We start from the raw sequence: 57671 nt of genomic DNA, 5'->3' as shown, positions 1-57671 counted from the left end.
AACTTGTTTGAGGGTCTTTATAGCAAGGCGGTTTTACTGAAAAGATGCTGAAATAGTTCAGCACGACGAAACGGCTAGCAATTTGTCATAATAAAGCTCATTAATTTTTAAATATTAATCGGACCTAGGTTAATAAGCCCATTTTTATGCTATTCTAATTTATAAGATTTCTCGACTTCACTGCGTTTCGCTCGAAATGACGTCCTTTACATCTTTGAAAAGAATAATTTCACTACTACATCTACAAATTTCTAAATCTCCGGTGGGGTGTGCCAGTCAATAAATGTCTTTCTGCTTATCATTTTTAGATAGGGGTAATTTCCATTTAATTGTTTACGCTGTTTTAGTTCGTACAAAAAATGGCCTCCCAAATCAACAACAATTTTAGCAGCGGCTGAATACCATACACTGTGAGGCTGTTTCCAGCAGAAAGAATAGAGGTTTGAAGTGAATTTAATTCCTTTAAGTTCAGGGTGGTAAAAATTAAGTATCTTCGGATTGGATATTCCTTGTATCAACTCTGCTTTCCTAACCATCGAAAGATGATCGGAATGACAAAATTCATACCCGGCTAACTTCGGATCATCCACATCGGGCAAATGTTTCAATATTTTAAAGCCCTTAAACTTTTTACCATTCAATACCCATGTTAAATTTGGATAAAAAGCCTCCCGGCTGTTTAGTTCGGCAAGCGTTATCGGCGAATTTTGAAACTCAATGGTATAGCCGGATGGCGTAAATATATCCGCCCGGTGAAGATCGGAATTGGCAGCATCATAAAAGGCAATCTCTCTAAACGATGGCGGAAAAGCCAACTTCCAATCGCGATGCCAGGACGTTTCTTTTCGATAATGTTCTTTTTTAGGTAAAGAAATCACCGGAGCCACCTCATCACATGGAATATCTTTTCTGATTTCACCATTATCCATTCTCTGTCCACAATAAAAACAATCAATTAGGGAGACACAAATTTAAACTAAAATTTTTAGTACAACAAGGATTTAATCTACGCATGTAAATTTAGAACTATTGTTGACCACGAAGAACACAAAGTACTCGCTGAGCACGCAGAGCTGGGCGACTATAATTGAAACCTTGTCTTCGTACCTCCGACATCTGACTTTAAAATTTATTTACCACATAGGGACACATTGTAAAAGCAACCGAGTACGCAGAGCTGGGCTGCTATTATTTGAAACCTTGTCTTCCTACCTCCGACATCTGACTTCAAAATTTATTTACCACATAGGGACACATTGTAAAAGCACCGAGTACGCAGAGCCACGCGGATGTAATTTGAAACCCTGTCTTCTGACTTCCGACACCCGACTCCGGACTTAACTCCAAACTATTCACTAACTTTGCAGCATGACCATCCAAGAAATACAACAGTTAGAAGATTTTTTTGCCCAGGCCGGTAAACAGCAGGTTCCAATTTATCTTAATGAGGCTACCGCAATTACAGATTATGATCATTTTCTTGAAAGCCATCTTATGCCACTAAAGCTCAATCCTGATGCAAAAGTAAATCAACCGCTTATTCACAGACTGAAAATGCTAAAGTTGCTGATCGAATCCAATAGTTAGGATATTAAAGGTAAGGTAAATCATCAAATAGAATCGTTATCCTGAGCCTGTTAAGGATCTGCTACGATATGCCCCAATAAGCTAAGGCATACCAGGCGGTGATCACATCACCTACTTTAGTTTTTAAAATAAATATTTCCAACTATATTGGCCACAATTCGTTATTGATATGCATTTGATCCTCCATTATGACTAAAAATATATTCATTGCTTCAGCCGAACCTTATACCGGGAAATCAGTAATTGCTTTCGGTATGATTAACATGTTGTTGGCAAAAACCCAGAAGGTAGGGTATTTTAAACCCATTATAGCACAAGACGATCCGAATAAAAAAGATGAGCACGTTGAAGCCATGTTAGATTATTTTTCGCTTCCTGTTAAGTATGAGGATGCTTTTGCTTTTACCCGCCAGGAAATGCTCCACCAATCAGAAGACAGCGGAGGAATTATCAATACCATTATCAGTAAATATAAAAAACTGGAAGATAATTACGATTTCACTGTAATTGAAGGAAGCGATTTTTTAGGTGAAGGTATGGCTTTTGAGTTCGAGTCGAACGCTTTAATGGCCAAAAACCTGGGCGCTCCTGTTTTAATAGTAGTATCAGGAAAAAACAAAACGGCAAGTCAGCTTTTTAAATCTGCCATCAATATCTACCGTAACTTTTTGTTGCGCGATGTACAGGTATTAGGGGTAGTAGCAAACATGGTAAATCCCGAAGAGGCAGAGCGTATTAAGCAAGCTTTAGGCAATCAATTACCCGCTGAATTACTGATCGCCGTTATTCCAACCGAAACAGGCCTGCAAAGTCCGACCATGAACGAAATTACGGCGGCCCTGGGCGGCGAGGTACTTTTCGGAACAGAATTGCTGGACAATCAGGTTGATAATTTTGTAACAGGTGCCATGATGTTACCTAATTTTTTAAGGCATATTAAAGATAATTTACTTATTGTTACCCCAGGCGATCGTGGTGATATCATTATTGGCGCCCTCCAAGCCAATTTATCTGCCAATTACCCCAAAATTGCAGGCATTGTTTTAACCGCGGGCAGCTTGCCTGATGAACCAATTATTAAACTAATTGAAGGTTTACAGACCATTATCCCCATTATAGCCGTAAAAAAAGGGACTTTCGAAACCACCACCACTATTGGCGGTATCCACTCAAAAATTACCATCGAAAACAAGAAAAAGATTGCACTGGCCATAGAGCTTTTCGAAAAGTATGTTGATATAAAAGCATTGGATGATAAAATCATCACTTTTAGCTATCAGGGCATCACCCCACATATGTTTCAATATCAACTGGTTAAATGGGCCAAACGCGATAAAAAACATATCGTTTTACCGGAAGGTAATGATGAGCGAATTTTAAAAGCAGTAGAAAAACTGATTGCACAGGATATTGTAGACATTACCCTTTTAGGCGATCCTGCCGAAATTACGAACACGATCAAAAGACTTGGATTAAACCTTGATATCAATAGCTTTAAAATACATAACCCTGCCCATTCCATTCATTATGGTGATTACGTGAATACGTTACATGAGTTGCGTAAGAACAAAAATGTAAACCTCGAAATGGCCACAGACATGATGACCGATGTTTCTTATTTCGGCACCATGATGGTATATAAAGGTGATGCCGATGGAATGGTTTCCGGTGCCGTTCATACCACTCAGCATACCATCAGGCCTGCGTTACAATTTGTTAAAACCAAGCCCGGTGTATCAGTTGTTTCTTCCATTTTCTTTATGTGCCTGCCAGAGCGGGTAGCCATATTCGGCGATTGTGCAGTTAACCCCAACCCTACTGCCCAGCAATTAGCTGAGATAGCGATTTCCTCTGCTGAAAGCAGTGCCAAATTTGGCATTGAGCCACGTATAGCCATGTTATCTTATTCTTCTGGCACATCAGGCGAAGGTGAAGATGTAGAACGTGTAAGAGAGGCCACTGCCATCGTTAAAACGAGGCATCCGGAATTAAAAATTGAAGGCCCAATACAATATGATGCTGCTGTAGACCCGCTGGTGGGTAAACAAAAACTTCCAGGGTCTGAAGTGGCAGGCAGAGCCAGCGTATTGATCTTCCCTGATTTAAATACCGGCAACAATACCTACAAAGCCGTACAACGCGAAACCGGTGCATTGGCTATCGGTCCGATGTTACAAGGCTTAAATAAACCCATAAACGATCTGAGTCGCGGTTGTACCGTAGACGATATTTTTAATACTGTTGTGATTACAGCAATCCAATGTCAAGACATTTAACATGAACATTTTAGTCATCAATTCCGGAAGTAGTTCCTTAAAATACCAGCTTTTTAGCATGCCAGAAAAAACGCCTGTTTGTAGTGGGCTTGCAGAACGTATTGGCATTGAAGCTTCTTTTATCAAACACACAGTTTATAGCAACGGTGAAAAATACGTTATGGAGGAGACTGGTTTCATAGCCGACCATGGTAAAGCACTAAAGCAGGTATTGGCCTTATTAACTCAGGGCGATTATGCAGTTGTTGCAAGTCCTGATGATATTGCAGCTGTTGGCCACCGTGTGGTACATGGCGGTGAACATTTCTCTGGCCCGACGATCATCACAGATGAGGTAAAACATCAGATCAAAAAGCTGTTTTCACTTGCCCCTCTGCATAATCCTGTTAATTACAGATGCATTGAAGTTGCTGAACAGACTTTTGTTAATGCCAAACAAATTGCGGTGTTCGATACCGCTTTTCATCAAACGATACCCGAAAAGGCTTATCGTTACGCCATTCCGGAATCGTATTATAAGGAAAATGGCATCAGGGTGTATGGTTTTCATGGTACCAGCCATAAATATGTAAGTAAACAGGCTAATGATTGGTTAGGCCAACAAGAAAGTAAGATCATCAGCATTCACCTGGGTAATGGCTGCAGCATCACGGCTATCAAAAATGGCCAGTCAATAGATACGAGCATGGGTTTTGGCCCGTTAAGTGGATTAATGATGGGTACACGTTCCGGAGATATCGATCCATCCGTTATTTTTCACTTAATGGAACATTCCGGATATACTTTAACACAGCTTAGTACACTGCTTAACAAGCAATCAGGGCTTTTGGGGGTGGGTGGCTCCAGCGATATGCGCGACATCAGAAGAATGATAAATGAGGGCAATCCAGAAGCAACTTTGGCAGTTAAACTATATGCTTACCGGATCAGGAAATTTATTGGAGCTTATGCAGCTGTTTTAAATGGCATAGATGCTATTATATTTACTGCAGGTGTTGGTGAAAACGACAGCCAAATGCGCGAAGCAGCATGCGCAGAACTGGAATACCTGGGTATCGAGTTAGATCCGCTAAGTAATTTAGCGTATAAGGGTGAATTAAAAGAAATTAATACTTCAACCGCTAAGGTTAAAATATTGGTTATTCCGACTAATGAAGAATATGAAATTGCCCATCAGTGCTTTGAGCTTCTTGGTTAAGACCTCCGAAGTTTGCGCTATGCCCTTGCGCTTTGCCAACTTCTGGAGTCTGACTGAGCTTAGGACGTCTCCAGAACAGACAAAATATTACCGGCCGGATCCCTGAACCAGGCAATAGCTGGTCCGCCGTTTCCACGCGAAATACCTTTTTGATCGGTTTTGATTGATTCCTGATTATAAATTTCAAACTTCACACCTTTAGCGATCAGTGCATCAACTGTTTGTTCTATATTTTCGACCGGAAAATTAAGCACTGTAAAGGTTGCGGGAACATGATTAGGTTTTGGGTAAAGGAGTATATTCGATGATCCGGATACCGACACCTCAATCACTCCCATTGGGTGATCTTTCACTTCGAGGCCCAATACACCCTGATAGAATTCTTTTGCCTGCTGTACATCATCTACAGAAAATGAGCTGAATGCTTTTGAGTTTTGTAACATAACTTATTATTTATTTGTAAAAAAGAAATGTGAATTTAGCCAGTAGCCTATTGATGATAAATTTTGCTGGAGGCAGATAAAGGCCTCAACGGGATTAATTATTACTCATTTTTCCAGGCACCCAACAAACGCCTTACGACAACAATTTCGGCAATATGATAAGCATTGTGATCTGCAATCTGTAAAGCTTCAGTTAATATACGCTGCCCATCGCCATGCGGTATCTTATCGTATAGGTTGGATGATTCCAAAAATGCTATAAATGCCTGGAGATCATCGTCGATTTGCCTTAATGTGTTACTCCAGGTTGCTTCATCTTTGGGCGCCGGTTCTTTCGGCCAATATCCATCAGGCCATTTTGGCGATTGATGGGTTCCATCCTTACTAAATTCCAGCATATCCCATTGAGCGATTCTGATATGTTCTGCCAGTTGCCAGATACTGTATGGCAAATGATAAGGCCTTTCGCCCAGGAGATTAAAAGGCAGACCGGTTACAGCATCCTTAAACCCTATATGTGCTCCACCTCCGTTTAAAAGCTTTTTTAATTCAGTAACCAATATTGCAGTTTCATTTTCCATAATGCATACCTGTTTATAAAACAACAATACTCATTCTAATCGGTTTGTATAAAAGTTATTTTTGGATGCGGAAGTGTTTATTTTTAACACGCAATTTATTTAATTTGGGGGCATGAAGCTATCTTTCCCCATCCTTAAAGAATATACCTACCTCAATACTGCCAATTCAGGTGTTTTATCCACTAGCTTAGCTGAATGGCGGATGCAACATGATGAAGCGTTTATGGCCTCCGGAAGCGTTTTCAAAATGGAAAGTATGTCTCTTATTACCGATCTTCGAAATAATATCGCAAAACACTTTGGCTCAAAGCCTGAAAATACTTATCTCGTTCAGAATTTTTCGCTGGGCTTCAACATTTTATTAAATGGATTAGACAGGCATCAGCGTTTTTTGATTTTAGAGGAAGAATACCCTTCAGTAAGTTACCCCATCATGAGCATGGGCTTTGATTATCATAGTGTTACGATTGATGAAAAGCTTGAAGAAAATATCCTTAAAGCTGTTGAAAAATTTAAACCAACCATTTTGGCCTTTAGCATGGTACAATATATCAGCGGCCTGAGAATGGATGAAGATTTTATCAAAAAAATAAAAGCTACTTATCCTGATCTTTTATTGGTTGGAGATGGTACTCAGTTTTTAGGTACTACTACCTTTGATTTTGAGAAATCGGGCTTAGATGCGTTAATTGGCAGTGGATATAAATGGCTTTTGGCCGGATACGGAAACGGTTATGTGATGCTATCTGATCAGATGAAAGATGCGATATATGCAAAAAATAAATTGGCAGACCTACCGTCGGCACCATTTTTAAAAGGAAAAGATCATTTATCCATGTGTTTCGAACCCGGGCATTTAGATACCCTAAACTTTGGTACCTTAAACGAAAGTTTAAATGATCTTGGCGCAATGGGTTTCGATTACATTGAAAAAACTACGCAAACGATCAGCAACCAGGCAAGATTAGCATTAAATGCGAGAGGATTAGTCCCCGATTGGATGCTCCGTAGAAAGTATCAGTCTACCATTATGAGTATGATGCTGGATCAAAACATGGTAGATCGACTAGCTGCTGCAAAAATTCTCTGCTCACCAAGGGGAGCAGGTACCCGGATTTCCTTTCATTTTTACAATACGGAAGCAGATTTAAACCAGCTGCTTGCAATTTTGGATGGCAGGAATTAATCAACCTGCCAAATGGCGTCTACAAACAATTGTTTTTGATCAAAAAAGCGTTGAAGGGGTTTAAAACCTGTTTTTGTTGAGAGCTGATCAATATCTGCTAAAGAATACTTTTGTGAGATTTCCATGAAAATATATTCATTTTCGGCAAAATGAATCACATGGTGGCCAATATTTACTACCTGATTTTTTAAACTGATGAGGTAACTTTTACAGGCACCAGATGCCGGATCGTAACTGGCGTAATGTTCAAATTGATCTATGTTGAAATCACCGTCTAGTTCTTTATTGATGCGCTGAAGCAGATTTAGGTTGAAAGATCTGGTAATTCCACCTTTATCATTATAGGCGGCTAAAATCTGTTGCGGATTCTTTTTGAGGTCGAAGCCGATGATGAGCAGATCATCTGGAGAAAGCAATTGCTTAAGCGAAAAACAGAAGCTTTCTGCCTCGGCAACACTCATATTACCGATATTTGCCCCCATAAACAGCACAACTTTTCTGCGGTCAGACAATTCTGTAGCCTTCTGCAGCATATCAAAATAATCGCCGTTTAATCCTGTCATATCCAATGCAGGAAGTTTTTTAGGCAGATTTTCTTCCAGATCAGAAATAACGTGTTCCGAAATATCAATAGGAAAATAGCTGAACTCCATTTGTGCATCCAACAAAGCTTTTAACAAATGGATGGACTTGGTAGCGTCTCCTGCGCCCAATTCAATCAAATCGAAAGCTGTCCCATCCGCAGATATAGCTTGCAAAAGTTGTGCTGACTGGTTTTGGAGGATATCCATCTCCGCATTGGTTAGATAATACTCTTCCATTTCCATAATCTGCTGAAATATGCGGTCGCCGGCAGCATCGTAAAAATACTTGGAAAGCATAAATTTAGGTTCAGATTGTAGTCCTGCTAAGGTTTCCTGAAGAAACTGCGTTTTGTTATCAATTGGTATTTCGATAGTAGTTGTGCTCATATTGATTTTATTTTACCAGGCGTATGCCCGTATATTGCCATCTTAAATGTGGATGAAAGAAGTTTCGATAAGTAATGCGTGAATGATTTTGCGGGGTAGCGACGGAAGCCCCCCGAAGTACTTTTTGATTGACCATAAATTTGCCATTGTATTCTCCTATTGCGCCCGGTGCCTTACTAAAACCAGGATAAGGAAGGTAGGCACTCTCCGTCCACTCCCATCTTTCGCCCCAATTATATTTTTTTGCAGCCACCTCCCATTCAAATTCGGTAGGCAAACGCATGCCTTTCCATCCCGCATAGGCATAAGCTTCATAATAGCTGATATGACTTACCGGTGCACTTAAATCAATTGGTACAAGTCCGCCCAGGGTATAATTAAACCATTCTTCATTGATTAAATGCCAGTACATGGGTGATTTAACGTGATTGTTTTTTACCCAATCCCGACCCTCGGAATGCCAGTAACTAAAATTTTCATACCCACCTGCACGGATAAATTCCAAAAATTCGGCATTGCTTACCAATGTATTACTGATGGCAAAATCTTGCAGATAAACCTGATGTCTGTTGAGTTCGTTATCGAAGCAAAAACCAGTTCCTTCGTGTCCAATTTGATAAACTCCTGCCGGAATATTAATCCAACCTGGTTCATCTTTAATCGTTAAGATTTCTTCTTTGCCTTTAACATAAACCGGAAATAATGGATTATTCCCTAGAATATATTTAATATCGGTTAACAACAATTCCTGGTGCTGCTGCTCGTGATTAAAGCCCAGAACCAACAGTTCCCTAACCTCATCTTTTAAGTTTGTACTTAAAAAATTTACCATAGCGGTATCTACATAAGCCCGGTATTGATAAATTTCACTCACACTTGGACGACTTAAATTGCCTCGATCAGTGCGGATTACCCGATTGCCTACGGTTTCGTAATAACTATTAAATACGAAATTATAATCATCGTTATATATCTGATAATTATCCGAAAATGGCTTTAATATAAAAGTTTCAAAAAACCAGGTGGTGTGTCCTAAATGCCATTTGGGCGGACTCACATCTACAACCGGTTGTACCACGTAGTCTTCAGTTTGTAAAGGTTCACAAACCTGTTCGGAATATTTCCTAATCTGTAAGTATTCTTCTACTAATGTCATTAATTTTTATCGAGGTAGTTTTTAAGGTCTGTAATGCTATTAACATTCAGTTCTTTTGATTGTTTTTGCCGCATCATTAAGGCATATGAATTATTGAAACCGATAGGCTTGAGCCATTTGATTTTAAACTTTTTCTCAAACGCTGCGCTTACATAACGGTATGTTTTTTCTTTATCCTGAGCCATTTCTTTTGCAACTTTTGGATTTGGCTGTAATAAAACCAAAAGGCCTGTGCCGGTGTATTCGGGATAAAAGTCGATCTGATTGTTCAGCAGTGCATCAAAACAGATTTTTGTTCCACCCAATCCGGTTTTAGTGGCGACATCATAAGCGGTATAACCTTTAATCAACATGCTGTAGATTTCGGCTAAAATATATTGCTCTCCGAAAATCTTTGAACCGATCCTTACCGTGCCCTGATGTCCACTTTTGGGCGCTTTATACAAGCCCTTGCTGATCAGGAAGTCCTTAGCCACCCGTTCCGGCTGTTGATGAAGATAATCTGTCCTGTAATTCAGATCAGTCATGATCGAATCCGTAATTTTACCGGCGAGCAGATTTAAAGTTTTTTCCAGATCGGGAAATTGTTTTAAAGCTTCATCGCGAACAATGGGTGCAGCATAATAAGGTGGAAAAATATTCTTATCGTCTTTTAAAATTTTCAGGTCGAAAGCTTTTAAACGTCCGTCGGTAGAGTAACCGCTGATGACATCCAGTTCTTTAGCGTAAGCAGCCTTATACATCACCGCATCGCTGATTACGATGGTATGGATTTTTAAACCGTAAACTGATTTCAGTCCTAAGTCTCCATCCTGCCTGCCCATAAATTCCGGTGTAAATCCAGCGGTTAAAGAAGCTCCATACGCAGAAGGTAAGATATAAAATCCACCTAAAAGCAAAATCACTATAGGAAGGATGTACAAAACCTTCCTCAGCTTCCTAATGTCCATATTTTGAATAAGGGACAGTACTGCATCAAGTATAATTGCCAGTAAAGCGGCAGGAATGGCTCCTGCCAGAATCATATTGGTATTATTGAGCGAAATGCCGCCAAAAATAAATTCGCCCAGGCCACCTGCAGCAATAAACGAGGCCAGCGTGGCTACGCCTACATTAATCACGGTGGCAGTGCGGATACCTGCTAAAATAACCGGCATGGCAAGGGGCAACTCCACTTTTAATAAAACCTGCCTTTTACTCATTCCCATGGCCCTGGCGGCCTCTTTAACGGGCAAATCAATGCCGATAATGCCAGTATAAGTATTCCGGATAATCGGCAGCAAAGCATAAATCAGCAGTGCCACGATAGCTGGTTTGGCACCAATGCCCAAAACAGGAATCATAAAGCCCAATAAGGCAATACTTGGAATGGTTTGCAATACACCAGCAATACCTAGAATCATTCCGGAAAGTTTCCGCTTTCTCGCAATCAGTAAGCCTAATGGTAAACCGATGATGATAGCGAGAATTAACGAAATAAAGGTCAGACCTACATGTTGCAGGGTTTGGCTGAACAATTTATCAGACTGCCCCGACATAAATTGCCACAAGGTTTGATGTTGCTCATTCATGCTGCTGCGCGTTTTGGTACTGGTTAAATCCTTTAGTTAACTGCTCGAAATTGATGGATTTGACTATTTTACCTGCTCCACATACAAAAAGCTCAGACCTATCCTTATTTCGCAATAATTCCATAGCCTCCCAAATACTTAAATCAGCATTGACCGTTTCTTCATGATAAACTATTCCTTCAGGTAAATAATACCAAATATCCTGGATATTAGTGACCTTAAATTCCAGCACCAGCCTTTGTCCGGCAAGGAAATTCTTTACTACATCATTTATGGGATGGTACAATAATTCTTTTGGTGTACCGATCTGAACCACCTCCCCCTTATCCATCAAACAGATCCGGTCTGCGAGTTCAAAAGCTTCCTGAACATCATGTGTTACCATCACAATGGTTTTCCTTTTCAACTCCTCTAACGCTTTAAACTCTTTCTGGATACTGGTCCGCGTAACGTTATCGAGGGCTCCAAATGGCTCATCCATCAATAGTACCGGTGGATCTGTAATTAAGGCACGCGCCAGGCCAACACGTTGTTGCTGTCCGCCACTTAATTCGTGGGGATACATGGCCAGGATGCTTTCAGGAAGATGTAGTTTTTTAATCAGTTCCTGTGTCCGGCTTTTGATTTTTGCCTTATCCCACCTTAATAGTTTTGGCACCAGTGCAATATTACCGGCTATGGTATAATGCGGAAAAAGCCCGATATTCTGCATGACATAGCCTATTCCCCTGCGCAGCACATCAGGATTCTGAGCGATAATATCTTGCTTATTAATCAAAATCTGCCCTGAATCAGGTTCAATCAAACGGTTGACCATTTTTAAAGTAGTGGTTTTACCACAGCCACTCGCGCCCAGTAACACCAATGTTTCTGCTTTGGCCACACTAAAAGAGACTTGCTTTACCGCCTGGGTATCTCCAAATTTCTTGCTTATCTCTTTTAATTCGATCATATTATTTATCGAGTTTCATAAATAAATTATTCAGCGATTCGGTATAGGTAGGATGAGCAAAAACACAATACCTGATCCTATCATAAGTAATACCGCCTTCCATCGCCATTTGTAATACAGACATAATCTCCCCACCTTCTGACGCCAGAATAGCCGCTCCCAAAATCTTTTTCGTATCCGGATCTACAACCGCCTTCATTAAGCCCAAAGTTTCGTTGGTTTCAATGCCGCGTGCCACCTGCGACATCGGAATCATGGCAACTTTGTAATTCAATTTCTTTTCTCTCGCTTCCTTTTCCGAGATACCGATCCTGCCGAGTTGTGGATCAGTAAACATGCAATACGGCACTGGACGGTCCTCAATAGAATATGTTGTCCTTTCTATCAAGTTACGGTAAACAATAGTATAATCGTTATAGGCAATATGCGTAAAAGCAGGACCACCTTTTACATCTCCTAAGGCATAAATTCCCTTAATATTGGTTTCCAGTTTTTCATTCACCACCACATGGCCCTTATCATCCAATTTGACGCCACATTTTTCAAGTCCTAATGCAGCGGTTTGCGGTATCCGCCCTGCTGCAATAAGGATATGGCTTGCCGCAATGTTCTTTTTGGCTTTACCTGAATGAAGTGAAATATGGAGCTGTTTTTTATCCTGACTGATTTTATCAAACTCCACATCTGTAACGATAGCTATCTTTTCGTCAGTTAAGATTTCAGTTAGCGCTGAGGAAACATCTTCATCTTCCTTAGCCAATATACCCTTCGACTTTTCCAAAATGGTAACTTTACTGCCGAAGCGGTTAAACATTTGCCCAAACTCCAACCCGATATAGTTGCCACCTATGACCACTAAATGCTCCGGAATGTTTTCTATGTCTAAAATTGTTGTTGAGGTAAGATAATCTATTTGATCCAATCCTGTTATATCAGGAATGGCCGTTTTCGCACCGGTATTAATAAAAATCCAATCGCCGGTGATTTTTTCTTCACCACCGTTGTTAAGGGCAATGGTCAATTCTTTTTCAGCGCTGAACTTTGCCGTTCCAAAAATAAGCCTGAGTCCTTTGGTTTCGTTAATCCCTTTTTCTGATGACGACCTAAACTGATCTACAATATCATCTTTACGCCGAATGATCTTCTTGAAATCAATTTTAACATCACCAATTTCGACACCTAATTCGGAAGCCTTTTTGGCCTGGTACACGGCCTTCGCAGAAGCAATCATCGCCTTGGTTGGTGTACAGCCATCGTTGATACAGGTACCGCCAACAAATCTCTTTTCAATAAGCACTGTTTTTTTACCAGCCTCAGCAAGTTTTTTAGCTAACGGTACACCGGCTTGTCCCGCTCCAATAATTATCGCGTCATAATGTTTCATCAATGGGTTTTGTTTTGTTGTATTAGTAACCTGAATTAGTAGGTCAATGTTTGAGCAGGAGCGATTTATTTTTGGTTGGACTATCTCAGTTTATTTAAAAAAGTTACAAACTATATTCGAAAATCCGCGTTAGATCATTATAAACAATTGAATTGAGAACGTAAATCCCTAACTCATGCAAACGCAAACAACAGAAAATACGAACCTTACCGTTTTTATCCAGGATGATACTTCTATTGAAGATAAAAGGGAAATTTTATTAAACGGTTTATTGGATGATCTGAATAGCCAAACGGAATCTTTTAATTAAACTGGAAAATAGTAATCTTTAACTTATTCTTATGTTAAGGTAGGCGCATATACTTATAAGTGTTTCAGGCATTTCTCAAAACCAGTTAAGAATATTAAATCAAGAGATCTTATCAAGATAGATCACGCTATTCAACAGCGTTTCATTAGAGATGATGGGAACTTATAGTTTAGTCTATAAAAGCATATTTTAAGACGAGAAGAAAATGACATATACCTTTTTATGTATGTAGTAAGCGATTCAATCCATTTTCAATTTTGCTTGCGTGATTTCATATCATTACGTAAAACAAAGAAACTGTAACAGAAACCATATTTCCAATTAAATTATAGCTATTAACTTTTCTACTTCGTCTACTCTATCATCATGCTTTAACTTTGTTGCTAACTTTAACGCACTAAAAAAATTAATGCATGAGGTATACCATTGAACGTAAAAATTGTCAAAAATAGGCGTTCGATGAATCCTTTGCTGATTGATTATATGTCTATTTCTGACTTTTTATAATATTGCTGCGCTATTCTTTGCTTCATTAATACTGAAATAAACATACTTGTTTCAGTATTAATGAAACAGTTCTATTTTTCAAAAGAGGATTTGGAAATATTAATTTCGGCGGATTAATTAAATAATGAAAAATTAAGGGAATGTAAGGATCTCTAAAGATGAAATTGAGATTAAAATAACTCTTCAAAAAGAAAAGGGCAAACAAATGAATGCTTACCCTTTTCAAATCTAAATTAACGCTCTCGCGACAAAAGTATAAATTCTTTTGAAATCCTTATGTACAAAATTAGTTACAAAAGGCTTAAAATTAGTGCAAAATCTGCTGTGCCCGCCTAAGGTTATCTGTTGCTTGCAAAATCTTATCTTTCAATTTTGGATTATAATCAGGATGGTTTTTTAAGAAATCTTGTACAATTGAATTTGCCTCTTTGTTGTTATAAGTAGAAAAGGTGGCTGCTAACCACGATTGCGGGAAAAATATATCTCCTGTTTTCTGTATTTCCGACAGTAAAGTCAAACTTTCTTTCAGATACCGAACAGATGTTTTTTGTCTGATCGGATGATGCAAATAAGATAATGCCGTTATTACCCAGGCTTCTTTCTGGCGATTTTTTCGTTCTTTTAAACCCTTAAAAAAAAGATCCCTCTCTTTAACATCCAAAGATAGTGCAGGCATTAGATACATCAGCCTGGTTTTACGGTCTTCGTTTTTGGTACGTGCTAACTGCTCTTTTAAGATAGTGTTTGCCGTATCTGTTTTAAGGGCCAGCGTCAAAGCAAGTGCGCTATAATCATCTTCTAACAATTTAACACCCTCCGGTGCGGTTTGCCTGAGCCAGACATCATACATTCTTTCTCCAGCTTCGGCACTCTGAAAAACATTCTGATAAGCATTGAACAAAATTTTCTTGTTGTTTGGCATTTGCTGCTGCTCCATCGCGCTCCATATGGTTTTCTCCGTGCTTTCGTGCATGGCGTTCCGTACGTCGCCGTTAAGAAAAGTCCAGTAAATATTGGCAAGGTAGCCGGTAATCAGCCGAAGATTCATTTCATTTTTCTCTACTGTAAGTCCCTGCAAAAATATCCCTAAAAGTTCTTCTGGTTTATCGCCTTTGCCCGAAAGCATATTTTCATAGGCATTGATATAGGCCGATGCCCGTTCCAAAGGATCGGTAAGATGATAAAGATTGGCCATCATTTCTTTTTCAATCGGGAAAAGACCATATCCTGCACCATTTGCATTAAATAAAATATACTGTGGTTTAGGCAGGCCTTTCGCCTCCATTAGATCTGTTTGAGCAGTTTTGGCATTTACCACCAAAATTTTACTATAGGCCGGATAAACCAGCTTCACCGTAAAAGATTGCGGCCATACCCTGGACTGTCCTAATTCACTTTTTTGGCTCATGCGAAAATGACTTATTTTATCTTTATCGTATTCGATATGATAGCCAAAAATTGGTCTTCCAGGTTCATTTACCCAAACTTTATTCCAGCTCAAAAGATCATTTTGACTGTATTTGCTTAAAATCGCAATCAAATCATTCCAGGTAGCATTACCATAACTGTATTTTTTCAAATATTCCCTTATGCCTTTTTGAAAATTATCTTTGCCCATTAGTAACTCCAGCTGGCGCATCATGATCGGGGCTTTGTGGTAAATAATATTTCCATACATGGATCCGGCTTCCTGTAAATTATCCAGTTGCTGGCGAATGGGATTAGCGCCCAAAGTCCTGTCTACGCCATAAGCTGCCGGATAGTGATCTTGTAAAAATTTAAGATCGAAAGTGTTTTTACCCATCAACTTTTCGGTAACCTTGTCGGCCATGAAATTGGCAAAAACCTCTTTCATCCAAACATCATTAAACCATTTCATCGTAACCAGATCGCCAAACCACATATGCGCCGTTTCATGCGAAATGAGATTAGATCGCGAAATAAACTGATCTTTAGTTGCCCCCTGGTCTAAAAATAATGAAGATGCTTTATACTGCACCTCACCAGGATGTTCCATACCCCCAAACTGAAAATCAGGAATGCTCACAAAGCCAATTTTCTGAAAGGGATATTTGATCGCTGTCCAGTCTTCCAAAAAAGCAATGGCATCGCGATGCGCTATAAAAACGGAGTCGACGCTGAACCGAATCTTCGCCGAATCGGTTTCGCGGTGCAAAAATTCCATACTGTTATTGTTCATTTTCCGATTAACCAGGGTGTATTTACCTGCCGTAAACGAGAATAGATAAGTAGGCAATTTATCCGAACGATTAAAGTGATAAGTGGTTGCGGCATCTTTTACCAACGAATCTTTTTTTGATGCATTAGCCATTACTTTCCAATCAGTTGGAACGGTTAATGAAAGTAAAAAGTTAGCCTTTAAATCAGGTTGATCAAAACAGGGAAATACCGTTCTGGCATGATCAGGAACAAAAAGGGCATACAAAAAATCTTTATTTCTGTTCAGTGATTCGCTGTCAGCAATGAATCCGATTTCGATATGGTTATTGCCAATCTTTAGATACTCCTGCTTAATTAAGATATGTTCTGCTCTGAAATTGACCGGTATGTTTTTTCCATTGACCGATATCTGTTTGATATGATCTTCATTTTGCTTAAAGTCCACCTGCAGGTTAATCAATTTATTAAGCTTAAAATCAATATTTTCAGTTGATTGAATCGGAGCGGTTTGTTCGGCTGGAATACTGAAGTGAAGCTTATATTCAATGTTACTTAATGCAGCGCTTCTGGCATTTGCCAGCGTGAGGGAGACACCAGGCTCTACAGCTACTGTTTCCGGATGCTGCTGTGCAAAGCAGGTTGCAGTCCATATTTGTAAAATGCAGAAATATTTGATTATTGTATTCATTTTATAAAATTTATTCTCCGTTTATCATTTGTATAATCGTACCATAACTCATCCAAACCATGGTTATTACTACTGCCAAACCTGTTAAGGTTAACCATAACGGTTGTTTATACTGGGCAATAATTTTTGATTTATATGCTGCAATAAGCATAACGCCCAATGCAATAGGTAAAATAAAACCATTTATGGCCCCAACGGTAAGCAATGTTTTGACCGGTTTACCGATCAGGATAAAAATTACACAGGAGATTGATATAAAAGCGATGATAATCTCTCTGTTAAACTTTAATATCAGGGGATGAAAACTTTTGATAAAAGAGATGGAAGTATAAGCCGAACCCACGACAGAAGAAATTCCCGCAGCCCAAATCACCACCCCGAAAATTTTATAGCCTATTTCGCCACTGGCCAATTTAAAAACTGAAGCAGCTGGATTGGCCGGATCTAAAGTAAAACCTTTACTTACCACGCCCAATGCAGCAATAAACAACAATAAGCGCATAATGGATGCCAGTCCGATGGCACTTAACGCACCTTTGTTTACCGCACCTAAATTTTGTATACCGGTTTGTCTGGCATCCAATAAACGATGAGCGCCCGAAAAAGTGATATAACCACCGACGGTTCCACCAACTATAGTTAATACCGCGGTAAAACTAAACTGTGTAGGGTTTACCGCCCTCAATGCTGCTTCTGCCAATGGTGGCGAACTGGTGTAAGCAATAATTAAAGCAAGTACAATTTTGATCAGTCCCATGGCTTTGGCAAAAACATCCATTGCTTTACCAGCTTCCTTATAAATAAAGATTCCTATGGCCATAATCGCGCTTATTACAGCACCCTGTTCTACACTGATGCCAAATAACACATTTAGTCCTAAGCCAGCGCCGGCAATGTTGCCAATGTTAAAGGCCAAACCACCTAAAAAAACCAAAAAAGAAATAAAATAACCCAAACCAGGAAACACCTTATTGGCAATATCCTGTGCAGGTTTATCGGCCACGGCAATAATCCGCCAGATATTTAATTGTGCAATGGCATCTAATATTATGGATAGTAAGATGACGAAGGCAAAACTTGCCCCGAGCTGCTGGGTAAAAACAGCTGTCTGCGTTAAAAACCCCGGACCAATGGCTGACGAAGCCATCAGAAAAGCGGCACCTAAAAGTACACTCCAATTGTATTTTGGTTTCATATTGCTGGTGCTTTAATGATAATACCTTCTTTTTTTAGCCTTCCGGCTATTAATTTAGCAAACGCTACAGCATGTTCACCGTCGCCATGCAAACAGATTGTTTCAGCCCTTAATGGAATACGGTTCCCATTTACACTTTTTACCTCCTGTTTTAAAGCAAATCCCAGTACCTGATTAACAGCATCATCGTCATTGTTGATTAAAGCATGTTTTGCAGAGCGTGGAGTAAGTAAACCATCGTCCTGATAGCTACGGTCGGCAAAAACTTCTGAAGCGGTCACAATTCCTAATTTTTCAGCCTCTTCTATCATCTTACTCCCTGCCAAAGCATATAAAATTAAACCAGGATCGAAGTCTGATACAGCCTGTATAATTGCTTTTGCCAAAGGAGCATCCTTAGCGGCCATGTTATATAATGCTCCATGTGCTTTAACATGATGTAATTTACTGCCGGCAGCTTTTACAAAAGCACTTAAGGCACCAATTTGGTATAAGGTAAGCTGATAGGCTTCATTCGGACTTATCTTCATCTCTCTACGGCCAAATCCCTGTAAATCCGGCAAACCAGGATGCGCACCTATGGCTACTCCCTTTTTTATAGCCAAATTTACGGTTTGCTGCATTACAGCCGGATCGCCTGCATGGAAACCGCAGGCGATATTTGCTGATGAAATATAATCCATCAATTTTTCATCATTTGGCATGAGATAACTTCCAAAAGCTTCACCCATATCACAATTAAGATCGATCATTTTCATATGTCAGTATATTTAAGGTTTATTGCCTTGCTAATCAATAACAAATCATGTTCACGTTCAAGATAAAGTTCTTCCGCCTCATCTCTTGAGATTTCAGAAAACTGAATACTATCGCCAGGCTTGAGTTGTGCACACAAAGGTAAATCTACTGCTGCAACGTGACCAATACGCGGGTAACCACCCGTTGTCTGGCAATCGGCCATGAGTATAACCAAATCGCCACTTCCTGTTACCTGGATAGTTCCCGGGCTTACTGCCGTGCTGAGTAACTCTTGTTTAACTTTTCTGACCAAAGGCTTTCCGGTTAACTGGTAACCCATACGATTACTCCTCAAACCGATAGTATAGCTATGGGTTAAAAAGGATAGAATGGATGCTGCGTCGAACCAACCAATTTCATTGGCCGGCACAACTCTTATCTTTTTCCTTTTCTCCGGCAGTAAACTATCGCGCAAAATGCTCCAATTTGGGTAGGTTAATGATCTTCCGATCAGTTGATTCAAAATTTTATTTGATAGCTGGTTAATGTCAGCTCCGCTAACCAGGACATCACCTTTTTGCAATGTCCTCCCATTAAAGCCTCCGAAACCAGCGGTTAGGTAAGTGCTTTTGCTTTCCATTACGTCAGGCACCTGCCATCCGCCGGCAATAGCCAGATAGGTACGTACCCCATTTGGATTATTGACCAGTTTGATCACGGAACCTGCCGAAAAAAACAATGGCTTTTCTGCAGGTATCAATTCATCATTATAAACTAGAAAGGCACCATCACCAGAATAAGAAATCAGAACCGGTGTTTCAGCTTTGAACGCCGCATCAGCATAGGTAAATTCGATCGTAGCACAATGATCATCATTGCCAACGGCTTTATTGGCTAAACGGTGAGCCAATTCATCCATCGCACCAGAAACAGGCACAGCTTGAGAAAGAAACCGGTATCTCCCCATATCCTGAACAGTACTTAACAAACCGGGCTTGATGATGCTGATTTTCATATCCCTATTTCAAGTAAAGTATTAAACTCGGCCTGATCAATGGCTTTAAAGGTAACCCGATCGCCACCCTTCAAAAGAGACGGCTGTGCGCGGTTTACATCAAACATCTTTAATGGTGTTCTGCCGATAATCTGCCACCCACCAGGTGTTTCCATGGGGTAAATACCAGTTTGGTTGCCTGCAATACCAACAGATCCGGCAGGAATTTTAGCTGTAGGAACGTTTTTTCTAGGGGTAGATAATCTGTCGTCCATGCCTCCCATGTAGGCGAAACCGGGCACAAACCCGATCATAAAAATGGTGTAATGCCCACCCGTATGTATATCAATTACCTCAGTTTCGGTAAGATGATTGGCCAATGCTACAGTTGTAAGATCCGGACCAAAATGACCTCCGTAACAAACCGGGATAACCAGTTCATTTGCAACTTGAGCCGCTTTTTTTGTTTGTGTGGGTACAATGTTATTTAAATATGCTGATACCTTTTCGAAACCAACCTCCCCGGGAAGATCGGATGACATCACCATTAATGGATCATAAAAAACAGTTAAGGTAGTATAAGCCGGAACTGTGGAAATCAGTCCGGAAAAAGGATTTTCTAAAAGCAACTGATTAAAATCGGTAATCAGATCCAACAAATCAATGTCGATTGTCGTTCCAAATGTTATCGTAACCGATTTTTCGCTCAACCCATAAATTTTTAATGGAATGTTTGTTCCAGAACAGCTTTCCTCCTTAATCATACAAAACGGAAAGACTTATTCATAAATAATCTTCATCATATGAGCCTGACAACTAAAATGCCGCCATAAAAATGGCTATATATTATCAAAATCACAAAGATTTTGTCAATTGGATATTTAAAATTGGTTTATTGCCAACAAAATAATCATTAGAGTTTAATTATTAAAGTATTTTTTGGTCGGTTAAAGACTTTTTATCAATTGCAGCAATTCATTTTGCTCATCAGCTTCTAATTCAATCACGCCATTAAACACCTCAAAAATTTCATCATGCTGGTTGGCACGCATTAAAAGATCAATCAGTCGTACAATGGTTTTCTTCTGATCGGTATTTAAACTACCAAACAATTTAGGTTCTATTTCATACAAAGCTTTAATTAAATCAACCAGTGCGGGCTTTCTCATTTCTTTTTCTCTTTCGCTGGCGTAAACCGGGAATATTCCATCCTGCTCATAACTTTGAATCAAATTATTGGCATATTCTTTCAAAAATGGTTTACGCTTACCTTTAAGATATTCGGTTAGTGCCTTAATCAAAAACCTATATTCTGCCGACGATTTGGCCGCACCAAATATGGCTACCTGCCCTTCATTTTCGAAACTTTTAAAATCGAAATCACGAAAAAAATCACTGTCGATATATACACTGTGGAAATAATCGTCGCTTTTTTTGTTTAAAGTAGTGTAATCTTTATAAATTTCTTCTCCACCGGCCAGAAAATAGTATTTTGAAAGTTCTTTGTGCAGATTTTCTTTCCAGTGAACATATTTGATCTTAAAAGTAACCGCTGTATCCGGATAAAAAAGCTTAAACTCTTCCATGCTTTTGATATTACTGCTAAAATCTAATGCTTCGCCATTTACAATAACCGAGTAATTTTTGTGTTGATTTAATTCTATAAACCAACAGAATTCGTTGATCAGAAAAGGGAGCACAATGGTTTCTATATCCTGCTGGCTGATCTTCAGATTGGTAAAAGACACAGTTGTTCCTGTTTCACCTGTAGGGCTCGGAGTGGTGGAAAAATCAGAGGTATAACTATTTAACCCGCCTGTATTAATGCGGATTTCTCCATTGCGAAAGCCTTGTTCTGACTGGTAGGTAGTATGCCAAACGGCATCGTGTGCAAAGGTAAAAAAGGTCAGCCTACCTACTCCATTACGTCCGTGCATTTTGGAAGTATGCTTTGGCGCCACAATCTGAATGGCTTTTTCAGATTCAAAGAATGGATCGAATTTTTGCTGCAGGCGGTCGAAATTAATTCCATAACCGTTGTCGGCAATCGTTAAATGGGTTAGAAGTCCTAATGGATTGGCCTCATAATCTAAACAGATAGTATTTGCATTGGCATCAAAACCATTCCAAATGTATTCGGCAATAGCCTGCCTTTCATTATAGTTTTTAAGTACTTTTTGTATTCCCTTTGAAGTGATATTAACCTTTACCGACATATTTACTAATATAATTAGCAAATATATTATAAAATTCGATCATTAGTCTTATCATTTTGAAAAGCACCAGGAAATTACATTAAAGCATGTGTAAAATAATTGGCCACGGAAACACATAAATCACGGAGGAGATTAAAATTTTTCCGTGTTTTTCGTGCCTCCGTGGCAAACATAATGCTCAGTCATACGTAGAAAGATGAAGGTGATTTTAAAAAAAACCTTATAATTTTTGAAAGCGCCTGGGAAATTTCTTTTAACGCATGTGTAGATAATTGGCCACGGAAACACAGAAATCACGGAGGAGGTTAAAGTTTTTCCGTGTTTTTCGTGCCTCCGTGGCAAACATAATGCTTAGGAGTGAGTAGAAAGATGAAAAATAATCTGAGGAGCAATTATCTTCAACCGAACAGATCGCTGCTGAGGTAGCGGTCTCCCCGATCGCAGGCGATAAAAACAATGGTACCTTTATCTAATTCGCTGGCGAGCTTTAAAGCAGCTGCACAAGCACCACCCGAACTCATACCAGCAAATAAGCCTTCTTCTTTAGCCATTCTCCTGGCCATTAAGGTAGCTTCTTCCTGTGCGATATCCATCACCCGATCTACCCTTTTTGGATCAAATATTTTAGGCAGATATTCTTCCGGCCAACGCCTGATCCCCGGAATGGATGAACCCTCGGTAGGTTGACAGCCTACAATCTGAATATCAGCATTTTTCTCTTTAAAAAACCTCGAACAGCCCATAATCGTTCCGGTTGTTCCCATCGAACTTACAAAATGTGTAATCTGCCCTTCAGTATCTCGCCATATCTCTGGCCCGGTTGTTTTATAGTGGGCCAGATAATTATCCTGATTGGAAAATTGATTTAACAGATAATATCCTTTTGAAACACCTTTTTCTTCCGCATAATCCCTACACGCTTCTATACTTTCCAACAAGGTTACCTTTGCACCAAAGGCTTCCATGGTTACTTTCCGTTCGCGTGTAGAGTTGGCCGGCATAACCAATTCAATATCCAACTGATACAAACTTGCAATCATGGCTAATGCGATTCCGGTATTGCCACTTGTAGCCTCCACCAATTTAGTACCCGGCGTAACCTCGCCCCGTTCAATTGCACTTCTGATCATATTGAGCGAAGCCCTGTCTTTAACACTACCCCCCGGATTATTACCTTCTAATTTAGCAAACACACGTACGCCGCGGTTTACATTCAACTTTTGAAGTTCGGCCATCGGCGTGTTTCCGATCAAATCGATTATTCCTGCCATATTTTACTGTATTAATGGGTTTCTTTATAATTTCTTATGGTAATAACGGGCGAATGATAAGCGGTGGAAAATGCAGGGATACTTTCGGTAAGCCATACGTTTCCTCCGATGATACTATCGTGCCCGATAACGGTTTCGCCACCCAATATGGTTGCGCCAGAATAGATCACCACCCTGTCTTCTACCGTAGGATGGCGTTTACTGCCTGCCAGTGTTTTTTTAACACTCAATGCACCAAGCGTTACCCCCTGATAAAGTTTAACGTAACGGCCTATGGTGCTGGTTTCGCCGATAACAATTCCTGTTCCGTGGTCGATATAAAAATACTCGCCTATACTGGCAGCCGGGTGAATATCAATACCTGTTTTAGAATGTGCATATTCGGTCAATATCCTCGGAACAAGTGGTATTCCGAAATCGTAAAGCGTATGAGCAATTCTATAAAAACAGATGGCATAAAAACCCGGATAGGTCCGAATCACCTCAAACCTGCTCTGCGCCGCCGGGTCCCCTTCGTAAATAGCCACAATATCGGTATTTAAGATACGATAAAGTTCCGGTAAGCTTTCGAAAAACTGACCGGCTGCATTTTTGCACATACTATTTTTAAGCTGGCAACTTGCCGATATGATATCATAAAGCTCGAGTTCCAAAACCGCTACATACTCCTTTATTTCGGCAACGGTTGAAAACATCCTGACAGAATTTTCCGGAAAAAGTACCTGAATAAGCTTCTCTGCCCAATGGGATATGACTGCATTGGGTGGAATGTTTTGTTGTTCAAGAGGGTTCTTGAAAATTTGTTCAAAAAAATGGTCTTCCATAACTGCTGGCCGATCTGCTCATCGACTAAATATATAGATTTAATCGCTAAATGTAGGTTTTGTTTTTTTAAACTGAAACTACCAGAAAGATTTTCTAAATAAAAATGGCGGGAAAATAACAAAATAGTCCGAAGTGCTTAGTCTGGAGTCCCGAGTATTTTATCCGTTCATGCTTTGGGAGAGTGCGTTCGATCTTGTTGTCATTTATGCTAACGATTTAACTGAGATTAATCCAGATCAAAGACCCTGAAACACCCGTCCGACCGGCCGGGCGGAAGTTCAGGGTGACGGCTTCCCTGGAATATGAAAAACGTACTGTTGAAATAAGAAATCTTTACTGTTGGACTGAATTTCCCTAAAGACACATAGCGGAGATTTCTATAAAATAGTAACCTCCGCTATGGCAGAAAAAATTATTTAGAAATTGCTATTGCTTCTGTTCGGATAAGAAAGAAACTAAGGAAGCCAGCTCTTCATAAGACAATGAATTGGCCAAACCTTCGGGCATCATCGAAGTTTCCATTTCTTTTCTCGACAGGATATCTCCGGTTTTGATGGTAAAAACTTCCCCTGCAATGTTACGAAGCACCACTTTAGCGGCAGTTTCTTCCGTAATAAAGCCCATAAAGGTACGGTCGCCTTTTGCGGTAATCATTACCGAAGCAAATCCCTGCGAAATGGAAGCATTAGGTTTTAAAATTGATTCTGCAATCTGCTCACGGTTCATTATGGAACCAATCTGCCCCATGAACGGACCTTTCATTTTTTCGCTCTTACTTAAACTATGGCAGGCTATACAACCCTGGCTATTAAAAATATTTTTTCCTTTTAGCGGATCGCCCTGTAATTTATTGATTGCCAACAAAACATCTTCAATAGATGATTTACCTACCTGGCCTTTTTTGTTCTTGATTTTATTCAGATCAATTTTTGGCTCTTCAACCGCTGCAACTTTTTCTTCTACATTAAATTCAGCAATATCCATCCTTTGGCGCTCATTTAAATCGACATAAAATTGTTTACCCTTCGCTCCTGCTTTGGCAGCCTCTTCTTTTATAAACTTCTCGATAACAGGAGAACCTTCCCAGGCCACGGCTTTAAAATATGGACCATGAGAATCGGGACGTGTACCCCACCACCAGCTGGCATCATAAGCAATTTCCTTTTTATACAAACGGCCTAAGGTAACCATAATCTGCTCTTTCAATTTCTCATCTGACGCCTGCTTGTAAGTTGCAATCAATCCGTTAACTACTTTTTCACTGTGCAGATAGCGTAAAGCCCAAAGGGCAAGCGTAGCATTTTCGCCTTTAACCGCAGCAAGCAAAGCATCTTCCGCCCGAAGATCAACCAATGCCCTAACCGCTAAATGCGGCAAGATAATGGCCGAATTTGGTGTTGCATGAGGGCCCTCAGTTCCTTTTGCAGGCGACTTAAATGAAGCAGGAACTTTTGTTTGTAAAAGTACATTGGCTACTTCGACCCTGCCCAAACGGTTTAAGCCAATGATAGAAGCCGCCTGAACGCGAAGATCAGCATCTTTTAATCCCTCTAAGAATGGCTCAACCGGTACTTTATCTAAATAAGTTTTACGGTCGGCCAATGCTTTCAACGCAAATTCTTTCATTGCTTTATCTTTCGTCAATTCGATCAAAGTAGCTATGCCATTTTCTTTGGTTAACTGTGCATAGGTAAACATACCTGCTATACGTACATCAAGTGCTAAACCCTGATCAGAAGCCACTTTTAAAGCTGATGAAACCGCTTGTTTATTGTTACGCGAAATCAATTCTTGCGAAGCTGCCAACCGGCCAACTGCACTATTTGATTTCAGTAGCTCGGTTAGTTTTTTAACAGAGGCTTTTTTAACGTCCGGAAAAGCTTTGTAAGTCCAGTTGTTTGGTACTGCGCGCACAACGTAGCCTTTATTCGGGCTGCCTGAATAACCTGCGCCATCCCAGGCCGAAAGGTATAACCTTCCCGATCCGTCTACATCAAGGTCTGTAATTTGCGGCAGCTTAATAAATTCTTCGTCTTTTTGTGTAAAGGTTGGGCCATCGGCAGTAACTCTGTGGATATATAGCATGCTTCTGCCCCAATCAGCCATCATGGGCACATGGTTATATTGCTCAGGCCAGTTGGGTTCATCCATAAACAATGCCCCCGTTCCTGATCCACCGCCTAAATCGGCTAATGCCGGAATAATTTCTTCGGTAAAATTCTGGAATAAAACCGGATAACCGTATTCGCCAGATTGTATGTGGTGCGAGAAACGGACATTCCAGCCTCCGCCATCATTGGTATTTTCTCTGGTAAAAACATTCATATAAGGATCTATCGCTACATCGTAAACATTACGGGTGCCGTGGGTATATACTTCCATTTCCGTTCCATCCGGACGAACGCGCAAAATTCCTCCGCCCAGCATGGTAAGCTTCTTACCCGAACGGTCTACCGCATCGTGAAATCCAAAATCTCCTACAGAGATATAAATCCAACCGTCGATCCCCATCCTGATACCATTGGTGGCATGATCGGTACCACGCTCACGGATGTATTTGGCATTACTGATATGCTCAATAAGTGGCTTTTCGGGTCCATCGGCCTTTCCATCGCCATCTTTATCTTCAAAAACAACCAGACTCATACCTGTAGCCTGTTTTGTTTCTTTCGAAAAAGTGGTGTGTAATACATAAACCTGACTACCCTGTACGATGATTCCACGTGGATTATCTACTTCGGCAAAATCTACATGTTCGTCCATTTTACCATCATTATCCTTATCAATCAATTTAAGGATATGCCCTTTACCAGGATCTTTACCTAAAGATCCAATCATATCCACACCCACGAACACTTCGCCCGTTGGCGCTACAGCTAAACAGGCCGGACTTGGTGTAACATCGGGTCCGGCGAAATTTGTGATTGTTAATCCAGGGGGAGATACCTGCTGTAATTGTGGTTCGCTAAAAAAGTTTCTTAATCCAAAAAAAATCAGGGTGAAAGAAATTAAGCTTAAAGAAAATTTAATCATTGGTGTGTTGTTAATTCTGGTTAATTTGTGCTGGGTAAACTTACATAAAATATAAATTCGCTATTGCCACAATTTTGTGCGGTTTAACGCGATTTATCTATCAAAATGGTTAAAATCTAGGCAGTTTATCGTCATAATAATTGAAATGCTTCTTTTTTCATTTGAAAACTCTTAAAAACACTAAAATGGTAGGTTATGTCCATCAAAAAACACTTAACTAAATAGGTTGGCACCCATCCGAAATAAAACTTGTTTATCAAAATCATGTTTAGGTAAATTATTTAAAAAAGGTACTCGTTTTTAGCAACATATTTATTATATTTACTTCAATCAATATTCATAAAATCAGTACGTTATGAAAAATATTTTCTATTTTTTCCTGACTGCGCTGATCTCCTCCATTGCGCTGTTAACAACAAGAGATTCTTTCGAACCCGAGTTAGTATATAGCACAGTGGTTTTAATATGGATTCTGTACATCTGGTACCATATTTATGCTGCTGATAAGAGGAATTACAGTGAGTAAAATCAATTGGTCAAAATTTAAAAGCGCTGTCTGAGATCTTCGGGCAAAGAAACTTCGTGTGTCTGAATTTTACAACTGATCAGCTAGCCACCAAACTTAAATGAGCATTCCATTTGGCCGGTTAGCCAGTCTTATCAAACCAGGATCGACAGGGAACGATAATGAACGTGTTCTTTTTTTATTTTAATAAATCGAGGATGATTTTTTTGAATCTGTTACTATTCAAAAATGACTAACGGACCCATAACCGATACCGTTAACATAAACTTAACACGCTGTACATTTCTTCGGGAAGCAGATCTTTATATCTTTAGCAATATGTACTGGTACGAAGAAGAAGTAAAACAGCTGGAAAGAGCGCATCGCTTAGACCGGGAACATCCTGGTGTTATCTTTTATGGCAGCTCATCTATCCGCTTATGGAACAGCCTCGAAGATGACTTCGATTATATGAAAGTGACTAATTTAGGTTTTGGAGGCTCTACCTTAGCAGCCTGCGTATGGTTTTTTGAGCGGATTATGATAAATTATAAGCCAAAAGCACTTGTGGTGTATGCAGGCGATAACGACCTTGGCGACGGCAGAAACCCGGAGGAAATATTTATTTTTTTTCAACAATTGATGGTTAAGGTAAACCAACGGTTCGGTCTGTTGCCCTGTTATTTTATATCTTTAAAACCCAGTATTACACGCTGGCAAATGGCCGATCAGTTCAGATACACCAACAACCTGATTGAAAGCGAAATTATTAAACTCGATGGGCATTGGAAATTTATAGATGTTTTTAAGAAAATGCTTGACAAAGACGGACAGCCAAACCCTCTATTTTATGACCATGACGGTCTTCATCTCAGCGAAGAAGGCTATCGATTATGGGCCAATACCGTTAAAGAGAAGTTGGATTAATTATCATACTTGATTAACATTCCGGTAACATAGATGCGCTAATTTTCGACAAAACAATTAACGCCATGAATAGGGAGTATCACAAATGGTTTAGCCAGCATCTTCAGCGAGACATGGAGCTTCTTGTTTTCGGCTATGCTGGCAGGGCGGTGATCTTCTTCCCTACCCGTATGGCCCGATTCTATGATTACGAAAACTGGGGAATTATCGCTTCACTAGCTGAACAGATCGAAAACGGTGAACTTCAAATTTTCTGTGTGGACAGTATAGATGGAGAGAGTTTTTATAACCACGACGTGTTTCCGTCAGTACGCATCAAGAGGCACTTACAATACGAAAAATACCTTATTGAAGAGGTATTATCACTCATTTACAATAAAAACCATGGAAATTATATCGAGACTGCCGGCTGTAGCATGGGCGCTTATCATGCCATAAACCTGGCAATGAAATATCCTTGGTTATTTAAAAAAGCTGTAGGCATTAGCGGCCGATACGACCTGACCAATAATATAGGCGATTTCAGGGACCTTCTAAACGGATTTCATAGCGAAGAGGTTTATTTTAATATGCCTGCTCAATATATGGCGAACCTAAGCGATGACCAGTTATTAGCAGATGTCAGAAATATGGAAATTATCCTTGCTGTAGGCGAAACGGATCCTTTTTTAAGCGAAAATCAACACCTCAGCAATTTGCTGTGGAAAAAAGGTATTCCCAATCAGTTTCATACCTGGGAGAGTAACGCCCACAGACCGCACTATTGGCGAAAAATGGCGCCCTTGTATCTGTAATAATTTTTCGGTGGATCTCTTGCTAGTTCACTGCCAGGCTGAAATATTGTTTAAAATGGATGGTATCCACAGGTATCCTGGATTTTTCGGCAGCTAAAACAATATGGGCGTCCAAAAGCCATTTTTCTGCTGAGTTATTGATATTCGATACCTTAACACCTTTAACCGAACCTGCAATAGGCGTTAGATTAAAATAGTCGCACGATGCACAAGAAAACAGATATTTCACCTTGCCTGACTGAATATCAGCATCCGTTAGCAGAAACCTGCTATCATCCTGCATTGCTGCCTGCATATAGATGCGTGTTGTGCTGAAGCTGCTGCGCTTCGTAACTGAAAAAATCCTGTATTGTCCGGTTTTAATTACGCCCTGTTTATCCGGCATAGCCGAATAATTCAGATACTCAAACCGGCATTCCCCTTCTGTACAAGGGCTTAGGTTTTGCGTATCAATCGAAAAATCCATCGGGTTATCAGTTTCCTTTTTGCAGGCGCTTATAGCAGCCAAGCTGATCAAAAATATCGCGGTTAATTTAAAAGCATTTCTCATTATCTGTTTTTTCTACCAATACGATGAAACAAGGGCATACGCTACAATTAGACGATTATTTTGTAAACAGACCAGGAAAAACACTGCTTAAACATCATAAACAACGCAGTTAAATTTAGCAGTGTTGGGCCGGGAAATAACTTATTGCATAAATTAATATAACTGGAAGCTTTCTGTAAAAACGTTACACCATAAGCAACCTATGATTCCCACCTCGATGCGACGGCGATGGGATAAGAATCTTAATGCAAGCGCGCTGAGTTCCTGATTGCAGAAGAAAGATATTCGATTACAACAATATGAATTCTGATGAAAACTACCCCGTTAAAATCCTGCCTTAACATTAATTGAACAAGAAAATATTAAGTTTGCAGATGAACAGGTTAAACTTTCAGCATATGAAACAAGGACTTTTAATTGATATGGATGGGGTGATTTACAGTGGAGAGGCACTCATCACCGGGGCAGACAAATTTATTAAAAAACTGATCGACGAAGACATCCCTTTTGCGTTTATGACGAACAATAGCCAAAGAACCCCATTGGAAGTAGTCCGAAAATTAAAAGGACTGGGAATAAAGGTTGAGGAAAGCCATGTTTACACCAGTGCAATGGCTACGGGAAAATTTCTTTCCGATCAAAACCCGAACGGTACCGCTTATGTATTGGGAGAGGGTGGTTTATTAAGTAGCTTACACGATCACGGCATTACTTTGGTTAATACCGATCCGGAGTTTGTGGTACTTGGCGAAGGCAGGAATTTTACACTGGAAATGGTTCAACGTGCGGTTGACATGATTTTGGCAGGCGCTAAATTTATCACCACCAACAGAGATCCGTCGCCCAAAAAACCAGGATGGAATAACCTTGGAATTGCAGCTACCACCGCCATGATTGAAGAAGCCACGGGCAGAAAAGCCTTTGTTACCGGTAAACCAAGTCCGGTGATGATGCGTTCGGCACGTAAATTCCTAGGCCTGGAAACCAGTGAAACTACCGTTATTGGCGATACCATGGAAACTGACATTCAGGGAGGTGTACAAATGGGCTATAAAACCATTTTGGTGCTATCCGGCATATCAAGTAAGGACACATTGGGACATTACGCCTTTAAGCCTGATATGATTGCCAGCTCTGTTGATGAAATAACATTTCCACTAACCTGGTGGGAGAATAAATAGTTGGGAGTTGGGAGTCCTTAGTCAAGAGTCCTCAGTCGAGAGTCTAGAGTCTTTAGTATTAAACTATTTGTTAGTGGTAAAAAAAGGAGTGGAACTGGGATGTACAGGCTTAAAAAAACTTAACCGATAGTCTGTTGAAGATACAACAGGCATCCGGTCAAACTTAGCAACTGCATCAGCACGATCAAACCAATTAAATGCAGCTGAATCATTTTCGGTTTCCTTATGCACCGGTATGGCTGGCGTTTGTTTATCCGTAAATTTATTCGAATTGGTTAAAAGTCCAATTGCTGGTATAACCATCAATAGCGCCACGCAAGAAATCAGTCTCATATTATCGTGCTTAAATCCTAATAGTATTTGGTTTGCCTTTATAACAAATATGGACCAATGGTATTAGCAAGATGCTTAGCCAGCATTATGAAATTGTTAAAGTTATGATGCAGTCTTAATTCAATATTAAGTGTACCAAACTGAAGATCAGATTGTCCGGGATGTTTCGTATCACCGCGACAAAATTATTAATTACATTTGAGGAGTTGTATCCAAACTACACGCCAGCTCGGTTAGCACTGTAATTCTTCTCAATGAACCCGGTGGTTTAGTGATACTCATTATTGTAAGTGGTTCGTGGTGACACGAACCACAGCGACAAAAACCACAGCGAAATATTCAGCTACTTTACTTCTTCCAGCTTCAGCACTACACTTGTTCTTTCAGTAGTTAACATTGGGTTAAACCCGATATTCATTAAAAAATCTCCGGTATAGATTTTATTGCCGTCAATTGCTGATCTGGTACCAGGAAACAGATTAACCTCTCTGATCTGATATTTTTTTGCTACATCTAATCCATTCAATTTTATAGGGTATTTGCTGCTTTCGCCATACCGGTAATTAACAAGATAGTTAAAAATCACCCCTTCCGTTTTTTGCTCATTCACATACAACATCGAAGCCACACTTCCATTGCGCGGATCAGCTAAACGATATTGTTCGCCCTGCCAGATTATCTGCTTCACCTCATTATAGTTTTTAATTGCCTCCTGACAAAACTGAAGCTCTTTCTCGGGCAGTTTACTTACCACAATATCAAAGCCCAGTTTACCCATCATGGCAACATCTGTACGGAATTTTATCGGCTGTTTACCCCAATCGGTTACATGATTGGAGGTACTGATTGACGGATAGAAATAAGAGTATTCCCATTGCATAAATATCCTTTCCAGTGGGTCGGTATTATCGCTTGGCCAAAATTCTGTAAAATACTGCAACGCAGCATAGTCTACCCTACCGCCACCGCCAGAGCATAACATCATTGGTACCGTTGGATATTTTGCCCGGATGCGTTGCAATACATTGTACAAACCTTTTACATAATTAATGTAAAAATGCGACTGATTTTTCTGGTGAGTGGAATAGGCATTATAAATTACGGCATTGCAATCCCATTTAATGTAAGCCAGTTTTGGGTTTTTGGTAAACAGATCATCAACTACGCCAAAAACAAAATCCTGTACCTTTGGGTTCGAAAGATCGAGCTCCAGCTGGTTCCTGAAATAATATTCAGCACGGCCCGGCTGTTTCACCACCCAATCCGGATGTTTTTCATATAGTTCACTTTTCGGACTCACCATTTCAGGTTCAATCCAGATCCCAAACCTGGTTCCAACCTTATCGGCCTCTTTTATTAACGAGGCAATCCCATTAGGCAGTTTCTTTTTATTTTCCTGCCAATCGCCAAGTGCCGCATTGTCGCTGTTGCGTGGATATTTATTGCCAAACCACCCGTCATCCAGCAAAAAGAAATCGACACCCAGTTTTTTGGTATCTTTTAACAGTTCAGCAAGTTTCTGTTCGTTGAAATCGAAATAAGTAGCTTCCCAATTATTCAATAGCGTTAATCGGTTTCCTTTACCATCCAATATTTTATAATTGCGTGCCCAGTTCTGCAGTTTTCTACTCGCGTCGCCCTTCCCCTGGTCAGAAAAAGTATATAAAAAGGCCGGCGTAGTAAAAACTTCACCTGGTTTTAGGCTGTAAGGAGATGCATAATTATTTATCCCTGCAATCACGCGCAGATTATTCTGATAATCGAGTTCTAGGTCAATCTTGAAATTACCGCTCCACTCTAAAGCGCCATATAGAACATTGCCTGCATTCTCTTCGGCAGGTTTATCCATCGAAATCATAAAAACGGAAGGCTGAAAAAGGTTGGCCCTTGTGCCTAGCTTGCTATCCAGGGTTTTAATCCCATGGGTAATTTCACTTTGCTCGGGCTGCATTTCTTTAGCCCAATCGCCATGATATTGGTTAAGCCAAAAATGTGGTGATTTTAAGTGCAGGTTTGCTGAGGCATACTTATTTAATATCACCGTTCCATTTTCTCTATGTTTAATTTCCGTCCACTGCTCTATTACATCCTGCTTATAATAGGATTTATAAAACAGGGTTACCTCAAAATTGTACACCGGGTCTTTCAACCTGATTTTCAGCAGGCTTACATTATCATCTATTTTAGCAACAGTATGGTCCACGTAATTAAGATCTAGTGAATTATTGCCATCGGCGTGGGTAATGCTAATGGCCGGCTCAACAAGGTTTCTTGAACCCGATGGCGTATAAACCGAATTTAACTGTCCGGTATAATCTTCTGTTTGTTTGTACTGGCTACTGATCTGTGCATACTCCTGTTTATCAGCCAGCTTTTTTCCAAAAAACAGCGTGTTTACGTCTTTTTTGGCATCTGCCTGCAAAACCAGCGCATTATGGGCGGTCTCGATAGGTATTATGGTTTGAGCATTAAGCTTGGTTAACGCAAAAAGGGAAAGTGAGATAGCCAGCACCCCATTCCTGATGTAACCTGAAAATTGATCCGATTTGTTCATTTGTATGTTGAATAATAATTGCTGTTTTATAGATAGAGGATTGATTACTGGTTAGTATTGAGCGTAATTTTAACAATAAAGGCGTCTTTTTCGGCCAGATTGATCGTTTGGTTGTGATGAAGATAGGCCACTTTTTTCGTGATCAGATTTTCGGTTTTATAAGTATTATTTGCCTTTAAACCAATTCTTGCAAAGTCGATATTAAGCGCTTTTGGCGCATCGCTATAATTAAATACGGCCAGGTATTTTATATTGCCAACCTGTTTTACAAATAATTGTGATGCCGATTTGCCCTGGTTACCATCCACCGGAACAAAGGCCTTTCCATCCTGCAAAACCTTTAATATTTCAGTATTGTTTAATAAGCGTTGTGCGGTACCTGTCCATTTTCCCTGAAGTGAAAAATCATCGCCGGTGATGCAGGTACCGGTAACGATGGCTGATAAAAAGCGGGCGGTATTTTCGCTGTCTGACTGATCAGAAAAAACAACATGGTCTGCATCGATATAATCATAGAGGTACGTTTGCCACCAGCCATTACTTAAACTGTTTAAAGTATACTCGGTATCTTTAATCGATTTAAAGGCATCGCAGGCAATGCGGCGTACATGTACATACCGGCCGGAAGCCAGATTTGGAGAGATGGCTGCATAAACCATCATCTTACCATCAAGCTGTTTTAACAAAAACTCCATTCCGCTTTGATAAGCGTGCATTCCTGTTGTTACTTTTGGATCGAAAAAATGATCAGACTCTATCGCAGCATGTCCCAAAAAATCAATCTTAATCATTTCGAAACCACATTCCTTAAATTTATTAATTACGGTTGCAATACGTTGCTGTGTGCCGGGGTGTGTAGGATCTAAAGCCCTGGCACCATCTATATCATGATACCCATTGCCAACTTTTGTCCACATCTCGCCAAAAGAATAATCGGTTCCTTCGGCTTTTCGGTTGCCACCGCCGGCAAAACCCCAGTCTACAAAGGGCGCCCAATAAATGCCAGGTTTTAATCCTTTTGATTTTGTATAATCGGCAAAGGCTTTCAGTTGGGCGTAATCGCCCGTCAAACCACCTTTTAAAAGTTTATCCCAATACGAATCAAGGTCGATATAAGCTGTGCCGCCGCTCCTGAATGACTTCAAACTATCAGCAAAAAAATCGACCACCTGCCTGGCCTTTTCGAGCGTGATTTTTTCCTGCATTACACCCCAGCTGTTCCAGCCTACCGGTGTAGCATTATTCCACTTAAAAACGATGGGCGGTTCCGAAATCCTGTTCAGTCTGGCATAAGTTTCCATGCCCGAACGCCAGTCATCAAAAGCACCGAAAAACACTTTGGCTGAACTCACCGAACTGCCTTTCAGATAACCATGTGTCATTTTATCGCGGGTAATACTTTCATCTGTAAAACCACAGATCGTTTGTACGCTGATCTTTTTATCGCTGTCCATTGCAGTTATGATACCGGTTTTCCAGTCGCGGTGTTCAATAGAACCAATCACGAAACCTTTGCGCGACTGATTATGATATAAAGCAGTTACCTCGGAACTTGGATTATTAACATTTACGGTTAAAGGCACGGTACGATAAGAAATGAAAGTATCGTTATCGAAAGGCACAAATAAACTCGTAGGCACACCAGCAAATTCCGGATTGATGAGGTTGCCATTTAAAGCGACAATACGGTTAACGGATAAACCGGTACGCTTTAATACCACATTGATGATGAAATAATTTTTACCATTGTAAGTATAAAAGACCTGTTCCATAGTTGGTAAACCTTTATTTTTCAAATTAAATACATGTTTAAAACCATTCCCAAATCCATCGTGAATACGCTTTTTGCTGTAGGTAATTACCTGATAATCTTTTGAGCTAAACTGCTTTTTCTGGTATTCGGCCTGCGAAAAACCATTCAACAACAGCTGCTTCCCACTTTCTGATAAGTTGAAAGTACCCTTTTTAAGATTGTAATCTATTTTACCACTTTTACCATAAGGGATGATAATTGCAGAAGCATGTGTAATAAGAATTAATAACACACTAAAAATGAGAGGAAACCGATATCTGAAAAAAAATCTAAAAACCATGTGTTGCTAAAGTTTAACCGAAATAATGTCGGTCATTTTGCCATTAATTTTAACCTTTACCTTTTGTGGAGTTACCGAAGCTATTTTATAGGATGTGATTTTACCGTCTTTCCAGTTCATATCAACTGTAAAATTGCCTCTTGCCTTTAAGCCTTTAATTTCGCCGAATGCTTTCCATGCATCCGGAATGGCTGGTAGCAATTCAATAAAACCATCATGACTCTGTAGCAGCATTTCTGCAATTGCCGCAGTGGCACCAAAGTTACCATCGATCTGGAAAGGTGGTCCGGCTGATAACATATTCGGATAAACGCCCCCGCCTGCTCCATAGTTGATATTGGTACGTAGGGTGGGCTTTAAAATTTCCCTGAACAGTTTAAATGCCCGGTTTCCATCCTGTAACCTTGCCCAAAATAACTGTTTATAAGCAATAGACCAACTTGGTCCATCATCTCCCCTTACCTCAAGTGTTTTTTTGGCGGCTTCGGCTAAGGCCGGGGTCGAAGTTGGGGTGATTAGACCAGCCGGATAAATACCATACAAATGTGAAATGTGGCGATGCTGAGGATCGGTTTCCTTATAATCTTCAAGCCATTCCTGTATGCGACCATCTTTACTGATTAGGCCCACCGGTGGGATCGATTGTAGTTTCTTCTGTAATGCGGCACTAAAAGCGGCATCAACTTTAAGCAGTTTGGCCGCGGTGATGACATTAGTAAACAGTTCCCTTACAATCTGGTTGTCAATGGTTGGCCCCATTGAAATGCTTGCGGTTTTTCCGTTTGGCAGGTAAAACGTATTTTCAGGCGATACGGATGGAGAAGTAACGAGCCAGCCTGTTTTTGGATCCCTGATCAAAGCACTCTGATAAAACGCTGCAGATCCTTTTAAAACCGGATAGATACTTTTCAGGTATTTTAAATCGCGGCTGTAGGCAAAATGGTCCCAAAGGTTGCTGCACAGCCAGCCCGAACCGGCATTTGAAGCGCCCCATGAAGCACTTTCGCCCGGCTCCGTAAAACCCCAAACGTTGGTAATTACGTGGGCAATCCAGCCCTCGGCATTGTAATAAGCTTTCGCAGTTTTTGCGCCGTGTCGGGTCAAATTTCTGACCAGTTCGGCCAAAGGAAGATTCAGTTCGGATAAATTGGCTGGCTCAACGGCCCAGTGGTTCATCTGTACATTAACATCCAGGTGGTAATCGCCATTCCATGGCGTATTGATCTGGTTAGCCCATAAACCCTGAAGATTGGGTGGCAAAAGTCCGACCCTGGTACTGCTGATGCTTAGATAACGACCGAATTGAAAAAATAAAGCACTAAGTGAAACATCATCTTTGTAATTTTTGTAAAAATGATCCAGCCTTACATCAGTTGGTAAATTAGCTGCTTCGCCTTCGCCCAGGTTAATTTTTAAACGATTAAACATCTTGCCGAAGTTTTCACTGTGCCTGGCCAGCTCTTCAGCATAAGCTTTCTTTTTTGCCTTCTGCAACTCATTTTTTATCCTTAGCTCAAAATCAGAATGTTTAAAATCCGTTTCTGCAGCAACATAAATAATGATTTCGGTTGCGTCTTTTATTTTAAGGAGATTGCCTTCACTGGTAACAGAACCATCCTTTAGTTTGGTGGTTAAGCGGCTCATGTACTTCATACCTTTTCCATCAGTTCCGTTATCCAGCTGTCCGAACATTGACAGTTCATTATTCCGGGCAGCAAGAGTTGCTTTTTCAGGCCTGCTGAGTGAAATATTGCAGTTTAACATTTTAGGCTGATCGGCGGTGATGCGGATAATGGCTACATCATCATCAAAGCTGCAGTAATAGGCTCTTTTGTATCTCACACCATTGAGTGTAAATGCTGTTGTAGCAACTGCTTTATTTAGCGACAAAGTTCTTTGGTAAGCCTCCGGTTTTACCTCTTTAATGCCCGGATATTCATAATCAATCTGCAGATTGCCCAAGGTTTGATATTTACCCCAGGTTGCTCCTCCTGAACCCTGCCCCTTGCAAACAAAATCGCGGTTGACAAGCTCTTGTGCCTCATCATTTTTACCTGCTAATATCAGCTCCCTGATTTTTGGAAGGCTTTTATAAGCTTCATAGTTATTGGCATCCTGTTTTCCTCCGCTCCATAGTGCAATATGGTTCAGCACAATATTCTCCTTCGTTATACCACCATCAGGTGTCATACCTAGTTTACCATTGCCCAACGGAAGGGTTTCTTCCCAGATTTTAGCAGGTTTATCGTACCAGAGTAACAAAGGTTTTTGCTGGGCAAAAACGTTTTTACTGATGAAAAGCAAAAAAAATGCAATACCCGTCAGTTGTTTAAAATTCATTTTTCATTTGTGTGTGTTGTACTTTATTAATGATCTACGCCCGAAGTAAAGTCTCAAATCTTTTTCCGCTATCATAAACATACTTCATTAAAAAACCCGTCATTGCGCGGAGGTACAACGAAGCAATCTTTTCTTTTTGTGATTACTGTAAGATAGATTGCTTCGTCGGCTAAAAAATCCTTCTCGCACGGACGACCATTGGATCGAAATGCTTCACTCGAGGCGATTTTTTTAACAATTACTGTTTATTCCAGAACCTGATTTCGCTCATATTACTGTAATTTCCATCTCCTGTGGTTACATGTTTGATCCTGATGCGAATATAACGAATCGGTTTACCGCCGTTATCCAGATCAGTGGTAAATGCATTTTTACCATCGTCGGTCCTGGTTACATCTTTTAAAAGCGTCCAGCCTTTGCTCGCAGCTTCTGCAGGCCACCCGCTGTTGCTTGCTGCTAAGGTAGTGCTGGCGTTGGTTAAATCGGCAATGCCCCAAACCTCAAAACGATCAGGGTTATTACAGCAATCGCGTCCGGTTTCCTCCATCCGGGATAAATTATTGTAAACCCTGCCCAAATCAAAGGTAATTACATGCGGCATACCGCTATTGCCAGCACTGTGGAAAATATTTGGATAACCCTGCGGGCCAACGCTCCCATCCCATAACTTGCTGATACTGGTCCCTGATTCGTAGGTCTGTGCATCGCCAGGCAGACGCACTTCAGCAAAGAGAGAACGGTCGCACAGTACGTAAGTGAAAATTTGAGGAAATGTCGAAAAATCTGTTACAGGAAATACGTCTAAGGCACCTTTACCGGGGATATACGATGATTTATACAATATACTGGTTCCTGATTTATAGTCGGTAAGGGTAATAGCGCTATCCTTCGGCAAAAGGATTTGATCAATGCTGGTACCTGAAGTGTTGGTGTATCTTACCACAGTATTGATATTAATGGTATCAGGCGTATTAAAATTTAATTGTACTGATCCGTTACTATTCACCACATAAGGATTCGTGGCATTATATGGTCTGTTTAATAAACCTGATTGGTATAATGGCCCAAAAACCCTCACATTTCTGGCTTCAATCGGAATTGACTTGTGTCCCTGCCCATCATAGGAATAAACGGTAAAAGTATAGGTATATTCCTTTAAATTTGGAATAATTACTTTCATGGTATCAAGCGGATTATGCGTAGTGGCATTAACAACTACCGAATCTGCATTATTATTCCAGTACACTACATATTTCGTTACACTCGGATCAGGACTCGTATTCCACCACAACCCTGTTCTTAAATTGCCTGGTTTAGTGATGATATTGGCTACACGGCCCGGGTAAACAATCTCACCATCTTTTAAATATTCTTTAAAGGCAATGTCATCTTTGGTACAGCTTATGATTACCATTGCCAGCAGTAATAACAGACCGCTAATTTTATATATACTTTTCATATCTGAAATCTTCTAATATTATCATTAACTATCGCGGATCGCCATAAAAGGCCATTTCCATCGCATGTGCAAAGGTACCGTTAGACCAGGTTGTGCTTACCGAAAGGCGGATGTAACGCACTTTTGGGTTGGTTAGCGGGAAGTTGAAACTTACCCCGGCTTTTACGAAATCGTTATCGGCGGTTGTATGCGCTACAGGTGTTGCGCCCGAGGGTGGATTGGGATAGTTATAATTGCCCATATTGATCCAGTCGCCAATTACAGTACCCTCGGGTGCCGATAGCGGAAGCTGTGCATCGCGCGGCGCAACGGCATCAGAGCCCCATACCGAAAATACTTTCGGATTTCCATGTCCATAAGCAAACTTATCACCGCCATCGGGTCTTTCCCATAAAATAAAACGGCTTAATTTTGCACTTACACCCAAACCAAAAGTTGCAATCGCAGGCATTGCTCCACCCGGTGCGGTATGCCAACCGTTTGAATTACCATCAGTTTTTCCATCCCATAAGTAAGGAAGATCCCAGCCATAGGCAATCACACCATCTGTAGGAAGCCTGTACTGGAAAAATTTATTTCTATCCAGTAAGGTTTCAAAGAAAGGTGTAACAGTTGCATAAGTAGTATCAGAGATGTTTCCGAAATTATCAGTTACATAAAATCCGATTTTCTTCGCCACCGGCGCGTAGCCCCTCACGGAATAGTTGATTACCTCCGTTTTGCCATAATGCTGATCGATTACATCTGAAACATTATTATTGCCAACACCTAAAAGGATAATCCCCAGGTTATTTTTAGCTGGATTTGTACCGGTAATTTTGATGCCGCCAAAATCGGCTTCAGCGTTAATAGTCGGTTTAGCCAGTAAATATGGAGGGGTATCCGGATTAACTTTTACCACCACAGGATCAGATTTAACCTCTGCCCTGCTTACGGCATATAAGGTAACATCGTAACCCTGCTTTTTGGCAAAACCATCCACCATAATCGAATCAGAATAATAACTCGATTTGGTTTCGCGGGTGGTTACCCCGTTTATTTTATACTGCGCCAATACATATAACAGGTTTTTTGAGTTTGGCAATGAATAGGTAATATAAGCACCACCATTAAAATTATCTACTTTAACATTGGTAACCACCCCAGGCTTTGTCATGTCAGACGAAGCCGGATCGTTATAGGTTTCCATTTTTTTACAGGCCGCAATACTGGCCAATACGGAAACGATAAGCGCCAGGTAAATTCTATATTTAATACGTTTCATATCTTTAATATTTTAAACTACCAATAAGGGTTTTGAACTAAGTTTGGATTTACAACCAGATCGTAACTTCTGATCGGCCATAAATAATCTTTTAAGCCAAAAACAGGGATAAACTGGGTAGTTGGACGGTAATAATTAATGGCCTCGGCATTATTAATGCTCCAACCCTGTATAGGGGTGGTCAAAACTGCCTGAAGTTCTTTCCATCTTCTTAAATCCCAACCACTTTGGCCTTCAAAACATAACTCGATCCTTCTTTCCTGGTGAATAATCTGCCTTAAACCGTCTTTATTATTAAATTTATTCGGATTTTTTGAAAAGTTTGTCCACGATGCCTGTACGCCCTGCAAACCTGCTCTTTGCCTAACCTTATCGACATAGGTAAATACTTCTGTACTGGGCCCGCTTACCTCGTTTAATGCTTCAGCATAAAGTAAATATAAACCTGCCAACCTGATCAATGGTAAACGGAACGCAGAAGGCTGAAAGCCATCATCATAAACTGAAGCATAACTCACCAGTTTTTTTGGCCAATAACCTGTAATATTCAACCTAATATTATCACTCGGTGCCGCAAGCCCGCTTCCCCTGGCCGAAACATAGTATAATGGATTGGCCGGATCGTCCTGATTATTTCTTCCATTACCAAACCAGATCCCGCCATCAAAAGCGATATCTGCATAGAAACGCGTTTCGCGTGCAAAATGCCCTTTAATGGTTTCGTAACCCTGCTGAATATAATAACGGCTGGCATTATCACCCACTTTAATCGTATTCCTGCCAGCATAATCCCAGGTTTTATCTTCGCTGATCGGCACACCATTTACGGTATAAAAAAGTTCCTGGGTGCTTATCGGTGCAGAAAAAGTAGAAGGATTAGAAAAATTGTTTACTGCCGATTTTGCGGTAAGCCTCGGTGTGGCAAAACCCTGGTAATTAAACTCCGGATTGGAAGCCCAGATAATCTCCGAATTCAACTCCCATTTTTCAGTAACTGCGTTCTGCACATCCAGTTCTCTTTTTAACGAATCAGATAATTTCCCTACCGTGGTTGGCGATTGGAAGGTATATAATTTAATACCCTGACCTTCTGCAGCTGCAATGGCTGCTTTTGCTGCATCAGCAGCTTTTTTCCATTTTTGCGCATCAAAAGCTGCCGGGAAAAGACTTATTCCGTCTTTATCTTTGAAGCTTACATAATCAGGATTGCCGTTAAAAAGCGGACTGGCGGCTGTTGCAAGCACATCAGCCTTAACCGAAAGCGCAATAACACTTGTTACCCTGCCCAATTCTGTTGCCTGACTGCTGATCACAGCGGGTAAACCAGGGATAGCTTCATCCAATAAGTTAACGATATAATCGACCGTTTCATCAACCGGCGCTCTTTTCACACGCACTTCATCCGTGCTGCTATTAATGGCCAGATTGGTTTTAATTAACGGTATAGGCCCGTACATTTTAAAAAGTACATAGTGATAATAGGCTTTTAAAAATTTGGTTTCCGCAATCCAACGCTGTTTTTCAGCAGCACCCAAATCAATCGGTTTATCAATATTTTCTAGCATGATATTACAGATCCTGATTGAACGCCAAAGGCTATAGCTGCCTTCACTCCCATCCCATGCATTTAACCCAGGGTTAGCTGCAGTCTGTGTCCCCCTAAGGAGGTTGAAGCCTGTACGGTTAAATCCCTGATAGTTATCAAGCGTATTGGAATAGATAAGTTCTGAAGATGTGGTAAAACCAGGATTTGACGCTACATCGTTCATACGCTGCAGGTAAGCATAACAGGAGTATAAATAATTTTCTGCTTCATTTCTATTTCTAAATGCATAATCAAGGGTTCCCAGGTTATCAGGTGTGATATCAAGATACTTTTTACAGGATACAAAAGTGAACAACACCATCATGATGCAACCAAGTGCAAAATATGTTTTTATCTTTTTCATTATAAGGTTACATTAAGACCAACATTGAATACTTTTTGGATTGGATAGGCAAATCCATTTCCGCCTTGTTCAGGATCCCACATTTTAAACGGACTCCAGGTTACCAGATTCAGGCCATTGAAATAAATGCGGCAAGAATTAAGCTTGATTTTTTTGGATATCCGCTGAGGAAGTGTATAACCCAGTTCAACCGATTTTAACCTCAATAAACGGCCGTTTCTCATCCACCAGGTACTGGTTTGCGCATTATTTTCGAGGTCTGCAGCATTCACCGCCAATCTTGGATAAAGCGCATAAAGGTTTTGGTTTTCAGGCGACCAATGGTTTTCGGAAAAGTCTTTAAGAAATTGTGTATTGCCATAAATATATGGTTGATTACTCGGCACAAAAGGACTCACTTTAGTTGGATCGATAAAAAAAGTCATTCTATTCTGCCCGGTAAAAAATGCTGAAAGATCGAAACCTTTAAATGAAGAACTAAATCCAAAACCATAAACGATTTCAGGCGATTGTGGAAAACCGATGTAGGCCTTATCAGCATCGTCAATTTTACCATCATTGTTCAAGTCGCGGTATTTGATGTCGCCGGCTCTTGGCGGTTTGCCACCAGTTGAGAAAATCTGGGTGGGTGAATTTTGTACCTCCTTATCATCCACAAATAAACGTTCGGCAATATAACCGTAATTTCTGCTGATCGGCTGCCCTGTGGTATAACGGTATGCTTCAGCCCATTGGGGTTCTTCGTAGTTGATGTATTTATTTTTGGCAAAAGTTAAGTTAGAACGTACTGCGAAAGAAAAAGCATTTACATTAAACTTATAATCGAGTGATAGGTCAACACCTCTTGATCTGGCCTTGCCGATATTCGCACCGATATCCGGTGCGCCAGTATTGGGATCAATAGCTTCTAAACCCAATGTACTTGGTACATTTTTACGGATCATATAAATATTATAACGGTCGTTGTTATATACCTCAGCAATAATGTTCATGTTTTTGAAAAGCGTAGCCTCCAGAGCCAGGTTTGTTTGTCGCGAGGTTTCCCAGGTAATATCAGTATTTTCGTAACTGTTAATGTATACACCGGGACGCGTAACCCCGCCATTATAACCAAATTGGGCATAGTTACCGCCACCATTTAAGTTTACGTCAGATTGATAGAAGAAGCGTTGCGATCCGATGGCATCGTTACCTACCAGGCCAAAACTTCCCCTCAGTTTTAAGCGGTTAATTACATTAGCTATTCCACCTGTCCAGAATTTTTCGTTCGAAACAATCCACCCAGCACCTATCGTCGGAAAAAAACCAAAGCGGTGGTTCTCTGAAAACCTTTCCGATCCATTATAGCCGAAATTTGTTTCCAGAAAGTAACGGCTTTTGTATGAATAAGTTAAACGTCCTGCCAAACCTAAATTCCGGTAGGGAAGTGAATATTGTAAAGTCCGGGTATTCGTTTTAGGATCTTTGGCATTATTATACAGGTTTTGCTGAGCAGTTCCAATCAGTGCGCCGCTAAAGGTATGATTCTGTCCGAAAGTATGGTCGTAATTCACAGAGGCCTGTCCGTAAAGGAAAGTGCTGATGTTCGGATCGCCAGGGTAATAGCTCAAGTATTCCTGGGCGATGTTGGGTGCCCCGCTGGTTACCGACGAGTTTAACCAGTTTAACACATAAGTGTTGCTTGCTTTATCATATGAGCCAACATTGTAGTAAAATGGTGAGTAAGCCATCGACGAATCAAAATAAGAATACCTATTGGTACTAAAAATCGATTTGAACGAAAGACCCTCGGTAAAAAAATCGAGCTTCTGGTTAAGTTCCAATTGTGCCGACATGCGAGATTCCGTTGAGTTTTTATGTCCACGAAGCAATGCCGCATAAGGGTTATTGTATAAAATACTGTTTACCCCCGTACCACCTGTGTTTCCGAATAAAATATGCTGAGCATTTTGATTTGCAGCATCAGCAGGAAAATAAGCGGGGAATAAAACCGGACTGGTGTGCACCGCAATATTATAAAGATCGGTAGAAAAGCCGCCATCGGTAGCCAAGGGGCCATTGTATTCGCTAAAATTACCAGATAAGCGCACCACCAGTTCGGTCGTTTTTCCTAAATCAATGTTAATGTTGGAACGTAACTGGTAGTTACGGAATTTCACGTTATTATCGTTATTGTTCCGGTCATCCTGATTAAGCACACCATTATCCAGGTTGTAAGAACCTGCAATGTAATATCTGGCTACACCACCACCTCCGCTTACGCTCAAATTGGCGCGCTGTGTGTTGGTTCTCTTCTTGAATAAAAGGCCTAACCAATCAACGGCTGGGTAGACATATTCATTATACCCGGGGCTTTTATTAATCGTAGCCTGTGTATTAATAATCTGGTTGGGTGTAAATTTAGGATCCATGCCCCTGCCGATGGAAGCTTCATTAAAAAGTTTCATATAGGTAATCGGATCAGCTAGTTCCAGGTTCTGGGTAGATTGCGAAGAAGAATTCTCTAAGCGGAAACTGATTTTCGCCTTACCTTCTTTACCGGATTTGGTAGCGACCAAAATAACGCCATTTGCTCCCCTCGCACCATACAACGCCGTAGCACTGGCATCTTTCAGGATCGAAAAACTTTCGATATCATCAACCTGTAAACGTGCAAGATCAGAACTCGTTAATTCAACATTATCGATCAGGATGAGGGGATCCTGTTTATAACCGAAAGTTGTTACCCCACGGATGAAGAACTGTGAGTTATCCTGTCCGGGTTGTCCGCTGCGCTGATAGCCGATTACACCTGCGATCTGACCAGAAAGTGCATTGGTTAAATTGCTGGAAGGTATTTTAAGGTTACCAACCTTTACCGTGGTAACTGAACCTACTAAAGCTTCTTTACGCTGTTTTTGTCCCAAAGCAGTAATCACCACCTCTTCAGAAAGCATATTTTCTTCCGTTAGCCTGATGTTGATAACGTTAGCCGAACCAACGGTTGCCCGCTGTTCGCGGTAGCCCACGTAAGAAAACCTCAGTATTTCGCCGGGAGCCACATCAAGCACAAACTTTCCATTATTATCCGTCTGCGTACCTACGTTAACCTTGTTTACTACGGCAACGGTTACGCCGGGCAGCCCTACCCCTAACGTATCCGTAACCTTACCTGTAACGGTTTTTTTTCCCACCTGGGAATAACCGTTTAAAGGCATTAAAATCAGGAAAAATACAAACAGAGACCCTGTCAATGCCAATGCATTTTTTACCCTTCCAGACACCGAAAGGCACCCGTATAATAAAAATAATTGCTTCATTTGCTAATTAGCTTTTAAATGATGAATTAAAAAATTGTAGATAGATGTGGCTTGACAGGACTTAAGCCTGTATAAGATGCGGTAAACCTGCCGGCCATCCTCTTACTTCCGAATGAAGGGTTTGCAATGCTGCACAATAACTTGTAAAATTTCTCATATTTTAGGATTATTTGGTTAATGAAAAACTAGATAAAATACGGGAATGACTTGATGCTGCTCATTTCTATTCTTAGCAACAGATCTAAAAAAACTTTTAAATTTTTACTGTACTATCCTATACTATCCTATTATTTTCAGCTGCAATTATAAAACAAAATATCTAACATTCCAAATGCATAATGAAAATATCTAAACAACTGAATTACAAGTCTAAGCTAGTAGATAGGGAGAGAAAATTAAAAATACAAGTGCCATCAAAAAGATGAGTACAATATGGTAATAGTATCTATTCTGCCACGGAATAATCTCAATCTTGTGATCAAGTACCAATTGGTAAGTATTTTGATTTGGGAATAATTTGGAGATGCCCAACATCAGTAAAACTGTAATGATAAATATAATGGCCAGCGTATGGAGATAATGCAGGTGAACAGAAAATACCCATTCGCTCATTACATAACAGGAAATGAAGAAAATCATCCCGATTTTCGCGGCAACAGGTGGCATCCTTTTGGTAATAAAACCAATAAAAATGATGGTAAAAATTGGCAGACTAAAGATAGCACTGATTTTTTGCAGGTACTCATAAAATCCATGTTTCGAAAAAATAATGAAAGGTGCAAAAAACATGGCAAACAATGATACCGAAATCTGAAACAGGCGTCCTGTCCGGAGCAAGCTTCTATCGGTTAGCAGCCTGCCTTTTTTCTCCATAAACGGCTTATATAAATTAAGCAAAAACAAGGTGCTTGAACTATTGAGGCCCGCATTAAAGGTGGTAATGGCCGCACCAAAAAGCACACAGGCTGATAAACCCATTAAAACTGGTGGCAATACATCTTTAATCAGTAAGGGAAATACCTGGTTGGTATTGGTTAAAACCGGGTATAGATGAACCGCAATCAGACCGGGAATATTGATCAGCAAGGGGCAGAGTAATTTCGCAAAACAGGTTAATGCAATACCTTTCTGGCCTTCCGCTAAACTTTTCGCCGCCAGTACCTGCTGGATAATATACTGCTCCATTCCCCAATAGTAAAGATTTACAATGAGCATGCCGGTAAATAGCGTGGAGAAAGGAACAGCATCACTATTACCACCAATAGCATTGAGGTGTTCCTTTTTGGTAGACAATACCGTTGAAAGTCCGTTGAAAAAATCGCCTTGCCCCAGATAACGTAATCCGTAATACGGCAACGCGATAATGAGTACCAACATGCCGGCACTCAACACCGTGTCAGAAATGGTAATGGCCTTAAAACCACCCACAATGGTATAAACAGAACCTATTAATCCCATGATCCATACGAAAACCCAGATGCTTTCCCAATAAGAAAGGTGAAAGCCGGATAGATCGACCAGGTTGCTAAAGGCTACAGCACCACCATAAAGAACCGAGGGCAACAGGTTAATGATATAACTGAAAAGAAATACGACTGATACCAATGTTTTGGTCTGTTTATCGTAACGTTTTTCCAAAAAATCTGGAATGGTGCGGATACCGGTTTTAAAATAAATCGGAATAAAAAATTCTGAAACAATAATCATAGCCAGAATGGAGGAAATTCCCCAGCCAATTACCGACATGTTGTTAATATAAACAGATTCGTTTTCGCCGATAAACTGGTTTGCGCTGATATTGCTGAAAAATAAGGAGGCACCGATAATAATGAAACCATTGGTTCGGTTGGCGAAGAAAAAGCCATTAACGGTTGAACGCTGCGCTTTCCGGGTTTTAAAGTAAGAAATCATGGCAGCCAGTACCGTGAACAAAATAAAACTGATAATGGCTAAGGTCCCCACGTGATGGTATTAAAGTGAATTTCTTCTTATCAGTTTATTCTCCATTACCTGCTTAATTGGCTTCAGGGTGAGTACAAATTCGGCCGCGAGGCGACCCATGTGTGCAAAATCTATAGAAAAAGTGGTAATCCCGTCAAAAATGATTTCTTTAACATTATCATCGTTATGCGAAAGAATCCCCAGGTCTTTGCCAACTTTTAAACCCTTTACCTTGGTATCCTTCAACATTTCCCAAAGTTCGAGGTTGTGTATGGTAAAATAAACTTTATCCGGGGCAATACTTCCTGACTCGTAACTATTTTTTATCACCCCGTTTATGTTAAATTCTTTTATAAAGCGCTTAAAAGAAGTCAACACTTCACCGGGTTCGGCAGATGAAGGTTTGAAAAAGAAAACAAACTCTGAAAATTCCTTAATCCTCGGCGCCAGTTCCAAAAATGCATTATAAGAAGCATTTTCAAATTCCTGAACAATGTAGGAGTATTCACCTTTCAGTTTTACATAACGATCAACGATCAACAGTTTTTCTTTTGGCAACTGCTCGAGTACATCTTTAGCCTCCTTACTTTCTATGGGCGCAATTACATATAAACCGTACTGGCCTTTATTGCTGTTGATGATGGATTCGAAAACATTGAAATTGTTATGATGGAAATATACATCAACCTGGATATTATCGCCTAAATGATTGCGGAAATTTTGGTAAAAAGTTTCCTGAAAGGTATCGAATGCGTAAATCAGTAAACATACTTTCAGGTGCTGTTCGGTATCGTCAGTAGCTACAAAGTAGCCCATCCGGTTTTTAGACTCCAAGATACCCCTGCTAATCAGTTCTTTATAAGCTTTTCCAATGGTTTCTTTTGCAAATCCGGTTTCACGCATCATTTCGTTAACCGAAGGCAACATATCACCTTTGGTAATTAATTTATGATTAAGGCTATTGATAATTCCCTGCACAAGCTGTTCGTGTTTCGAGAAAGAATTAATGATGCTCAAATCTTTAATTTCATTGAACAGCTTTTCCTTATTCATTTAGCAATATTTGGTTAAATCGATTTATACGCGGTTAATTTGTGCGAAATATATAAATTTAATGGAGATAATTGATAAAAATTTAAGGATGATCGCCTTTTTCCCTTGTAACTTATCAATCGGTGCTTCATCAGCAGAAATTATTCAGCCATAACTGATCTCCCAAAGTTATTTAGCATTGGCGAAAACTTTTAATAACATCAAAATGTTAATTTAAAAAAAACGGAAAAGAACATGGGAATTTTAAGAACAGCCATTATTGGCGCTGCAGTATATGCAGGGGTAAAATATATCACGAAGAAAGATCCGATCACCGGACAGTCCATCGTTGATGAATTATTGGATCGTGCACCACAATGGGCCGACAAAGCTAAAGGCTATACCGAAGACTTGAAAAGCAGGGTGAGCAACGCAGCTGAAGATTTAGCGAGATGAATACCTGAGAAAAATAAGGAGCCTGAAGAGGCGAAATATTTATTTCTCTGATCAACAAAGACGTCCCGATTTTACATCAGGACGTTTTTGCTTTAGTGTCAGGTGGTAACACCTGACATCACGTTCAAATGTCAGGAGGCAACACCCGACATCACGTTCAGGGTGAAGCTCGGCATTAAAAAGCATCAAACCAAAGTTTGGTGGTTAACAAGTCTGCACCCTGGCTGCTTACCGCATTTTTATAATTCGCCCCGTTTAAAGATTGTTCGGTTCCGGGATAGGTAAAACGCACCGGAATTTTACCGTTCAATACCGTATTTACTGATGCGGTTAACTGGGGATAATCTAATCTTCTCTGCTCTGCCCAGGCCTCTAAGCCCTGACCAAATAACGCGATCCATTTTTGCTCACCGATTGATTTTTTATAGTTGCCTGGATCATATTTTACTGCTGCTTGATTAATATAATTATCTACCGTATTCCCGGTTAAACCATATTGGCTAAAAGAAGCCCTGATGGCCTGAATGTACAAATCTTCTGCATTTTCAGCCGTAAAACCTCTTGCAGCTGCCTCTGCCCTATCGAAAAGTAATTCTGCATAATTAAAGATTACAGCCGGTGCCTTGGCATCTAAGAAGTATGCACCTGGTTTAGAAGAATTTGCCAGGCCTATAGCACTGGCCTCCGAGTTCGTTGAACCATTGGGGATCCCGACATAACCGTTTGGCGCATTTTCAGTTTTACTGGCATAAACAGGTAACCTCGGATCACTTAAAGAAGTAAGTTTATCAACAATGGTTTTACTGATCCGGTAATCATTTCTGGTTTCAAATGAAGCCGCTACGGGGTTTTGCTGAGGTGATACATCATATTTTAAAACAGCATTTTCCGAATTACTGCTGATATAAGCACCGCTTTCGGCCTGTATTTCATCTATTACCTGTTTAGCTTTAGAAGGATCTTTATCTGCGATGCGCAAGGCGATGCGAAGCCTCAGCGAATTGGCAAACTTTTTCCACAAGGCGATATTATTACTATAAATTACGTCTCCGGCAATCGCTTTTCCTGAAGGATCCAAAGCGGCCTGTGCTAATTTTAAATCACTTAAAATACCATAGTAAACATCCTTTTGCTTATCGTAAACCGGCGTAACAAACTGCTTGATTTTTCCTGCCTGTGTATATGGAATATCGCCATAAGCATCCGTAAGCAATAAAAACGTCCATGATCTTAGTACAAGCGCAACGCCTTTATAATTCGGGTTTCCCTGCGCATCACCCAGTTCGATAATTTTATTGAAACCAGCAATACTCTGCGCGTAACCTGTTGACCATAATGCCGTAAAACTACTGTTTGAATAAATAAACCGATCTTCTTCTGTATATTGTACTTTAGCCCAGTGCTGTGCAAATAGCAAACTCGAATTCATATTGTTGGTCACACCCCAATAGGTATCTACTGTTGCTTTGGTGGTACCGGTAAGCAAATAATCCGGCTGTGCAACTTCCGGTGCATTGGGGTTGATATTGATCTCGTTTAGCTCTTTTTTACATGATGTAACAGCAATGGCCAAAATAGCCAGTATATATAGTTTTTTATTTTTCATAATCGGAATATTTAAAATTTAACATTGACGTTGATACCATAACTGCGGGTGGCTGGATTAGATAAACTCTCCAAACCCTGACCATTACCGGTGTTAAAGGCCACTTCCGGATCGATATCGACCGTATTGCGGTGGATGATCCAAAGGTTCCGTCCAACAAGAGATACCGAAACCCCTTGTAAACTCAACGGACGCAGCCATTTTGCTGGCAGGTTATAGCTTAATTTCACCTCACGTAGTTTTATGTAGGAAGCATCGAAAATGTTTGCTTCATCTATATTTCTGAATGATTTGTAATACTGTTGAGCAGGCAATATCTTCTCGTTGCGTTTACCATCGGCTGTTACGCCATCAAAAATAATCCCGTCATCATACACCGTAACTCCTGCTGGGGCGGTTCCGTTTACCTTTACCGTGCCATTCTCTTTTTTATTATCTGGATAATAGTAGGAAATACCTCCATATTCTGCTGCCCTTCCAGGAAGTGTAGACGCCAAAACACCGGTATAAGTTCCTGTAGCATAAGTTCCATTATAGATAGAGCCACCAAAACTGGCATCAACCAATACGCCCAAACTGATGGCCTTGTAGGTAAAAGTATTGTAAACCCCACCAATCCAATCTGGCGTATATTTTCCCAATACCTGTTTGGTTGGGTTTGTGGCCGGTGCCCCCGTAGCATTAACAATGATGTTTCCGTTGCCATCTCTTAAAAAAGCGGTACCAAATAACGATCCGTAAGGCTGTCCTACTGTTGCAATAACCTGGGCCGAATTGGAGGCCACTACATAATTCTTTAATAGTTTTTCGGCGTCAAGCTCAATTACCCTGCTTCTGTTTGCTGCGAAATTGAAATCTACATCCCAGGTAAAGGCTTTTCTGATTGGGGTTATGCCCAATTGTGCTTCGATTCCTTTGTTATTGATTTTACCGGCATTAAGCAATTTTGAGCTGAAACCAGTACTTTGGCTTACATCTGCTGCTAAAATCTGGTTGTAACTATTGGTGTTATATGCGCTTAAATCGACACGTAATCTTTTATTTAAGAAAACGGCTTCAAGTCCGAGTTCAGTAGAAGAGGTTGTTTCAGGTTTTAAGTCAGGATTAAGGTCTATAGTGCCAGTGTTAAGCTGAGGATTGCCATAAAAAGGCGCACTAAAAACATAAGTATTGATCAAGCGGTAAGGATCTGCATCTTTACCCACTTTAGACCAGCCCCCACGTATCTTCAAATAGTTGAGGGCATCACTTTTGATATCAAAAGCCTCGCTGGCTACAAAACTTCCGTTAAAAGACGGGTAGAAATATGACCTGTTTTGCGCAGGTAAAGTAGACGACCAATCGTTACGCGCCGTGATGTTGGCAAAAAGGTAATTTCTGAAACCGATCTGTGCGGATGCGTAAACACTGTAAGATTTCAATCTTGATAAATTGTTTGATGAGATGAGCGGATCGCGGGAGTTTTTAAGCGTATACAGCCCTGCAATGGCCAATTTTGGTGCGCTTTGGTCGTTTTGCTCGATGTACTGTCTGCGGATATTGCCACCTCCCAATAATTCTAAGCTAAAATCTTCATTTAATTGTTTATTGAAGTTTAACGTTGCATCGGTGTTATTTTCGTTTACGGTAAAGGCGCTTTCGGTATAAGAACCAAAAGGTGTTCCATTGGTACCATAGGCGATTCTAACCTTACGCCTGTCATTGTAGTAATCCGTTCCAGTTCTGAAATTGAAATCTAATCCATCAATAATTTTATAATTAAGGGCCAAACTTCCGATAATCCGGTTTCGGTTTTGCGACACGGTATTTTCATAAGCTACCCAATATGGATTACTGTAATAGCTATTGTTCCAGTTAAAGGTTTTTCCGTTTTCATCTAAATAGTTCTTCAGTTGGTTAATATCTACCTGACGGCCAAACCAGGTAAACTGCAACATAGTACTGGTTGATCTTGAACCACCTGTACCCGGCAGATTATCCGAACTCAGTTTGCTGTAATTTGCATTGGCCGTTAAAGTCAGTTTTGGTGTTATTTTTAGTGAAGTATTGAATACAAATGAATTTTTGCCCTGTCCGGAGTTCGGTACAATACCAACTTGTTTCAGATTATTGTACGAGATACGGTAATCATATTTTTCGCCCGCATCTGCAACAGATACACCATTATTCAGAGAATAACCCGTTTGAAAGAAATCCCGGACGTTATCAGGATGGGCAACAAATGGAACCGCCACGCCTTTTGAAAAAAACTGCGGAATCAATCTGCCGTCCATTTTTGGTCCCCAGCTCTCATCTACCCCATCATTTAGGCCTTTACCAGCCCCATCCACATAACTGAACTTACCTTCTGAGCCCTGTCCGAATGCATTTTGATAAACCGGCAAGGTAAGCAAAGTTTCCAGCACGGCATTGGAATTAACCTCAATGCCCAACCCTTTTTTAGATTTACCTGTTTTGGTCTTAATTAAGATTACACCCGCCGCAGCCCTCGAGCCATACAACGCCGCTGCATTTGGTCCTTTTAAAACACTGATTGATTCTATATCTTCTGCATTGATATCTGAAATGGCATTTGCGTAATCTCTCGCACCAGCAGAATTTAACTGTGAGTTATCAACCGGAATTCCATCAACCACAAATAAGGGCTGATTATTTCCGGCTATTGAGGTTTCTCCCCTGATCACCACGCGAGATGAACCCATGCTTCCCTGACTATTAGTTACCCTCACACCGGCAATTTTGCCGGCTAGTGCATTAACCAGGTTGGATTCCTTTGCTTCGGCCACCCGGTTTCCTTTCAGTTCCTGAACAGCATAGCCCAACGATTTTTTCTCCCTGGAAATACCTAAAGCGGTAACGACTACTTCATCAAGTGCATTATCGCTCGATTGAAGAATAACTGAAATCGGGCCGGTATTTTTATTGACCTGTATTTCCCGGCTTTTGAAACCAATGTACGAAAATACCAATGTGCTCTTCTCGGGGGCATTTATTGAAAAAGCACCCTTACCATCAGAAATAGTGGTTTGTTTGGTTTCTTTTATTAAAATAGAAACACCTGGTAATGTTTCCCCATCTTCCGACTTTACGGTCCCGGTAATGGTGGCATTCTGGGCAAATAATTGCTGCGTAATGAAAAGCAGCAAAATAAAAGCTATTGATTTAAAATTAGTGAACATGTGTGTGTAATTAATGATTAGATTAAGGATAAAAATTGGGCAAAACAATTCCGCCACGGTTAAAAACCATGTTTCTTTTTTAAAAAATAAAGGGAATTGTTAGATCAAAAACGCCTGTTAAAACGGAACCATCCTAACAGGACTGGCGCATTCGGAAGTATTCTGAAAGGTTTATAAAAAATGATGTAGCTCGTCTGTCTTTTTCCATTTAAATATTTTGTTTAATGCAATAATTCATTTGCAAGAAAGTGCTGAGGCAACAAAAAAGCACCCCTTAAGTCAGAAGTGCCCCATCTATTTTAAATAAGGATTGCGCAAACAACTGACTTAACTACCCCGGATTCATCCGGGATGGAATTAGCACCATTTCTAAAAAATAGATGGTTGCTAAGGCTTCACAGGGCCATTCCCTCCGCCTTTCTTGATAAGTATTAAAAGTAACCGGGGGCAAAGGTATAATTAATTCCATTTATTCTATAGTTTTTGTAGATTTTTATTGAAATATTTTTTCTTTAGCAAATCCGTCAGTATATTTGTCGACTAAATTAGTAGATTAATATTATCCCAATGAATATAAAAACTTTGTTGACCGCTGCACTGGCCATGTCAACCTTTATAAACTTTGCTCAGGATCAGGCTGCTTTAGCCAATAACCAACAGGCAAAGGTTAAAGAAAAACAAACGAAAAAATTCGTTGCGCTGGGCAAGTGGCGGGGTGTTGCAAAAGTGAAGGAAGGACTCGACATTCCTTTCAATTTCGAGATCAGTGATAAAAGTGGTCAGCAGAAATTGTATTTCCGAAATGCAGAAGAAAGTTTTGAAGGCGGTGTAGTGAAACAAACGGCCGACTCAGTTTTTGTTAAACTGGATCAGTTTGATAACGAACTGGCTTTTGCGATAGAAGGCGACCGGTTAACAGGAACTTTACGCAAACAGGACAAAAGCGGAAAACCATTAATTATTGATGCAGCGCGCGAAAATTACCGTTTTAAAACGGATCAACCTGCCTCGGCAGACTACTCCGGAAGTTATGATGTGATTTTCACATCGCCAAACGGCAAGGAAGAAAAAACGGTAGGTTTATTTAAACAAACAGGAAACAAACTGACGGGAACTTTTCTGCGTATTACCGGCGATTCGCGTTATCTCGAAGGTGTTGTGGAAGGGAACGAATTTCAACTTTCTAGTTTTATCGGCTCCTCTCCTGCCTACTATAAAGGAACTTTCCAGACAGACGGCACTTTAAAAGGTGAGATTTTAAGCGCAAGAGGAAGTCAGCCTTTTACCGGGAACAAAAATAAAAACGCGGCCCTGCCAGATCCTTACCAATTAACCTACTTAAAAAAAGGATACAAAACACTCGATTTCAGTTTTCCTGACATAAACGGTAAAAAGATTTCGTTAAAAGATGAAAAATACAAGAACAAGGTAGTGATTTTAACCATTACCGGAAGCTGGTGCCCTAATTGTGTCGACGAGGCTGGTTTTATCGCACCCTGGTATAAAAAGAATAAAAACCGCGGCGTAGAGGTTATTGCCTTGCATTACGAACGTTCAACTGAGCCGGAATATGCCAAAAAAGTAATGACCCGTTTCCGTGAACGCTTTGGTATCGAATACGATCAGGTTTTGGCTGGCACAGCCGATAAACAAGTGGTATCTGAATCACTGCCCGCACTTGATTCTTTCTTATCTTTTCCAACCACAATAATCATCGATAAAAAAGGAAATGTGGCCCAAATCCATACCGGTTTTAACGGCCCCGCTACTGGTAAATTTTATGATGAATTTGTGAAAGAATTTAATACAGAGATCGATACGCTGTTGAAGAAATAAGCATTTTAAACCATTCCCTTATCTGTCATTCTGAACGTAGTGAAGAATCTTTTAATATACAATATCATCCATTGGTCGGTGAGACACCGACCAGTAGAATAAGAATAATTTGTTCATAGCATTAACATTGCATTTAACCCCGGGCGAAGCGGCATCCCTGAAGCGCAGCGTAAGGATATAGCGGAGAACGGGAACAACCGGTAATCGTTACTGATGACACTGCGCTCCAAATAAGATATATTGTTTCTTTTTTGAAAAGGTGCTGCATTGCGCTTCGGTGCCGGCAGCCCTTCTTTTCGCTATTATCTTTTTGTGACGGCTCAGTAGCGGACATTTTCGTTTGTGCACCAAAAAGGATAGCCGCTGCAATAAGGTTTATTTAGCTAGGGTCTGTATAACAAACAGCTTAGCGTTTTGCATTCTGCTACTGGCAGTAACAGTGCATTTAGCCCCGGGCGAAGCGGCATCCCTGAAGCGCAGCGTAAGGATATAGCGGAGAACGGGAACAATCTTTAATCACCGCGAATGGCCCTGCGCTCCAAAAAAGCATATTTTTTTCCTTTTTTGGAAAGGTGCTGCAGTGCGCTTCGGTGCCGGCAGCCCTTCTTTTCGCTATTATCTTTTTGTGACGGCTCAGTAGCGGACATTTTCGTTTGTGCACCAAAAAGGATAGCAGCTGCAATAAGGTTTATTTAACGAATGTCTTTACAGGAAACAAAATAACGTTTCATAATTTATTGGTTGGTTATTAGCACTAACCGCGTTTTTAGCTCCGGGAAAAGCGACATTCCTGAAGCGCAGCGAAAGGGTATAGTGATGCGCGGGAACGATCTTTGATCGTCGCGAATGGCCCTGCACTCCAAAAAATGTATGATTTAGTCTTTGGTCCGTGAGACACCAGCTAATAGAAAAATTTAAATGAAGGTCCGTCGACAGGCTACCATTGACGTTATTTTGCAATTGTCTATTAATGAGTGACTTGAGGAACCTATGCATTTCGGCGTAGCTAGGCCGTAGCACCGTATCTCCGTTCCGCTTAAATCCGGCCTAACAAATTTTTCGGGCTCCACTGACAAAGCCATCCCACTGGCTTCGAAAGAAAAATTTTCA

General features: G+C 40.4%; 41 protein-coding genes and 1 riboswitch. Of the genes, 11 read left to right on the top strand and 30 right to left on the bottom strand.

Annotation, left to right across the window (positions count from 1 at the left end; translation table 11 throughout):
- Positions 1 to 251 precede the first annotated feature (251 nt).
- A complete protein-coding gene (locus QZ738_RS01430) occupies positions 252 to 929 on the bottom strand; it encodes a competence protein (protein ID WP_293783443.1) in 678 nt (225 codons plus the stop codon).
- A 439-nt stretch (positions 930 to 1368) separates the two neighbouring features.
- On the opposite strand from QZ738_RS01430, the gene QZ738_RS01425 reads away from it, so the two are divergent.
- From QZ738_RS01425 to QZ738_RS01415, 3 genes are all read left to right on the top strand, one after another.
- Positions 1369 to 1587, top strand: coding sequence for a hypothetical protein (locus QZ738_RS01425; RefSeq protein ID WP_293783440.1), 219 nt, complete (start codon positions 1369 to 1371; stop codon positions 1585 to 1587).
- A gap of 188 nt (positions 1588 to 1775) precedes the next feature.
- Entirely contained in the window at positions 1776 to 3863 is a 2088-nt protein-coding gene (gene pta, locus QZ738_RS01420) for a phosphate acetyltransferase (protein ID WP_293783437.1), read from the top strand.
- A 1-nt stretch (position 3864) separates the two neighbouring features.
- A complete protein-coding gene (locus QZ738_RS01415; RefSeq protein ID WP_293783434.1) occupies positions 3865 to 5061 on the top strand; it encodes an acetate/propionate family kinase in 1197 nt (398 codons plus the stop codon).
- A gap of 59 nt (positions 5062 to 5120) precedes the next feature.
- Here the strand turns inward: QZ738_RS01415 and QZ738_RS01410 are convergent, their stop codons facing one another.
- Both QZ738_RS01410 and QZ738_RS01405 read right to left on the bottom strand, forming a co-directional pair.
- Complete coding sequence (locus tag QZ738_RS01410; RefSeq protein ID WP_293783431.1) at positions 5121 to 5504, bottom strand: VOC family protein; 384 nt, start codon at positions 5502 to 5504, stop codon at positions 5121 to 5123.
- Positions 5505 to 5605: 101 nt separating this feature from the next.
- Positions 5606 to 6085: a DinB family protein gene (locus tag QZ738_RS01405; protein ID WP_293783428.1), complete on the bottom strand. Its 480-nt coding sequence runs from the start codon at positions 6083 to 6085 to the stop codon at positions 5606 to 5608.
- Between the two features lie 112 nt (positions 6086 to 6197).
- On the opposite strand from QZ738_RS01405, the gene QZ738_RS01400 reads away from it, so the two are divergent.
- The gene (locus tag QZ738_RS01400) at positions 6198 to 7271 is read left to right on the top strand and encodes an aminotransferase class V-fold PLP-dependent enzyme (protein ID WP_293783425.1); all 1074 of its coding nucleotides are present in this window, start codon (positions 6198 to 6200) and stop codon (positions 7269 to 7271) included.
- On the opposite strand, the gene QZ738_RS01395 is transcribed toward QZ738_RS01400, so the two are convergent.
- The 5 genes from QZ738_RS01395 to QZ738_RS01375 are packed head-to-tail and all read right to left on the bottom strand — an operon-like array spanning position 7268 to position 13305.
- Complete coding sequence (locus QZ738_RS01395; protein ID WP_293783422.1) at positions 7268 to 8242, bottom strand: L-histidine N(alpha)-methyltransferase; 975 nt, start codon at positions 8240 to 8242, stop codon at positions 7268 to 7270. The two genes, QZ738_RS01400 and QZ738_RS01395, sit on opposite strands and share 4 nt — an antisense overlap.
- Before the next feature lie 7 nt (positions 8243 to 8249).
- On the bottom strand, positions 8250 to 9398 hold the full coding sequence (egtB, locus tag QZ738_RS01390) for an ergothioneine biosynthesis protein EgtB (protein ID WP_293783419.1): 1149 nt from the start codon (positions 9396 to 9398) through the stop codon (positions 8250 to 8252).
- Entirely contained in the window at positions 9398 to 10969 is a 1572-nt protein-coding gene (locus QZ738_RS01385) for an ABC transporter permease/substrate-binding protein (RefSeq protein WP_293783416.1), read from the bottom strand. Before QZ738_RS01385 ends, egtB begins: the two co-directional genes overlap by 1 nt.
- Entirely contained in the window at positions 10962 to 11921 is a 960-nt protein-coding gene (locus QZ738_RS01380) for an ABC transporter ATP-binding protein (protein ID WP_293783413.1), read from the bottom strand. Before QZ738_RS01380 ends, QZ738_RS01385 begins: the two co-directional genes overlap by 8 nt.
- 1 nt (position 11922) lies before the next feature.
- Positions 11923 to 13305 carry a mercuric reductase gene (locus tag QZ738_RS01375; RefSeq protein WP_293783410.1) on the bottom strand — a complete coding sequence of 461 codons (1383 nt, stop codon included), beginning with the start codon at positions 13303 to 13305 and terminating at the stop codon, positions 11923 to 11925.
- A 175-nt stretch (positions 13306 to 13480) separates the two neighbouring features.
- Between QZ738_RS01375 and QZ738_RS01370 the strand changes: the two genes are divergently transcribed.
- Complete coding sequence (locus QZ738_RS01370; protein WP_293783407.1) at positions 13481 to 13615, top strand: hypothetical protein; 135 nt, start codon at positions 13481 to 13483, stop codon at positions 13613 to 13615.
- An 814-nt stretch (positions 13616 to 14429) separates the two neighbouring features.
- Here QZ738_RS01370 and QZ738_RS01365 read toward each other — a convergent pair.
- From QZ738_RS01365 to QZ738_RS01325, 9 genes are all read right to left on the bottom strand, one after another.
- A complete protein-coding gene (locus QZ738_RS01365) occupies positions 14430 to 16991 on the bottom strand; it encodes a M1 family aminopeptidase (RefSeq protein WP_293783404.1) in 2562 nt (853 codons plus the stop codon).
- Positions 16992 to 17001: 10 nt separating this feature from the next.
- Entirely contained in the window at positions 17002 to 18186 is a 1185-nt protein-coding gene (locus QZ738_RS01360) for an NRAMP family divalent metal transporter (protein WP_293783401.1), read from the bottom strand.
- Positions 18183 to 18944, bottom strand: coding sequence for a 5-oxoprolinase subunit PxpA (locus QZ738_RS01355; protein WP_293783398.1), 762 nt, complete (start codon positions 18942 to 18944; stop codon positions 18183 to 18185). The genes QZ738_RS01360 and QZ738_RS01355 overlap by 4 nt, the downstream gene beginning before the upstream one ends.
- Positions 18941 to 19939, bottom strand: a complete 999-nt coding sequence (locus tag QZ738_RS01350) for a biotin-dependent carboxyltransferase family protein (protein WP_293783395.1) — start codon at positions 19937 to 19939, stop codon at positions 18941 to 18943. The genes QZ738_RS01355 and QZ738_RS01350 overlap by 4 nt, the downstream gene beginning before the upstream one ends.
- A complete protein-coding gene (gene pxpB, locus QZ738_RS01345; protein WP_293783392.1) occupies positions 19936 to 20628 on the bottom strand; it encodes a 5-oxoprolinase subunit PxpB in 693 nt (230 codons plus the stop codon). Before pxpB ends, QZ738_RS01350 begins: the two co-directional genes overlap by 4 nt.
- Positions 20629 to 20865: 237 nt before the next feature.
- A complete protein-coding gene (locus QZ738_RS01340) occupies positions 20866 to 22134 on the bottom strand; it encodes an ATP-binding protein (protein ID WP_293783389.1) in 1269 nt (422 codons plus the stop codon).
- A 398-nt stretch (positions 22135 to 22532) separates the two neighbouring features.
- On the bottom strand, positions 22533 to 23405 hold the full coding sequence (cysM, locus tag QZ738_RS01335) for a cysteine synthase CysM (protein ID WP_293783386.1): 873 nt from the start codon (positions 23403 to 23405) through the stop codon (positions 22533 to 22535).
- A gap of 11 nt (positions 23406 to 23416) precedes the next feature.
- On the bottom strand, positions 23417 to 24229 hold the full coding sequence (gene epsC, locus QZ738_RS01330) for a serine O-acetyltransferase EpsC (RefSeq protein ID WP_293783383.1): 813 nt from the start codon (positions 24227 to 24229) through the stop codon (positions 23417 to 23419).
- A gap of 427 nt (positions 24230 to 24656) precedes the next feature.
- The gene (locus QZ738_RS01325; protein ID WP_293783380.1) at positions 24657 to 27263 is read right to left on the bottom strand and encodes a c-type cytochrome; all 2607 of its coding nucleotides are present in this window, start codon (positions 27261 to 27263) and stop codon (positions 24657 to 24659) included.
- A gap of 355 nt (positions 27264 to 27618) precedes the next feature.
- Between QZ738_RS01325 and QZ738_RS01320 the strand changes: the two genes are divergently transcribed.
- The 3 genes from QZ738_RS01320 (at position 27619) to QZ738_RS01310 (ending at position 29489) form a co-directional block, all read left to right on the top strand.
- A complete protein-coding gene (locus QZ738_RS01320) occupies positions 27619 to 27789 on the top strand; it encodes a hypothetical protein (protein WP_167354656.1) in 171 nt (56 codons plus the stop codon).
- Positions 27790 to 28017: 228 nt separating this feature from the next.
- The gene (locus QZ738_RS01315) at positions 28018 to 28695 is read left to right on the top strand and encodes a GDSL-type esterase/lipase family protein (RefSeq protein WP_293783374.1); all 678 of its coding nucleotides are present in this window, start codon (positions 28018 to 28020) and stop codon (positions 28693 to 28695) included.
- A 65-nt stretch (positions 28696 to 28760) separates the two neighbouring features.
- Positions 28761 to 29489 carry an alpha/beta hydrolase-fold protein gene (locus QZ738_RS01310; RefSeq protein ID WP_293783371.1) on the top strand — a complete coding sequence of 243 codons (729 nt, stop codon included), beginning with the start codon at positions 28761 to 28763 and terminating at the stop codon, positions 29487 to 29489.
- Between the two features lie 22 nt (positions 29490 to 29511).
- Here the strand turns inward: QZ738_RS01310 and QZ738_RS01305 are convergent, their stop codons facing one another.
- Complete coding sequence (locus tag QZ738_RS01305; protein WP_293783368.1) at positions 29512 to 30039, bottom strand: hypothetical protein; 528 nt, start codon at positions 30037 to 30039, stop codon at positions 29512 to 29514.
- A gap of 398 nt (positions 30040 to 30437) precedes the next feature.
- Between QZ738_RS01305 and QZ738_RS01300 the strand changes: the two genes are divergently transcribed.
- Positions 30438 to 31220, top strand: coding sequence for an HAD-IIA family hydrolase (locus tag QZ738_RS01300; protein WP_293783365.1), 783 nt, complete (start codon positions 30438 to 30440; stop codon positions 31218 to 31220).
- 63 nt (positions 31221 to 31283) lie between these two features.
- On the opposite strand, the gene QZ738_RS01295 is transcribed toward QZ738_RS01300, so the two are convergent.
- The 10 genes from QZ738_RS01295 to QZ738_RS01250 all read right to left on the bottom strand — a co-directional run bounded on the left by QZ738_RS01295 (position 31284) and on the right by QZ738_RS01250 (position 49505).
- Positions 31284 to 31553 (bottom strand): hypothetical protein, encoded by a 270-nt coding sequence (locus QZ738_RS01295; protein WP_293783362.1) that lies wholly within the window; start codon positions 31551 to 31553, stop codon positions 31284 to 31286.
- A 343-nt stretch (positions 31554 to 31896) separates the two neighbouring features.
- Positions 31897 to 34107 carry an alpha-galactosidase gene (locus QZ738_RS01290; protein WP_293783359.1) on the bottom strand — a complete coding sequence of 737 codons (2211 nt, stop codon included), beginning with the start codon at positions 34105 to 34107 and terminating at the stop codon, positions 31897 to 31899.
- A gap of 44 nt (positions 34108 to 34151) precedes the next feature.
- On the bottom strand, positions 34152 to 36200 hold the full coding sequence (locus tag QZ738_RS01285) for an alpha-galactosidase (protein WP_293783356.1): 2049 nt from the start codon (positions 36198 to 36200) through the stop codon (positions 34152 to 34154).
- Positions 36201 to 36206: 6 nt separating this feature from the next.
- Entirely contained in the window at positions 36207 to 38540 is a 2334-nt protein-coding gene (locus tag QZ738_RS01280; protein ID WP_293783353.1) for a glycoside hydrolase family 95 protein, read from the bottom strand.
- 238 nt (positions 38541 to 38778) lie between these two features.
- Positions 38779 to 39999, bottom strand: a complete 1221-nt coding sequence (locus tag QZ738_RS01275; RefSeq protein WP_293783350.1) for a DUF4998 domain-containing protein — start codon at positions 39997 to 39999, stop codon at positions 38779 to 38781.
- A 28-nt stretch (positions 40000 to 40027) separates the two neighbouring features.
- Positions 40028 to 41263: a DUF5000 domain-containing lipoprotein gene (locus tag QZ738_RS01270; RefSeq protein ID WP_293783347.1), complete on the bottom strand. Its 1236-nt coding sequence runs from the start codon at positions 41261 to 41263 to the stop codon at positions 40028 to 40030.
- Positions 41264 to 41280: 17 nt separating this feature from the next.
- Positions 41281 to 43212 carry a RagB/SusD family nutrient uptake outer membrane protein gene (locus QZ738_RS01265; RefSeq protein WP_293783344.1) on the bottom strand — a complete coding sequence of 644 codons (1932 nt, stop codon included), beginning with the start codon at positions 43210 to 43212 and terminating at the stop codon, positions 41281 to 41283.
- Positions 43212 to 46511, bottom strand: coding sequence for a TonB-dependent receptor (locus QZ738_RS01260; RefSeq protein ID WP_293783341.1), 3300 nt, complete (start codon positions 46509 to 46511; stop codon positions 43212 to 43214). Before QZ738_RS01260 ends, QZ738_RS01265 begins: the two co-directional genes overlap by 1 nt.
- Before the next feature lie 369 nt (positions 46512 to 46880).
- Positions 46881 to 48473 (bottom strand): solute:sodium symporter family transporter, encoded by a 1593-nt coding sequence (locus QZ738_RS01255; RefSeq protein WP_293783339.1) that lies wholly within the window; start codon positions 48471 to 48473, stop codon positions 46881 to 46883.
- A 9-nt stretch (positions 48474 to 48482) separates the two neighbouring features.
- Positions 48483 to 49505 (bottom strand): GntR family transcriptional regulator, encoded by a 1023-nt coding sequence (locus QZ738_RS01250; protein ID WP_293783336.1) that lies wholly within the window; start codon positions 49503 to 49505, stop codon positions 48483 to 48485.
- A gap of 234 nt (positions 49506 to 49739) precedes the next feature.
- Between QZ738_RS01250 and QZ738_RS01245 the strand changes: the two genes are divergently transcribed.
- Positions 49740 to 49940 (top strand): YtxH domain-containing protein, encoded by a 201-nt coding sequence (locus tag QZ738_RS01245; RefSeq protein ID WP_134204881.1) that lies wholly within the window; start codon positions 49740 to 49742, stop codon positions 49938 to 49940.
- Positions 49941 to 50115: 175 nt separating this feature from the next.
- Here the strand turns inward: QZ738_RS01245 and QZ738_RS01240 are convergent, their stop codons facing one another.
- Both QZ738_RS01240 and QZ738_RS01235 read right to left on the bottom strand, forming a co-directional pair.
- A complete protein-coding gene (locus QZ738_RS01240; RefSeq protein WP_293783324.1) occupies positions 50116 to 51546 on the bottom strand; it encodes a SusD/RagB family nutrient-binding outer membrane lipoprotein in 1431 nt (476 codons plus the stop codon).
- Positions 51547 to 51557: 11 nt separating this feature from the next.
- Positions 51558 to 54725, bottom strand: a complete 3168-nt coding sequence (locus QZ738_RS01235) for a SusC/RagA family TonB-linked outer membrane protein (protein ID WP_293783321.1) — start codon at positions 54723 to 54725, stop codon at positions 51558 to 51560.
- Positions 54726 to 55049: 324 nt separating this feature from the next.
- Positions 55050 to 55156: riboswitch (SAM riboswitch) on the bottom strand.
- A gap of 136 nt (positions 55157 to 55292) precedes the next feature.
- Between QZ738_RS01235 and QZ738_RS01230 the strand changes: the two genes are divergently transcribed.
- Positions 55293 to 56561 carry a TlpA disulfide reductase family protein gene (locus QZ738_RS01230; RefSeq protein WP_293783318.1) on the top strand — a complete coding sequence of 423 codons (1269 nt, stop codon included), beginning with the start codon at positions 55293 to 55295 and terminating at the stop codon, positions 56559 to 56561.
- Positions 56562 to 57671: the final 1110 nt, after the last annotated feature.

The organism is uncultured Pedobacter sp., assembly GCF_913776295.1.
Classification (GTDB): domain Bacteria; phylum Bacteroidota; class Bacteroidia; order Sphingobacteriales; family Sphingobacteriaceae; genus Pedobacter.
This window is presented reverse-complemented; position numbering and strand designations above follow the sequence as displayed.

What these genes read in the sequence shown, in the direction of transcription:
- QZ738_RS01430 (WP_293783443.1), bottom strand. Translation starts at nt 929, where the DNA reads ATGGATAATGGTGAAATCAGAAAAGATATTCCATGTGATGAGGTGGCT.
- QZ738_RS01425 (WP_293783440.1), top strand. Translation starts at nt 1,369, where the DNA reads ATGACCATCCAAGAAATACAACAGTTAGAAGATTTTTTTGCCCAGGCC.
- pta (WP_293783437.1), top strand. Translation starts at nt 1,776, where the DNA reads ATGACTAAAAATATATTCATTGCTTCAGCCGAACCTTATACCGGGAAA.
- QZ738_RS01415 (WP_293783434.1), top strand. Translation starts at nt 3,865, where the DNA reads ATGAACATTTTAGTCATCAATTCCGGAAGTAGTTCCTTAAAATACCAG.
- QZ738_RS01410 (WP_293783431.1), bottom strand. Translation starts at nt 5,504, where the DNA reads ATGTTACAAAACTCAAAAGCATTCAGCTCATTTTCTGTAGATGATGTA.
- QZ738_RS01405 (WP_293783428.1), bottom strand. Translation starts at nt 6,085, where the DNA reads ATGGAAAATGAAACTGCAATATTGGTTACTGAATTAAAAAAGCTTTTA.
- QZ738_RS01400 (WP_293783425.1), top strand. Translation starts at nt 6,198, where the DNA reads ATGAAGCTATCTTTCCCCATCCTTAAAGAATATACCTACCTCAATACT.
- QZ738_RS01395 (WP_293783422.1), bottom strand. Translation starts at nt 8,242, where the DNA reads ATGAGCACAACTACTATCGAAATACCAATTGATAACAAAACGCAGTTT.
- egtB (WP_293783419.1), bottom strand. Translation starts at nt 9,398, where the DNA reads ATGACATTAGTAGAAGAATACTTACAGATTAGGAAATATTCCGAACAG.
- QZ738_RS01385 (WP_293783416.1), bottom strand. Translation starts at nt 10,969, where the DNA reads ATGAATGAGCAACATCAAACCTTGTGGCAATTTATGTCGGGGCAGTCT.
- QZ738_RS01380 (WP_293783413.1), bottom strand. Translation starts at nt 11,921, where the DNA reads ATGATCGAATTAAAAGAGATAAGCAAGAAATTTGGAGATACCCAGGCG.
- QZ738_RS01375 (WP_293783410.1), bottom strand. Translation starts at nt 13,305, where the DNA reads ATGAAACATTATGACGCGATAATTATTGGAGCGGGACAAGCCGGTGTA.
- QZ738_RS01370 (WP_293783407.1), top strand. Translation starts at nt 13,481, where the DNA reads ATGCAAACGCAAACAACAGAAAATACGAACCTTACCGTTTTTATCCAG.
- QZ738_RS01365 (WP_293783404.1), bottom strand. Translation starts at nt 16,991, where the DNA reads ATGAATACAATAATCAAATATTTCTGCATTTTACAAATATGGACTGCA.
- QZ738_RS01360 (WP_293783401.1), bottom strand. Translation starts at nt 18,186, where the DNA reads ATGAAACCAAAATACAATTGGAGTGTACTTTTAGGTGCCGCTTTTCTG.
- QZ738_RS01355 (WP_293783398.1), bottom strand. Translation starts at nt 18,944, where the DNA reads ATGAAAATGATCGATCTTAATTGTGATATGGGTGAAGCTTTTGGAAGT.
- QZ738_RS01350 (WP_293783395.1), bottom strand. Translation starts at nt 19,939, where the DNA reads ATGAAAATCAGCATCATCAAGCCCGGTTTGTTAAGTACTGTTCAGGAT.
- QZ738_RS01340 (WP_293783389.1), bottom strand. Translation starts at nt 22,134, where the DNA reads ATGTCGGTAAAGGTTAATATCACTTCAAAGGGAATACAAAAAGTACTT.
- cysM (WP_293783386.1), bottom strand. Translation starts at nt 23,405, where the DNA reads ATGGCAGGAATAATCGATTTGATCGGAAACACGCCGATGGCCGAACTT.
- epsC (WP_293783383.1), bottom strand. Translation starts at nt 24,229, where the DNA reads ATGGAAGACCATTTTTTTGAACAAATTTTCAAGAACCCTCTTGAACAA.
- QZ738_RS01325 (WP_293783380.1), bottom strand. Translation starts at nt 27,263, where the DNA reads ATGATTAAATTTTCTTTAAGCTTAATTTCTTTCACCCTGATTTTTTTT.
- QZ738_RS01320 (WP_167354656.1), top strand. Translation starts at nt 27,619, where the DNA reads ATGAAAAATATTTTCTATTTTTTCCTGACTGCGCTGATCTCCTCCATT.
- QZ738_RS01315 (WP_293783374.1), top strand. Translation starts at nt 28,018, where the DNA reads ATGACTAACGGACCCATAACCGATACCGTTAACATAAACTTAACACGC.
- QZ738_RS01310 (WP_293783371.1), top strand. Translation starts at nt 28,761, where the DNA reads ATGAATAGGGAGTATCACAAATGGTTTAGCCAGCATCTTCAGCGAGAC.
- QZ738_RS01305 (WP_293783368.1), bottom strand. Translation starts at nt 30,039, where the DNA reads ATGAGAAATGCTTTTAAATTAACCGCGATATTTTTGATCAGCTTGGCT.
- QZ738_RS01300 (WP_293783365.1), top strand. Translation starts at nt 30,438, where the DNA reads ATGAAACAAGGACTTTTAATTGATATGGATGGGGTGATTTACAGTGGA.
- QZ738_RS01295 (WP_293783362.1), bottom strand. Translation starts at nt 31,553, where the DNA reads ATGAGACTGATTTCTTGCGTGGCGCTATTGATGGTTATACCAGCAATT.
- QZ738_RS01290 (WP_293783359.1), bottom strand. Translation starts at nt 34,107, where the DNA reads ATGAACAAATCGGATCAATTTTCAGGTTACATCAGGAATGGGGTGCTG.
- QZ738_RS01285 (WP_293783356.1), bottom strand. Translation starts at nt 36,200, where the DNA reads ATGGTTTTTAGATTTTTTTTCAGATATCGGTTTCCTCTCATTTTTAGT.
- QZ738_RS01280 (WP_293783353.1), bottom strand. Translation starts at nt 38,540, where the DNA reads ATGAATTTTAAACAACTGACGGGTATTGCATTTTTTTTGCTTTTCATC.
- QZ738_RS01275 (WP_293783350.1), bottom strand. Translation starts at nt 39,999, where the DNA reads ATGAAAAGTATATATAAAATTAGCGGTCTGTTATTACTGCTGGCAATG.
- QZ738_RS01270 (WP_293783347.1), bottom strand. Translation starts at nt 41,263, where the DNA reads ATGAAACGTATTAAATATAGAATTTACCTGGCGCTTATCGTTTCCGTA.
- QZ738_RS01265 (WP_293783344.1), bottom strand. Translation starts at nt 43,212, where the DNA reads ATGAAAAAGATAAAAACATATTTTGCACTTGGTTGCATCATGATGGTG.
- QZ738_RS01260 (WP_293783341.1), bottom strand. Translation starts at nt 46,511, where the DNA reads ATGAAGCAATTATTTTTATTATACGGGTGCCTTTCGGTGTCTGGAAGG.
- QZ738_RS01250 (WP_293783336.1), bottom strand. Translation starts at nt 49,505, where the DNA reads ATGAATAAGGAAAAGCTGTTCAATGAAATTAAAGATTTGAGCATCATT.
- QZ738_RS01245 (WP_134204881.1), top strand. Translation starts at nt 49,740, where the DNA reads ATGGGAATTTTAAGAACAGCCATTATTGGCGCTGCAGTATATGCAGGG.
- QZ738_RS01240 (WP_293783324.1), bottom strand. Translation starts at nt 51,546, where the DNA reads ATGAAAAATAAAAAACTATATATACTGGCTATTTTGGCCATTGCTGTT.
- QZ738_RS01235 (WP_293783321.1), bottom strand. Translation starts at nt 54,725, where the DNA reads ATGTTCACTAATTTTAAATCAATAGCTTTTATTTTGCTGCTTTTCATT.
- QZ738_RS01230 (WP_293783318.1), top strand. Translation starts at nt 55,293, where the DNA reads ATGAATATAAAAACTTTGTTGACCGCTGCACTGGCCATGTCAACCTTT.